We start from the raw sequence: 57,671 nt of genomic DNA, 5'->3' as shown, positions 1-57,671 counted from the left end.
TCCTTTCACAGCTTCAGCTGCCGACCAGCAGGAAAGAGGAAATATCGGCGGCTACGATTACGAAATGTGGAATCAGAACGGTCAGGGACAGATATCAATGAACCCAAGTGCAGGCTCTTTCACCTGCTCATGGAGCAACATTGAGAACTTCCTCGCCCGCATGGGCAAAAACTTTGACAGTCAGAAGAAAAACTACAAGGAATTCGGCAGCATAACCCTCAACTACGATGTTGAATACACACCGAGAGGAAATTCCTATATGTGTGTATATGGCTGGACGAGGAACCCTCTTATGGAATACTACATCGTCGAAGGCTGGGGCGACTGGCGTCCGCCAGGAGACGGTGCAGAAAGAAAGGGCACAGTAACTCTCAACGGCAATACTTATGATATATGCAAGACTATGCGCTATAACCAGCCCTCACTTGACGGTACTGCCACATTCCCGCAGTACTGGAGCATCCGCCAGACAAGCGGTTCGAGAAACAATCAGACCAACTACATGAAGGGCACCATCAGCGTATCCAAACACTTTGACGCATGGTCGCAGGCAGGTCTTGATATGTCGGGAACTCTCTATGAGGTATCCCTCAATATCGAGGGTTACAGGTCTAACGGCTCGGCAAACGTCAAGTCTATCTCCTTCCCGACCTCAGACGATCCCGATGATCAGACAACTCCGGGAACCGAAGTAAAAGAGCCGGTGCAGGCTGATGAGAACGGTTACTATTTCACGGAAACATTTGAAAGCGGTGCAGGCAACTGGAGCGGCAGAGGAAGCGCATCCGTAGAGGCAGCCTCAGGCGGCTACGACGGCTCAAAGGGCTTATACGTCTCCGGACGTACAGACAAATGGAACGGCGCTGCTATATCCCTTGACACGAGTACATTTATCCCCGGCGAGACATACAGCTTCGGCGTTGACGCAAAGCCGGATTCAGCAGCTTCTATGAAGCTTACTCTTCAGTACACTGATTCAAGCGGTACGGATATATATGACATGGTCGCGGAAGCTTCCGCTTCCACTGACTGGGTGGAGCTTTCCAATCCTGCATACACGATCCCGTCCGGAGCAAAGAACCTTATTCTTTATGTTGAAGCTACCGACAGCCTGACGGATTTCTATATCGACAACGCTTATGCAGGTGTTAACGGTACCCCGGCTCTTGTATCTCTGAACGGAAACAGCAGCACTACTACCGTCACAACACAGCCTTCAAACGGCAAGAGAGGCGATACAAACGAGGACGGTATCGTAGATGTATTCGACCTTGCTCCTCTTAGAAGAGGTATCCTCAATATGATGTCCGGCGCAGGCACAGTTCCTCCCAACTCGAACGTAAACGGCGACGGCGTTGTAAATGTGGCTGACCTTGTATGCTTACAGAAATATCTCCTCGGCGCGGAAAAGCTGCCGGATCCTGTAACTACAACGACTACCGCTACCACAACTACAACGACAATTAGGACAACTTCCACAACAACAACCACTTCCGGCGGAGGTTCAGCTTCCGTCAAGCTCAACAGCAAGATAAAGAACGATATGCCTACAACTGTTCCCAACGGCGCTGAAAAGTCAAGCCAGTGCAAGGTGGAGAAAAAATCGTATATGTGCAAATACACAGGCAAGACAAAGAACTGTAACGTCATACTGCCTCCGAACTATGATCCGAACAAGAAATACCCCGTAATGTATGTTCTGCACGGTATCATGGGAAGCGAGAACGATATGGTAAACGGTATGGGCGTTCAGGAGCTTATGACAGGTCTTATGTCCAGCGGTCAGGCTGAGGAGTTCATAGTAGTTACTCCCAATATGTTCACCAGCAAGACCATGAACAGCCCAAGCGGTATCAATCAGCAGACCTGCGCTGAGTATGATAACTTCCTGTATGATATCTCAGACAGCCTCATTCCTTTCATCGAAGAGAACTATCCGGTAAAGACAGGCAGAGAAAACAGAGCTATAACCGGTTTCTCAATGGGCGGCCGTGAAGCTATCTACTGCGGACTTATGCGTCCCGACCTCTTCGGCTATGTGGGCGGCGCTTGTCCGGCACCCGGTATCACACCAGGCTCTGATATGTTCATGCATCACCCCGGCTGTATGCAGGAAAGTGAAATGAAGTTCAGAGATGTTGGTCCTGAACCGGCTGTATTCATGATAACCGGCGGTACGAATGACGGTACTGTAGGAACTTTCCCGAAACAGTACAGCGATATCCTCACAAGAAACGGCGTTGACCATGTTTATCAGTCCATACCCGGCGGTACTCATGGTGCAGACTCTGTTAAGCCTCATCTGTATACTTTCATGAGATATGCATTCAAATAAGCATTCATGATATAGCATAAAAAAAGAGGGTGAGCACCTAAGGCTCACCCTCTTGCAGTTATTCTGCCACACTCCCACTGTATTCCCCTGAAATAATCATCAAAGTTCGGAATAATCCGCTTATCAGAAAAATCCCTTGTTTTTCTCAAGCACTTCTATGATACCTCTGCCGTAAATATCATAGCTGTCAAGCAGCTTTATAAAGTCCTTGACTTCCTTATCGTCTATCCAGCCTACCGCGTCGCCGAATGTCGCTATCGCAGCCTTAACCGGCTTTCCGTCGGAACCGGTGTTCACAAGATACAGCGAATTGCTGCCCGCATCGCACATATATCCGACGCTGTACATTTTCGTATCACTGTAGCTTGCGGTCTTTTCCGCGAAACTGTTTGCCGCAGCCATTACCGAATCAGGTATGAAGCCTGCTGAGCCCGGACTTTCTGCCATTATTTTCAATATCCTGTCGTACCACCCGGAATCATACATTGATAATATCACGCCCTGTGCATCAGACCAGCTTGAACTTTCATCACCATATTTAAAGCTGTAAGCTGTTCCGTACTGATCAATAACAGTAACGCTCTGATATACCGACCATGCAAAGTTTTCGCTTATAAAAACCATGACAGGTCTCGGCGCTTCAGTGATACCATTTATCAACTGCTTTCTTATCTCAACAAGATCGAATATATCAACAGAACCGTCACCGTTGACGTCTGCGCTGCCATACTCCGGCAGACTGCTTTTTCCGTGGAGCCACTTTTTCAGAGCCACCATATCAGAGATACCGATAACACCGTCTCCGTTGCAGTCGCCCATGACTGTGGTCTTTATGTCTGTTTCTTCCGCAGGTATGATGTGCATATCATCGGTGATCCTGAAATACGCTGCATCTTCACAGATGTTCACATCATCCCATCTTCCTTTTCTTCTGACCGCGAGTCTGACTGTACCTGCCTTTACAGGCCTGAACAGCTTTATTATGTAACGCTGCCTGCTGTTATCTTCCTCTTCATCATCGCTCTCCGTAATCTCCCGCTTTTCAGATACTTCTTCATGCTCCTCGATAAAAGTTCCAGATCCGTTCTGCCCGATAACGAATTCATATGTTCCATCAGCAGGAGCGTTGGTGCAGTACATAACATAGCCGTCCTGAATTGAAAATGTGCCGTGTTTATCATAGTACGCACTGAACTCCTCAGAACTGTCCGGCAGCCATGAATACCAGTCGGTCTGGGTTATATAACCTGTGCTGTCTTTTATGAAGCTGAATGATCTTACAGCTTTCATGTTCTCGCTGAACCGTCCGTACGTAAAGTTCACAGTAATATCCGTATTATCCGGTATATCGTAAGCCATGACATTATAGGATATGTAACCATTGTCCGGATCACTATATACCCTGTCTATAAGCTCACAGCTCTTTATCTTTTCCGCAGCTGTTCCCTCAAAGCTAAGTCCGCTGTACCTCTGCATATCATAGTCCATACAGCGTACCAGACAGATAATACCGTCCTTTACAAATGACGCGCCGTGCTCATTGCTGAAATTGACAGCTGACACGTAATCCTGCGGTATCCATTCAGGCACTTGTACACTTTTCTCTGTAACGTCCATATTACTGTCGATATGGACAGAAGCAGTCAGCGTCTTATGATCCGACGCGTCAACCGCCCATGACCTGCCTGACGTAAAGGTGATATCTACATTTCCTTCGGTCTCACCCTTATATATCATCATTACGCTTGAAGCGCCGCCTGCGGACTGAATGAGCTCATCTCTATTAATTGTTCCGTCAACAGCAAGCTTCAGCTTTCCGGAACCGGTCTGGTCAACATTCAGAGCCGCTCCTGTTGAGTAATTGATAGTGTTGCAGTAGATGAGCATACCGTCTCTGTATGAGATGTTTCCGTTCTTTTTCATGTATTCATTGAATTCAGGAACAGAATCAGGCAGCCAGCTGTAAATGTCAGTCTCTCTGAGAACACCTTCCTCATTGACAAAGGTGTATCTCACGCCTTCTGATGACTTGCCTGTTGTTTTATCCTCAAGGCTGACATCAACATCAAATCCCTTTGCGGTATTGTTTAATATGACCAGTGCTTCATAATGGAAGCCGGGAGTGCCTTTTTCCGCGATATCGGAGTATTCATACCGTCTCATGGTATCCAGATAATCCGCATACGCCTTTGCGTCACTCTTATCCGGCTCTTCGGGAAGCCTGAAGTTAAAACTGAAGATATGGGATTCATATTCGGATTCCGCCCTGACCTCATCACTGACATAAGCCGCTTTTATACCGGCTTTCATTTTATAACCGTCAGGTACATGGCTTACGATACATATAGTATCATTATCCGCTCTGGAGGAACCAAAGGTATTATAGAAATCCATAGCGGATTCAAAATCCCTTGGCAGCCATTCCGGACAAGCATTCAGATATTTTTCCCAGTTCACAGCCTCTGCATCGGATATAACAGGGAATAACGCAGCATTTCCCACAGCCATTGTGACCGCTGTCACGACAGGCAGCACTTTTTTTATAAGTTTCATTCAAATCCCTCACTTTTACGGCAACGGACGCCTTTTTATTGTTTAACGAAATAGTACACGCAAATGTGCGGATATGATCTGTAAACTTTTTGTGAACATACCGCTCCCGCCTTTTTTATGGCTCACTGATATTCACTGAACGGAATGTCACGGCTTTTCAATGAAGATAACGAATTCCATTTCCGAAGTTTCCTCTATGCGCCTTGCATGAACGCTTCCGCCCAGGGCTTTTGCGGTCTCATACACAGCGTAAAGTCCTATTCCGCTGCCTTCCTTGTCCGCTGCGTTGGAGCCGCGCCAGTAGCTCCTGAATACATACGGAAGCTCCTTTTCCGGGAGCAGTTCTCCCCTGTTCCTTACAGCTACAGAAAATCCTTCGTCCGCTTTCGCAAGCGTTACCTTTATCCCGTTTCCGTCACCGTACTTCACGGCGTTTTCAAGCATCTGGCTTACCGCACGGTACAGCGCATACTTATCGCTCTCTACCACGCACCCGCTTTTGCACTCAACTGAAAAAGGTATCCTCTGCAGCTCCATCCTGTCCTTGTATTCAACGTATATAAGCTCCGCAAGCTCCTTCAGACCGAAGCCTGCAATCTCTGTCTCATATCCGCCGCAGGAAGCCGCCGAGGCTGACATAAGCTCAGCTGCCATAGTTCCTATCTTGTCAGCGTTACGGTCTATCCTGTCGGCTATCTCCTCAGTCATACCCTGCCCGGAATAAAGCCCTGTCCGCACTGCGTCCGTATAGAGCCTGATATTCGCAAGAGGCGTTTTTACGCCATGAGCTATACTCGTTACAAGCTTCTGATGTTCGCCTTCAAGGATATGTATCCTTTTGCTGCTCGCCGCAAGCACATCCGAGAGCATATTCATTCCCCATATGTATTTGCCGAAATAACGGCTCCTGCTTTCAGGAAGTTTCTGTATGTCACGAAGCCGCGCAAGTCTTTCGGGATAGTCGGACAGCTTCCTGAAGGGTACGATGACCGCCAGCCATACGTATATCATAGCGGCGGCAGTTATCAGAAAAGCTGCCGCAAACGCACAGTTTACAACTATAAGCACATTCCTGCTGCTGTTACTGGGGAATGTATACTCGATAAAGCCGATGGTCCTGCCGCTGCCGTCAGTTAAAGCGCATAATGCGTTGGAGCTTTCAGCGGGAGCAAGAAATATCCCGCCTCCGTCAGCTGATATGAATCCTATCTCCTGCGGTGCAGACCTGCCAAAACGCTCCTGCCAGCCCTCAAGATTCTCATCAATAATATCAGACGGGCTCGTGCCGTTCTTCACAATGAGCTCACTTATCTCGGAATGTATCCTGTTCACAGTAACATTCCTGCTGTTCATTGTCTCGCGGGACTTTTTTATGCAGACAAGATCGAATACGGCTGCCGATGCCGCAAAAAGCAAAGCCAGCAGCAGCAATACAGAAAAAAACCTTTTCATATCTGCTCTCCAAACCGGTATCCGACCTTCCACACCGTCTTGATGATCTCAGGATTGTTCGGATCCTTTTCAATTTTTTCACGCAGCCAGCATATGTGAACGCTTACGGTGCTCGGCTCAGTAAAGCAGTCAAAGCCCCAGACCGCGTTAAACAACTCCTCTTTGCGGACCGCCTCTCCCTTGTGCTCCATAAGATACTGCAGAAGACTGAACTCCTTTGCGTTGAGCCTGAGCTCAGCTCCGTCCTTGGTGGCACGTCTCGACACAGGATCAAGCTCAATACCGTATCCGCAGAGGGTCTCCCCCTGTACTGCAGCGCTGTTCCGCTTCATCAGCGCTTTTATCTTCGCGGTAAGCACCCTCACGGAAAAAGGCTTGTCGATATAGTCGTCAGCTCCCGTATTGTAACCGAGGAGCTTGCTTTCCTCGTCATTCAGCGCACTCATCATAAGTATGGATATATCATGGTTTTCACGTATTGCCGCACAGGTCTCATAACCGTTCATTCCAGGCAGCATTACATCAAGCAGCACCAGTCCCACCTTTTCCTCATCAAGCAGCACAAGGGCTTCCTCGGCAGATGTGCAAAGTCTTGCCGAGAAGCCCTCCTTTATCATGAAATCCCTTACCAGTCCGCCCATTTCAAGGTCGTCCTCAACTATAAGAATATCCGTCATATTTCACTCCCTGTATACGTTTCAGTCCCATCTGCCAAGATCAATAAATCCCGGAGAATCGGTAACACCGTCAGTGCCTGTGAGTATCGCCTGCAGACTGTTTTCAGAATAGTCCGCTATGACCATATGCACCATTCCCCCGCCCCGTATCCGCACAAAGTCATTGTCGGTCTTTTCACTGGTAATAAGCTCCTTGAAGCGGTCTACCGTAATGTTCTTCTCACCGCAGAAAAGCTCGCTGAACCTGTTCCACCTGATTATATTCTGCCGGTTATAAACGAGCTGATCTGTATTTCCGTCGGCGGCAAAGGAATTTACAGCACAGATATAATCCGGATCGTCCCATTCAAGCCCCCTGTTAAGTTTAGTGGAGCTGTCCCTGATAACGGTATTACCGCATTCACTGCCTGAGCATACCTCCGCTATAAGAGCTTCATTCCTGTCAGTACACATAACATTGAAGCTGTACGGGTATTTTTCCGCGCTGGCTTTCAGATACTCAGCAGCTTCACGCGCTGTGGAAAAGTTCTCAAGCGCGTATCTGAGGTCATATGTATAGCTTTTCCTGCCGTCATATACATATTTTTCACCGCTGCCCACATCAAGTTCGGAAAGCATAAGTCCGTCTTTATTTACAGCCGTCAGTATCGTCATAAAGCCCAAATACGTGACCGAAACAAAACTCTTGTCACCGTTTTTCATATGAACTACGGAATGTCCGCTGCAAAGCTGGTTGTCGCTTCCCAGCTGCCATTCAAGGACTCTGCATGAGATGCGCTCGCCTGTCGCCGTTGTTTTTCCGTCCGCCGAGATCACGCTGCAGGCTGTTCCCCTCAGCGCGTCTGGTATGAACTGCATAAGCATTATCTCTTCACGCGAAAGTATTCCGTCCTCTTTAAGGCCCTCAGAATCCCCGTGCATCCTGTCAGCAAAGCCGTCTATCTCCTGCCTGTAGTCCTCGTCAAGATTATTGTAAAAGTTCAGCGCCCTTTTCATAAGTCCGGAATAGTCCCCGTCCATTCCGTTGAACGCCGCCCTTACGTTTTCATAGAGATATCCCTCCGAAAATGAGGGATAATCCTCCCTTGCAAGCTTTATCGCTTCCGCATATGCCGCTCCCGCATCGTAAAAGCTGCCTTTTGTGTAATCAAGGGTCACGTCGTAATAGCTCTCCTTGCAGCCGATGACGCATATACCGTCAGCTGAACGGACAGTTCTGATGGTCTTCTCCTTTGTCGGCGCAATTCCGCTGTAATCGTTGCGGATATATATATCATCAACAGGTTTCAGGGTGCTCTCTCCCTGCTCCGGGATAACAAATCCCTCATAGCCGTTCCTGCCGCAACTGCACATTACAGCCGCTGATACCGCAAGCGCTGCCGCAGCGGCAATTATCCTCTTCATACCCATATCCTTCTCCTTACCATCCTCGCTCCATCAGCCATTCGCTGAGCCGGCGCTCACGGCCCGGAAGCTCTCCCTCGTCCGAAAGCTTTCCGAGCTCTGTCTCGCCCTGTATATCGCCGTCCATCAGGTACAGCACCTTGTCGCTCATAGCTGCTACCCTTACGCTGTGAGTGACCATCATTATGCTCGTGCCTGCACGGTTTGCTGCTGCAAGCTCACGCATGACATCAGCGGCAGCCTTTGAATTAAGAGCTCCTGTAGGCTCATCGGCAAAAATCACCTTGGGCTCGTTTATGAGAGCACGGCACAGGCAGGCACGCTGCAGCTGTCCGCCGGACACCTCGTTTATCTCGTGTTCGGCAGTGTCGATTATACCAAGTCTGCGCATAAGCTCCTCCGCGCGTTTATTCGCTTCCTTCCTCGGAACTCCCGCCTGATAGGCAGGCAAAAGGATATTATCAAGGATACAGAGCTTTTTCATCATGTACATCTGCTGAAAGATGAATCCCATTTCATGCAGTCTGAGCCTTGCAAGCTCCTTCCTGCCAAGTGAACCTATATCCCTTCCGGAAAAATCCACCTTTCCGGAAGTCGCTGCGTCCATGCCGCTTACGGTATAAAGCAGAGTCGATTTGCCGCTTCCGCTGGGACCCATAACGGATATGAACTCCCCGTCTTTCAGGTCAAAGCTGATGTTCCTCAGCACATTATTGCTGTTTTTCCTGATTATATATGTTTTGCAAAGCTCCCTGACGGATATTATGTTTTCCATACCTTTCTCCCTTACTCTTCAGAAATATTCCATATATCAATGTTCTTAACCTTTATAGCCGTGAAATAAGCAGTCAGAAGTATCGCAGAGGCAACTATCAATGGAATGACGACAAAGCTTACCGGCAATTCCAGCTCAAGCTTCACTCCGGTCACGTGATACTGCTTCATAAATGCCCTGTACATCGGTGTTCCGCAGCTCCACGCCATTATCTCCGCGCATACCAACGATATAAGCGTAAGTATCAGCATACGCAGGATATACCATTTCCTTACCCCTCCGTTCCGGAAGCCCATGCTCTTCAAAAGGGCTATTTCCGGCATTTCCTCATATACGAATATATTTGAGTAAAGATAGGTTATGAGTATAATCACTATCAACAGAGCACCGCCGACAATATACTCAAGCAGGAAGAATATCCTGTCGAACTTCTTCATGTCCTCTTTTATGCCTTCCATCGCAGTAAGTATTTGTTCATCTCCGAAAAGCTCCTTCAGCTGCTTTATAACAGCAGGCTTCTGCTTTTCGGGCGTATCGATACAATATCCGATAACATCGCGTCCGCCTGCGTACCCCGTGTCATAATGATCGTTCATCACTATGACCGGAACTCCCTCTTCCATATAATCTATAAGCGCAGTTATGACCACTTCACGTTCATGCTCTTCAGTATCTGTACCGTCTTCATTGTTCTCGGTAAATCTGACATTAAGAACGTCGCCCACGTTAACTCCGAGATGATTCGCGGTATATGCGCTCATTGCAGCTTCATTTTCAAGGGTGGGAACCTTTCCGCCTTTCTGGTACAGCTGCTTCTCTGCGACTCCTTCACCCCAGTACAGCATAAAGGACTGGGAAGTGCCGTCAAAATCAGCAGAAGCAAATCCCATGGTCGCTATATCTATATGGGCAGGGATTCCGGCAGAAGCTATCCTGTCATTTACTATCTCCCAGAAATACTTGCCTGTTCTGGCTCTTTCCCTGTGTATATCCTCTCTTTGTTCTTCGCTGAGATCAATGTCGAAATCATAGGTATTTACCATCCAGAAACGGGTATACTCAGGATTGATATTGCTGTTGCGGAGATTGAATATAAGCAGTATCATGGCAGCTCCGAAAGTATAGGCTATTATCAGGAAAATATAGCGCTTGAACCTTCCGAGTATATCAGTAAGCGCAAGGAACATCGGTACCGACATCTTTCTGCGCTTATGCATGAACAGCGGGAATCCCTTTGTAAAGCGCTCGCCGCGGTTCTCGCCGTGAAGAGCGTCGATCACCGTTATCCTGTTTATCCTTCTCATTACAAGAAGCGAAAACAGTATCATCACCGATATCATTGACAGTACGGATACAACTCCGATAAGAAGCATTTCCCAACGCCTCGGAAGGATACAGTCAGGTCCGAACATATTTACCACAAGACCTGCAAGCGGTATGCCCGCGGCAATCCCTATAACTCCGCCGACTATGGCAAACGCAATGTATTTTGCGGCAAACAGCCATCTGAAGCTGAGCGAATCAACTCCGAGAGCTTTCATCATGCCGATCTCCTTTTCCTCGTTTTTCAGATCTGCTACCATCGTGAAACGGATAGTCATGAAAATAATCGCTATTAAAAATATGCTTACCCCAACAACGGCTAAGGATATGATATGAAGTATCGCATCATCATTTGACATCGACGTCACATCCGCTTTACCGTACACAGTTATTCTCTCTCTGATTTTTTCAACAAGCTGATTGAGCGCCGCGTATGTGCTCTCTTTTACCCTGACTCCGTAAACATTGTCCTTTATTACAGAATCAGCAGTAAGCACTTCATAATCAGCGTCGGAAACTATTATCCTGTCAATGTATCCTGTAATATTTTCCTTGAATATGCGGTCGATCTTCAGTTCATAGACCTTGCCGGTCTCAGTGGTGTAACTGAAGACATCTCCTGTCTTTGCTCCCGTTCTCTGCGCAATCCCCACAGATATCGCCGCACAGCCGTTCGGAACGTAAAAGGGATCGTCGTTCGTATCATAAACAAGATCAAGCTTTGAAGGCATGGCAGATAAATAAAAATTATCCCACGACAGATCCTCCTCGTCATAATCCCTGAAATCCAGTGAGGAATACTCTATCTCTGTCATTTTCTTGTATTCCCATTCCGTAATTTCTTCATGCGAGGATAATTCAGCCGGCATTGCTCCCTTTGTCTCGTCCTCGCCCATGTCGTTATAAGAAGCGATAAGAAGCATATCAGACGGTCGGCAGAGCCGTTCAACCGCCTTGTCCTTGGTAAGATTTGATAATATCTGCACAGCTCCGGTAAACATCAGTACAGCTGCAACAGATATGAACACAAACAGAATGATATTCAGTCCTCTTCTGCGTTTCAGGTCGCTTTTCAGCATTTTAAAGAACATAAACCGTTCCCTCCAATGTTTCTTTTCTGATATAATAATACAACTTTAAAGTTTAAAAAGTCTTTAAAACATCTGAATAATTCTTCTTTAACGGTAATTGTACGCGCAGCCCCTGTGTTTTTCAGGTGCTGCACACTTTCTCAGCGAAGCCCGTAACGATCAGAATGCCTTTTCATTATAGCATATATGCGGAGCAATATGCTATAATCACCCGATTGCAGGGAGCAAATCTCTGATTTGCGTATCTGCAAGGGCATTAAGATAAAATATAATGAATGCTTTGCATTCATTATAGCATATACTCACATTAACAGCAAGCATAATGTCTGATTTCAAATGCTGTTCATACCGGATCATGTATTTCTCTTATCAGCACTAAAGTGCTCTTTTAACAAAATAAACCCATGTGTTTTATATACGCCCAGTATATAAAATGTTATTATTTTCTGAATTTTCTTTAATATATATTGACTTTTTATACAAATAGTGATACAATTTAATTGCAAAAAAGATTTTATAGTGTTTGGAGGGAATAATATGAACGAAAAAACTCAAAGCGATAAACTCGGTAATAAACTTAAAGGCTTCACGCTCGTCGAAGTAATTATTGTCATTGCAATCGTCGGAGTTCTGTCTGCTCTTATTATTCCAAACGTCTATGATTACATTGAGCTTTCAAGAAACAGGGCAGACGTTTCAGCTGCAAAGGTCATCTGCGAAGCCATACAGTTTGAATGCGCCCTTGACGCAGATAAAATAGAATCATTTACGACCAATCCCTGGGGCTCTGGCACAAATCCCGACGGTACGACCTATACCGCGGACGATCACGGCTATGTTTATGTTGACAAAAAAGAGGTCCGCGTAAGCAATTATTCCATAGCCAAAATCCTTGAGCAAAATGGCTATATCAGGACAGCAGGTCCCTTTCAAGGCGAGGTCCATGAGTATAAATACAAGAAAAGCGAATGCAGAGGTCTGATATGCAAATCAAACCGTTCATGGTACCGCTATCAGATAAATGTCAATCTGCGAAACGGTGAGGTTTCATTTACCTATTCCGCTAATTCCAAAACAGGTGAAAAACGCAATGTCTCTGGTCAGAGTATAGGTACCAATCTGCACGATCAGCTTGCTTCAGAGCATTTCGCAACAATGATAGGCGGTGAAGCAGACAGCATCGTTTCACTTCCCGACCTTGGAATATAATGATATAGTATAACATAAACAGTGTGTACTCAGTGACCGCCTCACAGCTGTTACTGAGTACACACTATTTTATTCAAGATATGAAATTGTTTTCGTGTCTACCTGCCAAGACCTGCTCCCTTGCACTGTACAACCTGTCATAGCATAATCAAGTGTGTACGTGCAGCTTCTCCTTATGATAAAGGAGAAGCTGCTTCCCTGAACCCTGTTCAGGGCAATAACCGCCTCACGGCGGTTATTGCGTACACACGATCATATCCAAAGCGGTCCGGCACGATATCATCATTGATAGTCATCAATCTCATATTCATACACTTCTTCAAAAGTCAGACTATCCTTTCTGGTGATGCTCTCTATATCAGCAGATGTTATACCGTTGTCACTTACGATATATACATAGTCTCCTATATACAGCGCTCTTAATGAATTAGAGCCGTAACTGTACTCGTCCTTGTCATATTCACCGTACAGAGTGCCTTTTTCCACAAACCTGCCGTTCTCAAATGAGAAGAACCTGTAATAATCATTGTAATATGAGTCACCGTCTTCTCTGTATACCGATATATAATAAGGGAATGCTATGATATTTTTCTTAGGTTCGATAATCAGCGACTTGCGCTCCCATAACGCATTTGAGTTACAGTAACCGTTTTCATCTTCCAAAACATCATCCCAGTCCATAACATACGAATCGACAGCCTTGAGATCGTTAGGATCAGAATTGTCAAACATCGTCAGTTTGAGACCTTGGATCATTCCTGTTTCGTCAGCGTCAGCACCAAAGCCGATGAGGAGACCGTCGTCCCACTTCTGCAGGTAGCTGCTGTAGCCGTTCATCTTGTATTCGGAAAGTATGACAGGTGAAGCAGGATCACTGAGGTCTATGGCATACAGCGGATCTGTCTGTCTGAAAGTGGTGACGTAAGCCTTGTCGCCGCCGAAGCTGACAGATCTTACCTGTTCATCATTGCCGAAATCGTCAATGTGTCCGACTTCCTTCATATCAAGATCAAAAACATAAAGGATATTGTCTATAGTGTTGTCTTTATATTCATAATAACCGTATTCTACAAGCTTTGGCGTACTGTCCTGACCCTCTTCGTAACTGTCACCGAAATCATAGTATTCGCCCTTTGTGTATTCCAGGGTCATCCTGTTTCTGGTAGTAGCTACACGGAAGTAACCGTCATATTCGCTCATCGAGAACTGATCGTTTACATAGCCTTCGATCTTTGCTGAAGCAGCAGGTTCAATACTGCCCTTGCCAATTGCTATGCGTGTGATATGACTTGTGTTTTCATTCTCTTCTATATGACCGTATTCAACATTATCCTGAGGCAGCTGATAATAATCTGTTGTTACGATATAAAGATCATCAGGCGCACAGTAGGTCTCTGTCAGATATCCGTAGTTATCATCTCCGTGTACCAGTGCCTTGACTGTGAACGGTCTCATCTCTTCCGATTCGTTCAGGTCAATGCTTCCGATAACGGTATATGACAAATATCTTCCTGATGAGATCGCTGATTCCGGCATATAGATATTTTCGGGCGAAAGTAACTTCACGTCGTGATACATTCCTGCTTCCGGTATATACTTTTCGATGTCACTGTTGTCTTCGATAGTGATATAATTGCTTGTGTTATAGCTCGTTAACAGATACATATATCCGTCAGGTGATATACGAACGTCATGATAAAAACCGTCCTGACAGTATATGCCTAAGCATTCGTGTGAATCGTCCAGAGAATAAGCTGTAACAAAAGTCTTATTCCTGGAATTCATATACCAGTTATATTCCTCGACCAAACTGTCCTTTTCCTGACCAAATACATTGCCTATAACGAGGATCATATCGTCATAAATATACATATCATCGACACTTGTATGGCGGTTTATATAATTTTCGCCCAGTAATCCCCTTGTCTCCGCAGCAATATCGATAGTGACAAGATTGCTCAGTTCTCCGTTATCAGCGTCTGCTATGTGAAGTATAGCTTTCTTTCCGTAGTTGTTGATGCTGTAGATACGCTTTCCGTCAGTTTTTACAATATCTGCTTCGAGAACGTTCTCCTCCTGATCGAAGGTCACGGAGTAGTCTCCTCCGCCGCCTTTTCCTCCTGGGGGCGCTGTAAATGCGTCATCTTCATTCTCCAACGCATATTCGGGAGGTTCTTCCTCGGCATTTCCGTCTTCATCATAGCGGGCACGGTTCATGGAACGGTAATACTCCTTTTTATACCTTTCGGCGCTGTCTGCAAAAAGTTCGTATATCTCATCGTAATCCCTGGCGCCGTTCATATAAGGTCCCTTGACACTGGGGACTGTCTCATGTGATACCGCAGTTGCTGCCTCAGTCGTTGCCTCCACCGCGTTTTCAGTAGTGACAGCAGGTTCGTCTGTTCCGGTATCTATGCTGACATTCTTCCTCTGCGAAGCAAAATGCACCGCTGTTCCGCTTACAACAGCACAGGCTGCCGCTATCGCCGCAAAACGTGATACTACCGATATCCTCTTTCTCTTCATTGCCGGAGCCTTCTGATCGAGCATCAGCTTGATGTTTGACGGATCAAGTTCTTTAGGTATCTGTTCATCTTCCAGCATTTTTCTAACCTCTTTATCGTTCATAATGATACCCCTTTCGTTTCATATTTCAGGAGTCAGCTCAAGCTTGAGCTTCTCCTTGATCCGAGACAGCTTTGAACGTACCGTACCGGCTTTGATCTTGCATATGCCGGCTATCTCATCGCTCGTATAGCCTCCCAGCACTGACATCGACAATAGTAAACGTGATTCGCCGTCAAGTCTGCCGAGTGCTTCCCTGAGCTCTGCCGACTCATAGTTGAAGCTGTCTATCTTAGCGTCGTCGCTGAGTTCCTCACCGGCCGCGAAATACTCCCTCTGCTTCTGCTTTACCTTTGCAGAGAGTATCTTCAGTATCCAGTTGCGGAACATTGACGGATCGCGAAGTTTTTTTATGGAACAAAAAGCGTCAAGAACTGTATCACTTACAGCGTCAGAAGCGTCGTGTGAATTTCTGAGACTATATAATGCAATGTGATACATATCCTTGTAGACCTCTGAATACAGTCTCGCGAAGGCTTCTGTACTGCCCTGCTGCGCGAGCTTAACGTCTTCAGTATTGTCTTTCATAGGGAACCCTCCTTCTGAATCGATTCATAGAATCTTTGCACTTCTTCCGTGCAAGTTCATTTATTAAGTGTCAAAAAAAGCCGAAATTGTTGCAACCGGCGTCAAAAATCAGCATTATGCACATACAGCGTCCTGGCTTTATATGGATATCTTATAAAAGCTGAACAGAATATAACATAAAAAAGCCATAAAGGAAAACGCTTTATGGCTTTTTCTTATGTAATTAATGTATCTGTATTTCAGGCATTGAGGATATTTCCGCAATACTCGCACTCGCAGCTTGTTCCTCTTGCTAAAGCTACAGTCGCGCCGCAGCCCGAACAGGTCACAGATACAGTCGGAGCGCTTGTTACTCCAGGCTCCACAACAGTAGGAGGAGCCACACGTCTCAACAGAACAAGAGTATGCGTAACATCATCTATAGACGCACCCTTGAAAACGTCCTTGGATATCAGCGTTGCAAGCTCGGCACGGCAGGTACCATAAGGGATATTGCAGGCATTTGCCATAGTGTCGATATTGTCGATATGCTGATTTGCCACGAAATCAACGTACTTCTTGTATCTTTCGATCTTCGCATCATTCTTTTTGCCATACAGGAATACCGCAACAGCACCTATAAAGTATGCCATCATACCTACGAATGAGGAATTCGATTTGCTGATGCAGTAAAGTCCCATAACAGCAAGAACAGCCGCTACTATACACGCCGTCTTGAAATCGAGGCCTCCTACAAACATTCCCTGCTTTGAGGCTCTTGAACGGCTGATTATAAGACCGATACCCAAAGGCCAGAAGACCAGGAAAGCAAGTATGATCACTACGGTCTGATGATACCATTTCTGATTAACTGTCATGACATTTTCCCCCATGAATTAAAAATTTGATCTGAGTTTCAGCCTTGATTCCCTGTCGGCTGCCAGCTGCCCAATCTTAGTGCAGACAGAAGCTATTGCCTGTTCATCACCGGAAGAAACAGCTTTGCCAAGTTCATCAACAGCGTCCGATATCTCTCTTTCGATACCGGCAACTTCCGGAGAACCGGTCACCTGACCGGAGGCTACAGCGTCAAAAGCCTTCTCTACTATCTTTTTATAGGGAGCGGAAAAAGGAACATTCTTCTGAACGCCCTTGAATTTCTCAAGAACTGTCTTGAAATTCTGAAGATCCATTCCGCGCTGTGCCTGCTGCTGATCAATATGAGCGTTGCCGGACAGCGTCATATACAGGAACACAATAAACAGTCCGATAATAACAAGATGTACTATCAGTGCCCATGCGGCGCTGTCAAACCTTGCGCACACAAATGCGGCGATCGCCTCACATATCAGGAACACTGCTGCTACCACATAGATATTCAGCTTGTTTGCAAGCTTTTCAGCCTTTGAGCCAAAGCTGAAGGTACAGGCAGCAAACAGCACCGCAAACATCAGGAAGCCGTAATTTACCCAGAATACATCGGAACGGTCATTGACTACCGCAAATATTCCTATATTTATTATTGCTATCAAAAACAATGATACTAAAAGATTACCTTTTTTCATGGCGATCACTCCATTCTGTTTCCGCATCTTCCGCAGAATTTCATTCCTTCAGCTACCTCCGCGCCGCACTTGGGACAAACCTGCGGCTGCTTGGCAACAGGTGTGCCGCACTGTCCGCAGAACTTCATACCCTCAGGGATCTCAAATCCACAGTTTGCGCATATGCACTTGGGCTTTTCAACAGGTGTGCCGCACTGTCCGCAGAATTTCATTCCCTTAGGAACTGCCGCATTGCATTTCGGACATATCACAGTCTCGCTCTGAACAGCCTCTCCTGCCCCCTGCGGAGCTGAAAGTGAGCCGACGCCCGGACCTGAGCTGCCGGTATTTGCCATATCAGCCATCATACCGCCGAGAGCACGTCCCACATTGAGTCCTATGCCTGCGTTTATGAAAGCGCTTCCCGCGCCGGTATTCTCTGCTGCCGAATGAAGTATCTCCGCTGTCTCCTGTCTTGCCCAGCCGTTTCCGCCGTCCTGGTCGCGTATCTTCATACGCTCATAATCTGCCTGAGCACCCTGACCGGAAATATATCTTTCCGCCTCTGATCTTTCACGGCTGAGAGCAAAGTCGAGCCTTGCCTCCTCCATTCTCTGCTCACGGCTGAACATCTTTTCCTGACGCTCACGGCGCATCTTTACTACAGAGAGATAGTTTTCATCTTCAATGACACCTATTGTCTCGATATAGAAATTTATCAGCTCCATACCGTATTCGTCTAGCACCTCATGGAGCGAACCCTTTACGCCGTCGGCAAGGGCTTTCTTTTTATTGCATATTACAATGGTCTCTTCCTCGGAAGAGGTTATGTACTCAGCAAGCTGGTCGGAAATATTCTGAACGAAAGCGATACGGAAATTCTTCTTTATATCGTTTTCTGACGCATAGGCATTTGCGCCTACGAATTTCAGGAAGAATTTTTTTACTTCCTTTACAGCAACGGTATATGATCCTCTTGCCTGCACCTGGAAATATGTCTGCCAGTACGGATCGAGTACCGTTACGGGATCGGGAGTTCCCCATTTCTGTTCAAGGTGATGCTGAGTATTGACAAAATATATCTTACAGCTGTATCTGCTCACGCCTCCGCTGAGAAGAGCTGACTGCAGCTTTGTAAGAAAAGGAAAATTTTCGGTCGTAAGAGTATATTTTCCCGCAGTAAATACCTGTTCGATAACACCGTCCTTCATAAAAAGGGCTTCCTCATACTCGGCAACTATCAGCTGCGCACCGGTGTTGAAGTCCTCGTTCGGGTACTTGAAACAAAGTACGGCGCCGGGAGCGGTATTCTTAATGACTTCTGTAATAGGCATTCCAATACACCTTTCCTTTCCATGCACGGACGGCATCCACCCAAAGCCGCACATCCGTTCATGCAATATCCATAACGGACAAGCAGCCATGCGGAGCCGAAAACGGTTTTTTCAATTCCTGCCGGCACTTATCCTACTTATGAATTATAACATTTTTTCCATTTTATTTCAAGTAGGTAATATTAATTATGATATGCAATATTCTTTTTTGTGATTTTTTACAATCAAAAGCGGTTCCAATTGGTAAAAATGCAATAACGCCTTTCATCTGCCGTTTATCTTTGATACTATGATCTCATATTCCCTGCGGTACTTTTTCAATAAAGCGTAATCATGGGCGCCGCCCTTCTTCTCATAATAAGAGAAAGGGTGCCTTTCTTTTTTCATTCTCGCGGCAAACCGCCTTGCAGGTATATTCAGTATATCATGAGTTCCCGAAAACATGGTTATATGCGGAAATCCGCTCAGACTGACCTTTGTGGCATTCGCTCTGTAATCATTCAGGTCAAGTTCACCGAGCCACAGCTCGCTGATCTTTTCAATGGGGAATTCCCCCAGAATATAGTCATGCTTTCTGATATATCCGGCTCTGCGTCTCTCCTCTCCGGTCATTTCACCTATTATGAAGCCCGGTGAGATAAGCACTATCTCATTTGCAAGCGTCAGCCCGCTGTCTCTTGCGAGCATGGATACCGAAAGCGCAAGGGTCCCGCCGGCGGAATCGCCTATTACGGTCATATCTTCAGGACGGGTATCCTTTATGAATTCCTTGTATACCTCCATGAGCATGGCGTGTGAAGCTTTGGCTGTAGTCTCAGGTATCATGGGATACTGCGGGAATATTATCTCACAGCCTGTATCACTTGCCAGACGCTGACAGAGCTTCCAGTGCAGCGGCAGGGCTTCCAGAAAAAAGCCGCCCCCGTGTATAAAAAGGACCTTTTTATTGCTCCTGTTTTTCTTATCCCTGGCTGTATAGTATATGCCGCCTTTTACCCTGTGCTTTTCTATATCCAAACTTCTCCTTACGCTTTTTGACGGCGCAGAGTCTTTCGGGAGTTTTTTCTTTAGTCTGGCAAGTCCTTCTCCGAATTCCGGATTATCAAGCTTGCAGATCTCTGTAAAATCCCTCATGTAAAACTGTACTATTTTCCTTATTATAAAATTCATGGACATCTTCCTTTGTTATATCATGTACTGCGATGCAGTGCTTCGCTCTGTTATGAGTTCATATACTGATTATATCACAGCTTTGCCGGCGTTTCAAGCAATAATAAGATCTCTGAATGTCAGTTATCCTGAAATGATACTGCCGGAGCCTTACGTTCTGCGCCTGTATCTCCCCAATTATTGCCAAATTCATCAAATCGTATTGACATTTATATGTTTAAGTGATACAATTTACGTGATCATCAATCGTTAGCAGACATTAATCATTATAAACCTGAATTTTTAAGGAGGTACACAGAAATGAAGAAATTAATCCCGTCTGTTTTATCCGCAGTTATCGCGTTCAATTCCGTGACAGCTGTCTGTGCTTCGGCAGAGAACAGGATATCCGGACAATATGGCAATACCGCTGAAGTTACGGTGATAAGCATTGACGCGGAGATGCAGAGGTATGCCTCTGACTCAGCAACAATAAAAGACGACTATGTTCCGGACTCTCTTGTCCGCGCCGCTGAGGTGACTCTGAGCAAGGAGGCTTTTGAAGAGCTTACGAGCAATCCGGGTTCATACACTCTGAAGTATATTGATTCCAAGCCGGTTGCCTGCCGTGACAAAATCGTTATAGGTCTGAATGTTGTCGACGCTGCCACGCTCGACCCGACAATAGCGTTGACACTGCCGACCGGAATCGAGGTACTGAAACGTCTCGATGCAGTCTTTTTTGCAGTAAACACACGTAATGCCGCACTTGATGAAATAACCGCCGCTATAGACGGTGTATTTGATGAGACGACCACAGCAGCTACTACTCCTGCCACAACAACAGCAACCACTACAACTACATCAGGCAATACCACTCCAGATACTACTACTTCAAGCGCTGAGACCTCTACGACCTCACAGGCGACAACTACTACTTCAAGCGCTGAGACCACTACGACTTCACAGGCGACAACTACTACTTCAAGCGCTGAGACCTCTACGACCTCACAGGCGACAACTACTACTTCAAGCGCCGCAACCACCACGACTTCACAGGCGACAACTACTACTTCAAGTGCTGAAACCACTACAACTTCACAGGCGACAACTACTACTTCAAGCGCCGCAACCACCACGACTTCACAGGTTACTGCTACTGCTTCAGGCACTACTACAACCACACAGCCTGAAACAAACGAGCTTGGCGATATTGACGGCAACGGAATAATCGACGCTGTTGACGCTTCTTCCGTTCTTGCGTACTACGCACGTATTTCCACAAATCAGGAAGAAGGATATACCGAAAGCCAGAAAAAAGCAGCCGACGTAAACAACGACGGTCAGGTAAACGCTGTTGACGCTTCAAATATGCTTGCATACTATGCTTACGCTTCCACTGCAGAGGGCAAAGTAAAATCATTAGCCGAGTTCCTTAACGGAACAAGCTCCGATGAACAGGCAGACGATCAGAACATTACCATACCGGATTCAGACCAGACCCAACCCATTGAACTTCCGGTCATACCTCTGTCATGAGATAATATGATATTTTAAAACCTAAGAGGTTCCCTGAAAAATTCTTTCAGGGGACCTCTTTGCTGTTTATTGATTCCGTCTTGATTTACAAGTGCAGGTATGTTATACTTAAAACAATATATGTATCAAGAATCATAACATATCAAAAGCATTTTTTGGGAGGAACATTATGAAAAAACGGTTTTTAAGCTTTGCCAGTGCTGCAATAATCACTTTAGCAACAATAAACAGCAGCTTTATAATTACCAGAGCCTCAGGAACTCCTTACCCGTCCGGAATTGAAGTTTCTGCCGCCGCGGAATACGATAATACATGGAACTGGAACAACTGCGGAGATCATATCGAGCTCTTCCGCTATTCAGGAAAAAAGAATGATGTCAGCATTCCGGAGCAGATAAACGGTCTGCCCGTTACTGCTTTGAACGCGTCATGCTTTGAATACAGCAAGGAGCTTGTCAGGTCACTGCATATACCGGCAACAGTGACAGAGCTTAACGGAGCTTTAGGCATATGCAGGAATCTTGAAGCAGTCGATATAGACAAAGACAATAAAAGCTTTATATTCGAGGACTGTGCCGTTTATTCGGCAGACAGGACAGCTCTGCTGAGATGCGTCACTTCCGCCGAGGGAGAATTCACTATTCCCGATACTGTCATTCGCCTTGAAAAATCAGCCTTTGCAGGCTGCTGCAAACTGAAAGGCATAAATGCCGGCGAAAACAATAAGTACTACAGCAGCATTGACGGAGTTCTGTTCGACAAATACGGGGAAAAGCTGTTCCAATATCCGCCGGGAAACGAGAACAGCAGTTATTCGGTCCCGGAAAGCGTAAAGGAAATATCAGCCGGCGCATTTGAGGGAGCCAATAACCTTGAAAATCTGAAAATCCCCTACGGTGTCGAACTGATCGGCAGCTGCGCTTTTGCCTGCTGCGGCAGGCTTAACGATATCGTTATACCTGACAGTGTCGTCAGGATAGGTGAAGCCGCATTCCGGGACTGTTCATGCCTTTCGGATATAGCTTTCTCACCTGAAACATTTGAAGTCGGAAAATGGGCTGTTGCAGGCACACCATGGTTCGAGTCACAGCCGGACGGACTGGTATATACAGGTTCTGTGCTTTATAAGCTGAAAGGCTCTCTGCCTGAGGATTCAAGAATAACCGTAAAGGAAGGAACTGTCGGAATATGCAGCAACGCTCTTGATAACGGTCTGAGCGAAAACGCCCAAGGCGACCTTAACCTCATTTCCATGACTCTTCCCGACAGTGTCAGATATATCGGCGAAAAGGCTTTTTACGGCTGCGAGAACCTGAAGAGCATAAATCTCCCGGACAGTATCGAAAATATAGGCGAAATGGCTTTCGCGGACTGTCAAGCTCTTGAGGAAATACATATCCCCACGTCACTGAAATCAATACAGCAGGGAACATTTGCCTCATGCCGCTCACTCACAAGGGCAGTATTGCCGGAGAATATCACAAATGTCGGATACGGCTCCTTTGCAAACTGCGGCTCTCTGAAATACTTTACTGTTGAATACAGTTACTGTATGCTCGATGAGCCCCTTGAATCTCAAAACGATACAGAGCCATTCAACGGAACCATATTAGGGTATACAGGCTCAACAGCTCAGAGCTATGCGGAGAGGAAAGGTTATAAATTCTTTTCACTGGGTACAAACCCTGATGAGCTTATCTATACAACTCCCGAATTCGGGAACGACGGAACATGGGAATGGTTCAATTACGGAAAATTCATCATGATCACAGGATATCTTGGCGACAGTGAGGTACTTGAGATCCCCGATACCATAAATGGTATACCGGTAACAGAAGTATCCCGCTATGCAAATATCCCGAACGCTGAAAAGATAAAGACCGTAAAGATACCCGCAGGTATAACCAAGATCGGAGGTCTGTTCGATCATCTGCAGAATGTATCTGATATCGAAATCGATAAGGATAACAAGTCTTTTTCATTTGAGAACAATGTGCTTTATACAGCTCAGAAGGACAGCATCATAAAGTGCTGTACCGGTCTGGAAGGCGTTTTTACCATTCCTGATACAGTGACCGCGGTGGACGGCATGGCGTTCTTAAACTGCTCGGCTATGACAGTTCTGAATATCCATGCTGCCGTAAAGGAGATAGGAAATATCTTTGACGGCTGCAGCAGCCTCGAAGCGATAAATGTTTCAAAATCAAATGAGAACTACAGCAGCATCAACGGAGTATTCTTTGATAAAAACGGTAACTCACTGCTGCGCTGTCCTCAGAAGTATCCGGATAAAAACTTCATTATCCCCGCAAGCATACAAAATGTGAATTACCACGCATTTCAGGACTGCGTTGAACTGGAAAGCATTGAATTTCCTGACGAAATGCAGTACATATCAAACGAAGCCTTTAAAAACTGCGTCATGCTCGATAATGTGGTACTTCCGCAGAATGTAAACGTCATCAGCTCCAGAGCATTTGAAAACTGCTCAAGCCTGAAAAATATCTCTTTCTCAGATAATGTGACATACTTCGGAGAAAATGTAATGCAGGGTACCGCATGGCTGGAAAGTCAGGCTGACGGTCCCGTATACTGCGGCAGTGTATTCTGTCAGATCAAGGGCAAATCCCCCGACCTTACAGAGATAGTCGTAAAGGACGGCACAAAATGTATCGCGGAATATGCGTTCAGCTTTGAAAAGGAAACCGATTCGGATTATAAAGAGCATGAAAACACCTTTCTAAGATCTGTAACTCTTCCTGACAGTATCGAATCTGTTTGTTCCAACGCTTTCTATGGCTGTTCAGCTCTGACAGACGTAAATCTCCCCGATGGGGTAAAGCGTCAGTGGAACGGCACTTTTTCAGGCTGCAAATCCCTTAAAGACATTGCCGTCTCAGGCTCAGCAAGATGTATAAATCAGAATGAATTTCGTGACTGCGATTCACTGAAGAATGTTGTTATCCCCGAAAATATCGAGTATATTGATTTTTCAGCTTTTGCAGACTGTGCTTCCCTTGAATCTGTGACTATACTCAACCCCGAATGCATTATAAGCGGCGGTCCCGAAACGATTTGCAATGAATATATATTTCCGGAAGATAATGACGCTTCCATAATCGTAAAATACAACGGAACTATATGCGGATATGACGGTTCAAGGGCAGAGGAATACGCAAAACAGAACGGTTATAAATTCACCTCTCTCGGTAAAGCTCCAAGCGAATACCCTCTTGGGGATATAAATGAAAACGGTATCGTTGACGCTGTTGACGCTTCAATGATACTTGCTTACTATGCAAGAATTTCCACCGGTGAGGACGGAGAATTCAGCGCCGGTCAGAGATTTGCGGCAGATCTTGACAAGGACGGTTACATAGACGCCGTTGACGCTTCCAAAATTCTTTCCTACTATTCATACGCATCGACCGAGACCGGAACGGTCATGTCCATAAAAGAGTTCATTACAGGAATAAATGTATTCGACGGATTTGAGGCGGAAGGCAGGATCAAAGAAATAATTGCAGGTCCTGACGGCAATGTGCTCGTCAGATGCGATAACAATGGCGAAAACGTATGCTATGTATTTGATACCGACAGTAACAGAACTGTAAGAACCGTACCTCTTGCCGACAAAAAACAGGAAGTCATCGGAATGTTCAGCAGTGGTACTATCGCAGCTTCATACCCATGGAACTCCGAAAACAGCTATAAACTGAAAATGTACCCTGCCAGCGGAAATGAACCTTATGATGTGGAGACCGGTACTTCAGGATACAAGTATTTTCATATCGACAGTACCAATGACTGCATATACTGGAACGACAATACCGACAACTGTTTCATGAAGATAAATGAGAAGGGCGAGAGAAGCAGATATCTGTCACTTTCAAAATATGCCAATGTCTCATCTTACAAAACAGAAAACTGCGTTTTCGCAGCGGAAGAACCATCGGAAAGCAATGAAAGCGGTCTGAGCTTCGGGCTGTACTCCATAACCGACGGCAAGCTCATAACAACTGTTTTTGACGACGATAAGGACGTTTTTCTGACAAAAGAAAACTATACAGGTGTATACTCTGTCGGAAATGACCGGGATTATGTCTTCAAGGTCGCTGATATCAGCGGAAATGATCCGGTCAGAACATATAAGCTCTCGCTTGAATACAGCAACTGGCTGAAATTCGCAGGCTGCCGCAGCAGCGATTATTTATTCGCAGGCTGCTACGGTACGTTCGGGACCGGAAATCCCATGTTTGTTGATGTGAGGAACGGTACAGCCGCATACGCAGATTTCAAGGAAGCAGACGATCTGGGTATCGATGGCTTCTGTTATCTTGAGAACAGCGATAAATGGATAGTCGCAATGAGCAGTCCATACAGTTACAGCGGCGGAAGTATCCTTGTAAGTATAGACCCTGACAAGCTGAATTACAATATAAAGCTTGAAAATGTAGACATAAAGGAATATAAAAAGAACCTGCCCGTCGAGGCAGGTGAAAGCTTCAGCGAAATACGTGCTGAAGCCGATAAGCTCGAAGAAGAATTCGGTGTGCGCATACTCGTCGGCAACGAAGTGAAGAATTCGGAAAGCGCGTCCTCCTACTCTTTTGCGTCCACCGAAACAAACGATGAATACTATGTCCAGTGCGAACTTGAAAATGTCAGGAACCTCAGAAAGATACTGTCACTTTATCCTGAAGGCTTCTTCAGCCATTTCAGGAGCGAGAACGGACAATGCGGTCTGCGTATAGCGCTTGTGCGCGAACTCAGGTCTGACGAGTATTCTTCATTTACGGCAGGCGGAGTTGCTTATACTACGGGAGGCTGGTACGATATCGCCATATTAAGCAACAGGCTCTCAGAGACCGATCCCGCGCTGCATCATGAAATATGGCATTCAGTTGAGTATCTTATTTCTGATAAATATGGAGAACCTGATGAATATGAGTGGAAAAAACTTGATCCGGAAGGATTTGAGTATTCAAACAGTTTTGACGATTATGCAGAAAACCTCGGAAGTGATACCACTGCTCCGACTCTCTACAATGCTCTGGAAAACAGCAGTCCACAGTATGACTTTCCTTACTTCATCTCGGATTACAGCATGATAACTCCTTACGAAGACAGAGCAACTCTCATCGAACAGCTTTTCTTATGTGAGTATGACGTTTCAAGCGGAAATATGAAATCGCTCACTATTGACGAGCTGAAAAAATATCCTCATATAAAAGCAAAACTGGATTTCCTCGCAAGCTGGTCAAAACAGGAGTTCGGCTGTGTTTACTGGGAGGAAATGCTGAAAAAACAGGAATAATATAAGCTTATCTGCGGTCCGCAGACTGCCATTTGGTTCATGAGCAGGAATTATGAACTAAAAAATACTGAATTGTAAATTTTAACACGAATATATTGTACTATTTTTCAGTTTATGATATAATTTCATCGGTTCTACGGATACAGCAGTATACACCCGGCAAAAACAATCTGAATTAAGAAGGTAAAAAAATGCGGAATATTTTCTATGATCTTAAACACGGTACAGAAGTTCTTAATTACGGACGCGACAGGATCGCTGATTCTGTCGTGCAGTATGCCGTAAAAACAGGCAAGAAACAAATAAATATTTTGGATATAGGCGCAGGCAAAGGCTATGATCTTATAAATTGCAGCAGGCTTCTTGCCGAACGCGGTGTGGACAGCAGCCTCTATGCTATTGAAGGTTATGAGCCAAATTTAAAAACACTCCGGGAAAAAGCGATAACCGTAGAATCGGCTGATATCGAAAACGGCAGTTTTCAGTATCAGGATAAGCTTTTCGATATAGTCATCATGAATCAGTGTCTGGAGCATACCAAGGAGGTATTCCACATTTTCGCTGAAATATCCCGTATATTAAAGCCAAACGGTATATGTATAACCGGTGTTCCTAATCTTGCTTCGCTTCATAACAGACTGCTCCTTCTTGCCGGCAGACAACCAAGCTCGATAAGAATGTACGGACCTCATGTAAGAGGCATCACAAAGAAGGATTTTATTGATTTTGCAGAAAAAGGCGGCTATTTCAAATGCATTGATTTCTTCGGATCAAATTTTTATCCGTTTCCGCCGAAATTGAGCAACAGCCTCAGCCGCTGCCTGCCATCACTTAGCGTATCTATATTTTTCGTATTGAAACGCACCGGTAAAAACGGTATTTTTTCGGATATACTTGATGACGTGTTTTTTGAAACGCCTTACAAAAAATAATATTCAGAAAAGAGGACACAAAAGTGTCCTCTTTTTTATGCAGGCTTTTGCGCAGAAGTATTAAAAATTACACATTGTATAATCAAATCAGTGTTTTACAATGTGAAAAATGTTATAAATGGTCCATACAATAATTTGTACAACCTGAAAAAAAGACAATATATGCCCGCTGTGGAAACTGACGAAAATTTATTAACAATGCCATGCACTTCTTACCGAGCTTGAGGAGCTCAAGGCACAGAAAGCCGCGAAAGAAAAAGAAGATCAATAAGCCTTCAAAATTTATGTTATTCTTCCCTCGACCGCCACATCGGGGATGGATATAAATATCTTCCCCCATGGCTTGCCATAAAGGGGAGAATAAGCTGCCGAAATGCATTTTACCTTAATTAAGGGGGGACTAATGATGAGACGAAACAAGGCTATAAGAGCTGCAAGTGTTCTGTTTATCGCTACTCTTCTTTCAACAAGTGCTGTCAGCGGAACATATGCAAATTATGTCAGCAAGGGATCGGCAGGTGGTAACGCCCGCGTTGCCAAGTGGGGCGTTGTTATTACCGGCTCTGGAAATCTGTTCTCGAAAAATTATCTCAATGGTGCGACCAATACTCCTACAACTTCCACAACAGATTCCGAGATAAGCGTCGAGAGCTCAAATGAGGATATGCTCGTAGCTCCCGGAACCAAGAGCGACACAACCGGACTTTCCTTCGGTATCACAGGCACACCTGAGGTGGATACACGTGTCAAGGCTACTATTGAAGCCAAGGACGTATATCTTGCAGCCGGTACCTACGCTGTCATGAAAGAAGTCGCCGTAAACAGCGACACCTTCGCCGGAAAGGTAACAAGCGGCATATACACCAAGAGCGGCACTGCTTACACGAAAGTCGCATCAGGTGACGCATTCAGCTCAAGTGCTGTATACTACGAGATCGACACCGATACCGATGCCGTTGTAGCAGCCGGCGGATATTATCCTGTTGTATTCACATACACAGGCGACGGTTCTGCCCATACTGCAAACGCTGTTGCAGCTGCAGTAGCTGCAGCTCTTAACGGAGGTACTGCTGTTACAGGAACCACCGCAAACTCAACAGCAACGGCAGTATTTACAGAAACAACAGCAAATAAAAAATGGCTCGACGGAAACGCATTCATACATAACGTCTTATAACAGCATATAAGCGTATCTGCATTGGAATTAAACTAAAAAGTACCTCCACAGTGTGGAGGTACTTTTTTCATAATACCATACGTCTATTCCGATGATCTCAATCAATATGCAGCTTTTTGAATATCCTGTCTTCTTTGAGCTTGTATGCTTCAGCAAAACTATTCCAGTGCTTGTCCCACCACTTAAAGAAAGGCTTCTCGATCAGATTTATCCTTATAATATCAATAATAACACATACCGCAAAAATACCAAGTACACATCCGACAGCGTAAAGCGGCATAAGCTTATCGCCATAGTGACCGATACAATCAAGTTTATCCTTCCATAACCACTGTCTCATCGTGTCGCTGTGTGCATGGATACAGAACACGCCAAATGTAGATGCGGCAATGGTATTGATAAGCCTGCTGTAAGGAATACGTATATTCTTGAAAAACAGGAACGCAAATACTCCTACCGAAACTGCAAGGAATGTATTTGAATCAGTTACGAACGTGTGCGCAGAATGTCCGGTCTTTGCACATATGAACACGCTTGCGGCGGACAATCCGACTGATACAAGCAGCAGAACTCCGCAGATAAGATTGTTATCCATCCATTTCTTAGGATATATCCTGATATAAGCAGCAATGATGTATATTATCATGAACCATGTGACATAGTTCATAGTCACTCTGTGAGCTGTTCCGAAAAGAATATATGTAAAACCTGTGAGCAGGAGCAGGTATATATGCTGCCTTTCGCTTATCACTGATATCAGCTTGTTCAGGAACGGGATAAACAGCCAGAATAAAACGAAACAGCTTGTAAAATTCTGCTCTACCTTTGTCACAGGTACAATGATCTCAATCATACTTCTCGGAGTCAGCTTCTCATACCCTGCCGCTACGAATATAAGGTGTATCGCATAGCGGTAGAACAGCCATTCTCCCACAAGCTTTGCAAACTTTTTGGCGGTAATTTCCGACTTGCACATGAAATATCCGGTTATCATCACAAAGCAGTTTATTCCTATCTTGCCCCACGCTCCGAACAGCACAAGGAACAGGGAGTTCTTTGATGCCGGAGAAGCTTCTATCGGACCATTGACCGCCATCAGTCCGGAGTTCACGACATAATGATGTGCAACAATAAGCAGCATTGTGATTATGCGAAAAAGCTCCAGATTGGATTCACGCTTTTTCGCAGGCGCTGCAGCCGTTGAATTGTTTGCTTTACTTTTCATTTTTACAACTTACCTCCTGAACGACAGGATAGCAAATCCCGTCAGAATATTCAATGCCAAGATCATCATAAAACCGTTTTTTAATGCAGATAATATGGCCTTACCTGACAATAATACCTTAATTTCAAAGATTTGTCAATGCAGAAGAGTGATATTATCAAAATTTAATTATATTAAATAAAGCTTCTCATTCATGTGATAATACGCAGATAAGACCGACTGCTTTCACAATCGGTCTTATCATATTCTCTCACTGTACTGTTTTACGTTTACAAGAGTTGTATATGTTATGGTACGATCTTGTTTATACTATCAAATACATACCATATATCTGCAGCATTAAATCCATTTTCTATCATTTCATGCGTGCTGTCATGCAATGTATCCAAAGCCAGTATTGTGGAAATTATCGGATTCAGATTTACAAGCTCCGCCTGTTCAGCCAGATAGATTATCTGTTTTAAAACTACCTTTATGTTTTGTACAGCATCTTTTTTGAGTTTAGCTTCCAGCTGTTTGTCATTGAGTGTTCCATCAGCATAATCAAGGAGCCGGTCGCAAGCTGTCAGTTCCATTTTAACTGCACAGCCATAATCGACAGCTCCTCCGATCAGCGAATTGAAACCTGATCTGAGATCTGCGATGTTACCCTCCTCGGCAGCTGCAACTATCTTGCTTCCTGCCAGAGCCATACTCGTGACCGCAAGTGTTCTGCTGATGTAGGAAAGACGGACATTCATTGCCATCAGGTCATCGGAAGTCAGTACGGAAGGATCAACGTCAGGTGACGCACCGCCTGCTGTTCCGTCAGATATCATATAATACGCATAGGCTGTTTCAGGATCCATTGATATGTAGCCTGTTCCTTCCCAGTCGCCTATTTTAAGTATCTCCGGAATAAGTACGACCAGCATACCACCTTTCGCGCATTCCCTTACATCATCCTTTATGTAACTGTCAATACTGCATTCAGAAAGAACTTCATCCACGTTATTGCCGGTTATATAAACAGGCTCTATACCCTTTTCAAGAGCGGCGTCAAATATATGCATAGTCGAAACGCAGGGCTTGTCCTCGCCTAAAATATCTGACCATACTTCCGCTTCCAGCGCAGATTCGATCATTCCTGTCTCAAGGAAGTATTCCCTTGCTTTCTGTGGATCGCCGTCAAGGCTGACAGCTGTGGATCTGTTATACGACAGATCTGTGTAGAAATTACCGCAGTCAAGGTAATCCGTTGTTCCCATTACAGACCTTGTATGGAACTGATAGCCGGTTATAGCGACTCCAAGATGACGGGAATAATAAATGTTTTCCATATCAGCGTAGAGACGATCCTGTGCGTCACAGCGCGTAAAGAAATACTTTCCCGCAAAGCCCACAAGCTGTCCGAGGACATCTGCTGAATAAACATCTTCCGTCCCAAATTTTTCAGCTGCTGATTTCATCTGCTCTTCGGCATATTTTGATTCATTGTATGAAATAGTGTTAAGATCAACATTTACAGCATATACCGAACCGCTGAGGATAACATCATTCAGAACAGTTGCTCCGATAGCGGCGCTCGTATCATCATTGACAACTGTTTTCATATTCTGTACAGTACCAAGGTTGCAGCTGTGTTTTGCTCTGAACTTCTGGCTTCCTACTGTTACTACAGGAACTACTTTAACAAGATGAGTTGGAACATCTGTTATCTTTTCGTATTTCTCCATAGTCGCCTTGTCGGATTCACTTGCAGGTTCGTAGGTGATATTGATAAACTGTCCATAAAGCTCTGCAACAGGTGTTTCAAAGAGCTTTTCTTCATCAATGCTTATGGAGATCGTCTGCTTGTCTGCGCCTTTTATGAAGTTGTACTGTTCGCTGACTGATTCGACCTTATAAGGCAGTGAAGAAGGAAGGTATATTTCATTTTTGGCGGCAATATCATAGTATTTTATATTGATCTTGTCAGACGGATCATGCGCCAATGTATATTTTCCTGATGAATTCTTTGCTATCTCCTGCATTTCAGCAAAACAGGCAAGCTGATCTTCTGTATAGGAAGGTTCTATCTCGGCATCAGTCTGCACAAGCTTCTTGAAGCTCGGATCAAGCTGTATCCATACGCTTTCACCAGATTTGTTTCCTGCGCCGCGGTAATCTGTATACGGCACATACGCCTCGACCCATGTATGTTCAAACCTGTAGGCTGTTATCTTGTCATCCTTCGTAATAGCCACAGGCTTTCTGTAGCTTGCCGCAATTATACTTAAAGCAGTATCGGGATCAGAAGCGCCTGTAAGTTCAAGTCCCTGCTGAAGAGTTATCCTGACAGTTCCGCGGACAAATCTTGCAGGTACCTGCTTTGCTCTGAGCAGAGAAATAAGCAGTGACGCCTGATCTGTGTCGTTTCCGCCCATCTGGTTCAGAGTGTGCAAAGGTCCTTTCTTTGAACCTGTATACATTTCATTTCTGATACAGTTCTTTACAAAATAGTAGATGTCATCGATATCACCTATCGCGTCGGCGGCATTTTTAGCTGCCTCAGCACTTATCATATCCTTTTCAAAGCTGAGATCCTCTTCAGTCGGATCGGATATGACCATTTTGGCTTCTTTTACTTTGTAATCTTCGGTCATTTCAGCCGCAGCAGCCCAGAAAGGTGAATTTGCAGCCGCATATGTGCAGTGCAGGTCTTCTTCCGGTGAAAGGTTATCGGAAATTATCCTGATGTTCTCTTCTGCGTTTATACCGTTTTTTAAGTTGCTGACAGCCTGTAAGGTCTCCTCATACTTAGCGTTCATCATGGCTTCATAAGCCTTCTGACGCTGGAGTATCTCACCGCTTGCCCACTGATTTATCTCTGCCGCATCTTCATCAATGCTCTTCTTTGCTTCATCAAGCTCATCGATAAGCCTGTTGCATATCATTATCAGCTGTGTGTCATCATTGCCTTTGCTGGCATATGCAAGCTGTTCTTCGAGGGACCAGCGTTCCTCCTCAGAAACTACCTCGGCAGCGATATGGCGGCTTTTGCTTAATTTATCATCAGCAATGTCTTTTTTCGTTTTCTGCGCAGCTGTGCTGCATGAAGTACACATCAGCACTGCTGCAAGAACAAAAGCGGTTGCTTTCAAAAATTGCTTGTTATGCATTGCATTTCCTCCTGTTTACTGAATGTGACAGATACTGTCATTTATTCCCGTCAGACCTGGCTGTAAGTGCCATCCAGTCTCTCATATCGTCAAGCTCTCCGCCTGTTGACGCATACGCATAGTATGCGAGCACCTTTGAAGCGTCTACCGCGTCTATAACGCCGTTCTCGTCAACGTCTCCCGCAATGAACTGCTTATCACTGAATTCAGGAGTCTGCTCCGTGGATATTCTTGCATACTCGGCAAGTATCATACTTGCGTCTACTGCATTTACCTGTCCGTCAAAGTTAACGTCTCCAAGTTTTATCTTTTCTTCTGAGCCGTCGGATAAAGGAGCTGTCAGTTCGCTGATATTGCCTGACTTATCAACTGCAAATATATGGAGGAACTGCGGACCTGTGCCGTCTTTCAGAGCTATGGTAAGATCAGCATTTCCCTTTTCGTCGGCTTCGACCATGTCTTTTACGGTTTTGCCGTCCTCTTCGGATACGATAAGCTCCATCGCGCTCTTATCACTGTCGGTGATAATGCCTGCAAAGCCTGCCATGCCGCTCAGCGCTTCATGCTTCTGAACATTGGTTTTAATGCTGTTGCTTCCTAATTTTGCCTTTGCGTAATACTCATATACCGTAGGCTTATCCTCAGCCTGTACATGAAGCTTCATTATGCCTTCGGATACCGACGCGTCAAGCAGATGTATATTTGCCGGAGCATCAGTATCAAAGAACGCATTGTCTGCTGTGCTTGTATTGCTTGTATTCTGATACAGATAGAACAGAGTATTTGCAAGTACCTTTTTTTCATCGTCGGTAGTACATCCGTCACTGTTGCCTGTCTGTATTATTCCAAAATTGTTCTTTGTAGCAAGATAGAATGCCGCCTTTGCTCCTGTCTCTTCATCAGTCAGCCTTTCGCCGTTCCATATCATCCATTCCGTACCCTTATTGCAGTACTGATTTGATGTATGCCATTCAGGTACATTCAGCTCACCTCTTAACATCCACGGATACTCAGTAATCAGGCCTTTTTTTACTACAGTTGCTGTATCTGACATACCATTGTCAAGTTCATCGAATTTGACGATAAGTCCAAGATCATCTGCAAACTGGTTGAAAAACGGACGATAGCAACTTGACTGAAGTGAACCGCAGACAGTATCATGTCCAAGCAGCACTCCTCTTCCGGTATCTGCAAACTTGCGGGTAACAGCATAAGATTCTTCGCTGAGGTCATATCCGCTGTTACAGTCGGCAGCGCCAAAGAAGACAACGTCGTATTTCCAGCTGCCGTCCTCATCGTACATATATTTCTCAGGATCGGAATTGAAGTCTGAGAAATTCACCGAGGCTATACTCATAAGGTCTTTTCCTGCGGGAGTATCCTCACCCTCCAGCGGTTCGGTCATCCATTCTGCAAGGTATGGCTCTGTGGGATATACGTTGAGTACATCTATTTTCTCCTTGCCGTCCCATGCAGAGTATGACTCCCACTCGCTGCCGTTCACACGTCTGAATACCTGATATCTGATATCAGCTCCCTCAACACTCAGATCGTCCCATTTGAGCAGGATCTTATTGCCCGTGTATGTCGTCGTAGTCGAAGAGATATCCGGAGTAGTAACGGTCGTGACCGTCACAGACGTCTTTGATGATGTTGTACTGCCTGATGTAGTTGTTGTAGTTGAGGTAATTGGCGTTGTTGTAGTCGGAGATGTTGTAGTCGCGGTACTCTGAGACGGCTGTGAACTCTCACCTGCAAGGAGCTTTACTGCCCAGTATGTTGCAGTGATATCCCCGGCAAAACTTCCGTCAGCCTTTTGTGCTGCCCTGAGTCCGCTGACAACTTCTGTGAGATCGTTTTCCTTTCCAGCCGCCTTGAGTGCAAGATGTTTGCATATGGTCTTTTGTATGTTAGCGTCCTCGTAGCTGTCGGTGATATTTTCAGCCACGTATGTCACCGACTTGGCGAATGGCGACATATTAAAGTTGTGGTTTGCAAAGAATACGCCTATATCGTATACCGCAACAGCTGTGAGCAGAGGATCGCTCCTGTTATATTCTGCATAAGCAAAGCCGCCGTCATCATTCACTGCCTGAGACAGATATGCTGCCAGATCAGAGCCTGATACAGCTTCACCGCTGTAACCGGTCTCATTTATGGCATCAAGTACAAGGACCGAGTCGATCACATCGCTGGAATAACCAGGATAAAGACCAAATCCATAGTCTCCGTTCTGTTTGGTCTGCATTTTGTCAAGATAGTCGGGACTTCCGAGTGCAGATGCTATCCTTGCAGATACGTCCGTGTTTTCGCTGTCAGCCTGACCGGCAAGCCATTTAACACTGTCCTCATAGTCCTTTCCTCCTGCAGTTCTCAGCGCGGCAATTGCATATGCCGTATCATTGACCAGTCTGTTATCGCCGATGCTCTTGTCTTCATTCACCCTGGTACCAATGTACGAAATCGCACCTGAGATCATGTCGGACGGACTTTTTTCAGCGTTAACATCGTGATCTGCAGCACTGTAGCTTAAAGTCGAACATATATTGACAGTAAGAAGTATACTAACGCATACTGACAGTGCTTTTTTGTTGCGCTTTGATATTTTCAAATTATGCACCTCCATTATTATATATTAATTATATTTTAACATATAATTTTATATATGTCAATATTTTTAATTCAAAAGTTTATTTTCAGAAACAAACAAAAAAAAGGAGACCCGAAGGTCTCCGTAATAACGATAATATTTTTTTATCATGCAATATATGCGTCAGCAGCGAGCGAATAGAAATAGAGCGCAAGTACTACGTCCTTGAGATTGCCGCTGGCATTGTTCTTTATTGCGCGGTATGCATAGGACAAAGCGCTGCATTCATATTTCTGTCCGTCAATAGTTACCTTATACGCAGTGCTGAGAAGATGTGCGGGAATATTCGATATCTCATAATACTTCTCGCCATTTTTGTACTTTGCTTCAGCTTTTGTGCTGCCGATAAACACATCATTGCTGTCAGTATATATCCTTAAAGCTGTTTCGGAATTGAGCACAAGAGAAAGCTTTACATCGTCAGGAAGTTTCGTGGCATACTGGTCAAAGAGGTCTGCATATTCATCTGTGTATTTCTTGACGTCGTTTGAGGTGCCGTTGAAGTATCTGTCAGCGGCCTTGCAGTAATTCTCCAAAGCGTCTACAAGCAACTGAAGCTTTGTGTCGTTTTTATATGAACTACTCTCCTTAAGACTGTTGATATAGCTCTGTACAGAGCATTCGAGCTGAGAATGGCTGCAAAGTCCATATCCTTGGTCGCATACTACGAGACGATTACCGTCTTTATCATAAGCTTTCAGAGTTATTTTCTCATTTGCCTGTGTTGCATTAACAGGATATGTTAATTTCATTGTTTGGGTATTTGTATCATACTTTTCAAAATCAGTGATAACGATATCACCGTTGGGACCGCTCAAAACGACCTTTGCAAGATTTTTTGAGAGCTTACCTAAATCTCCGCTATAGTATTGAGAATAATATTCAGGCTGATCTATATAGAAGTTTACTCCGAGGCTTCCATCAAGTGTAATATTTGCTCCGAAATTAAAAACCATATTTGGAATAAGAGCCGGGCAGTCAAAGAATGTGCCGTCACAATTATACCTTGCTTTTGTCGTATCAAAATTGCTGACATCAATTGATTCAAGACTTGTGCAGTTTGAAAACATAGACGGCATCAACTTTACATTTGATGTATCAAAGCTTCTTACATCAAGAGAGGTAAGGCTATAACAATTTGCAAACATTTGTGTCATATCTTCAACCTTTGATGTATCAAAGCTGCTGATATCAATGGATTCCAATGCTTTACAATCGCAGAACATCCATATCATAGTTTCAACATTTGACGTATCAAAACAACTCAGGTCAAGTGAAGTGAGGTTTTTACAATCCCAGAACATACCATACATATTTGTAACACTGGAAGTGTCAATGTTCTTTAAATTGACTGAAGTCAGTTTGTTTCCCATAAACATACATCTCATGGTTTTAACATTTGAAGTATTTAGCATACTTAGATCAAGCGATTCAAGATTATCACAATTACAAAACATATAACTCATGTCATTGACATTTGATGTATCAGCATTTGTTAAGTCAATTTCATCAAAATCGCAATGATAGAACATATTTGAGCAATCAGCAGGGAAAATAGTCCCCTTTGCACAGGACACTTTCGTTAATTTTTCATTGTCAAAATACTGACGTACATCATTTTTGTTGACTCTTCCGTTGAGCAGAAGAACGCCTGTCTTTTCGCTGAAACTTGCAGGGTCATAGTTGAGGTGATCAGGATCATCATCATGATCAGAATCAACAATTTCCTTGCTTGTTTCAGCCTTGGCAACGCTCGGACTTCCGAATAAAGAAGTATTGCCTGTGGGTAATGCTCCGCCAATAAGGGCAAATGCCATTACAGCGGCTAATGCTTTCCCAATATGCTTGTTTTTCATCAGAACATCTCCTAATTATTATTAATTTACAAATGCAATTTCAGCTTGTACCAGTAATGTTGCGTCCGAAATGTCCGTATACAGAAGCTGTATTTTGCAAACGATTAATTTTAGCATATATCACCGGGAATGTCAAGGCGTTTTTTGCTTCAAATCAAAAAGCAACCTGCACTATCTGTACAGGTTGCTTTTGAAGCTGAATAGTTTTTTCACTGCCCGCCTTCGAGCTCACTGCCGCCCCATTCAACAACCGTAAAGCCATTTCTTTCAAATGGCACAAGCTGCTGCGTCTGGATATCAACTGCGTCTTCAAGGGGAACATACGTCATAAAGACGCGGAGGAGGCTGTCAGGTTCCGGAGTAATGTTCAACCTGGCTGAATCAGTATAGATATCGCCTTGGAAAGAAATGAGATTATACGCATTATGCTCCATCTTAGGCAGCCAGTATACGATAAACTCGTTCATCTCTTCCTCGGTAAGTCCCATATATGTGAGCTTTTCTTTAAGGAAGCTCTCGGTATCGCTTCCCGCTACACAGAATCCCTTCGAGAAATCAAATCTGGTACGGCAGTTTACTGCGTCCCAGAACAGGTACTTATGATGTGTACCGTCAGCCTTGTTGAGAAGAGAACCGTCAGGCGACGCTACAACGTCCCAGCCGTTATTATACTTTGGATATGTTGTGGAGAGGTCTGCTTCCGTCAGTTCAAGCTCCACACGGACATCGGTCTCTTCTTCGGGATAGAGGTAGATCACGGGCTTATCGCAGACTACCTCATACCTGATCGTGGGCGTAATATTATCCTTTTTGACCGTTTTGATCCAACCATAACGGCATTGGTAAAATACAAATATCCATTTGTCATTATCATTCTGATAGCCTTTTTCGTTTAGCTCCGTTCCCTTGGGGATACTTATATATTCATAGTATCCGTAGCTTTCATCGGGACCAATATACAGTTTCAGGTCATCTTCCAGAACAGTTAAAGGTGCATATCCGACTTTTACATCCGGTTCAACATATAAGCAGCCTTGGTTTATAAGCTCACGCCTCATAAGTACAAGATCAAATACATCTATCACGTTGTCGCGGCAGAAATCTGCGGCTTTAAAATCGGCAGTTTCCGTGCAGGTTGAGCCAAGCAGCCATTTTTGCAGAAGAATAACATCTGAGATACTGAAATTATTATCCCCGTTAAAGTCACCGCTCGGATTCCATTTCATTCTGCAAACAAGCTCGATACAGTCAGAATTTTCAGATGTTGTCTCAAACTGAAGGTAATTATACCAGCCTGATCTTGTTTCAGGCATAAAATAATAGCTGTATGACGGCTCATATACCTGATCCGAATCGATTTTGCAGGGGTTGGAGGTAATATCAAATGTCTCACTTGTGTACGGCTCTTGCGTTGTGTATTTACAGATATGGGATTTTTCACTGGGAATATCTATCAGCTCTCCTGTATCTGTGTCATAAAAAGTGATTATTGTTGATCTCTTACTGCTGGCGTTGCTCTTTTTTAGTCTGAACACAACATCAGCAGTGTCGTTATCATATTTTTTTATGGTCATATGATCATCGGGGACGATAGTTCCGTTGTAATAACCCGCTGTTTTTTCTTCAGTCTCAGGAAGGCAATATCCCACAGGAAGGCCATCAGAACCTAAGCCGAATGAGAAATCATAGCTGTCAAAGAAGCTGCCTAAACCTACTATGGCAGGATTGCTCCTGAATCCTGAGGGCTGCATATTGCAGTTGATCTCGCCTTCCGGAGTGACCTGGCGTATATCTGTCCATATTGCCGGCATTGCGCCGTCTGCGATCGTAAGGAGCTCTCCCGTGTCATAGTCAACAAGAGTAACTCTCATATCTCCCGAAAGAAGTACCGTCTGCGCATCGTTTATAATCGCACAGTCGGCAGTAAGAGTTTTTTTGCCCTCTTCATCACTGGCATAAACTGCTCCGAAATCGTATGATATATTATCATAGCCGTCCTTGACTGCCTTATATGCGAAGATCGTATTGACCTGTCCTCCATCAATAGGAAAAGCAGATACAGAGCTGCAATCACTTACTGTTTTAAGCTCAAAGCACTTATTTCCCTCATCTTTCAAAGTCCATTCATAACCCGTGCCTGCGCCATGAGAGAGACAGAAAACGACATAATTGTCCTTTACGGATAAATGGGAGTTTTTGTCTGCATAATCCCAGTATTCCTTTTCACAGTCAGGCAGCCAGCTGCAGATATCAGTTTCGGTGACACTTAGGCTCTTGTCGGCAGTGAAAGTATAATACGCCGACGCATGATTATATCCCAGATCAAGCGAATATGATTTCAACCAGGTGTCAACAACTGCAACTTCAATATCTCCCTGCACTACAGGTTTGTATACATAGACCTCGATCTTTGACTTTGTATCATCTGCGGTATATACCTTATGACTGAGTGTTTCCATGACATTTTCCGTCGTTACGATCTGATAGCGAAGCATATCCGAGTCAGAGGGAAACGCATCCTCATTGACAAGGACTATACAGATCAAACCGTCCTCGATATGCGTAGCTCCATAGGTGTTGCGGAATTCAAGCGCAGATTCAAAATCATCAGGTATCCAGCCTGGAGCAGAAGCCGCGTTCCCTGCTTCTTCCGCATAAACGCCCATCGGTGTAAGTACATTCACATCACCTGCAGAAAAAGGAACAATTGCTGTCGATGCTGCTATAACTGCAGCTGCGAGTTTCTTTAACATCATAACGTCACCTGCCATATCATAGATCTGCAGTATATAACTGCTTACTTTCATTATATAACGATGTATTCATAAACGCAATAGTGAATTGCGGTTTATCAGAATAAAATTCCTTATATGCATTAACGAATGATGATATGGAAATGTGCGGCTTAAATCGTAAACTTTTTATGAACATATTTACCACAATTATTTTGCTGCGGTTTTTATTATACAAGCATTATTCTTTCAGCAGCTGAAATAAATTTGTTCTCCTGCCTATATCCAATTCCTTAATAAATTCTATCCTATCAACAGGCAAAAAGCAGTGTAATTCAGGATTAAAATCTCCAACAGAAAGCATTGAGTCAAGACGGTTACTCAGCATTTCTCTTTTTGTCGTACTTCATACCGTCAGCAAGTGTAAAATCTATCCTGCATTTCTGACTTTCCTTCAGGCATAAAAATTCCCCATGTACCGCATATACATGGGGAATTGGTTTTATAAATTCATTATGTTATGACTATGGATCAGTACACATTCATTGATGTTAATCTGTCAATGTAGTCAGCCGCTTTATCAGCTATGCCGCTGATCTCAGGGTCATTCAGAATATCTGAAATATACGATGCAACATCGTTCATCACATCTTCAGGTATACTTATAATACTGGAGATATCCTCCGTATCCTTGCTTTCCTGAGCTTTTTTCGGTGCTGTAAAGTATCCGGGAGCCGATTCGCCGCCGTCGATACGAGCATATTCAATATCAATATGATCTTCATCATATACTGTTCCCGCACCACCTGTCAGTTTTGGGCAAAGAATAAACATTGCATAACTATCTTCAACATTGTTATCCGACCAGTTTCTGCCTGCAATTATTGTTTCAAGTTCACAGCAATCAGCAAACATTAACCAAGTATTCTTAACATTGCTTATGTCAAAATTGCTCAGATCAAGTGTTTTAAGAGAACAACAATAATAAAACATTAAATCCATACAGGTAACATTGCTTGTATCAAAATTGCTCAGGTCAAGTGATGTAAGAGAACTGCAACCATAAAACATAGCTGCTGTATTTGTGATATTGCTTGTGTCAAAGCTGCTCAGGTCAAGTGATGTAAGAGAGTTGCAATTATAAAACATAGATGCTGTACTTGTGGAATTACTTATATCAAAACTGCTGAGATCAAGAGATTCAAGCGAACTGCATTCATGGAACATACCGTAAAAATCGGTAACATTGCTTGTATTAAAATGCTTTATGTCCAGATTTGAAATGTTCCAGCGATTTTCAAACATCATTGTCATATCCCGGACTTTGCTTGTATCCCAGCCGCTTAGATCAATTTCACGAAGCGGTGAGTCAAGCCAGGGCTTTATAAGCCAGATATCATTGCCTCTGTCGTCAACAGTGACATAATAATAATCCTGCTCAAATTCATTTAAACCTGTAAACTCATACCAATCTACTGATTCATATAACTCAAAGTAATACATCCGCGATAAACCGTTAAAAGCAAGCATATGGGACATATCCGTAACATTTGATGTATCTGCGTTCTTCAGATCAGCAGACTGTAAATTACGCAGCCTGTAGAACATATAGCTGCAGTCTTCAGGAAATATGGTACCCTTTTCAGCTATAACGTGCTCAACGTCCTCGGTCGAAACTCCGTCAGGCAGAACAAGACACGTATAATTGCCGGGGTTATTCCGGATATAGCCTTTTAGATGAAGTGTCCTGGTTCCCTCATCAAAGTATGATTCGTCTTCTTTGGCATCCGTAGAAGTAAAATAACCGGGAGCTGATTTGCCGCCATCGACGCGGGCATACCCCACACTCCTGCTATTATCACGGTATACCGTACCTGCGCCGCCTGTAAGTTTACTGCTGCCTGTAAATGTATCCTTGCCGCAGGCAGCTTCTGCTGACCATTTGCTGCTGACCAATATAGTTTTAAGAGAAGTGCAGTATGCAAATGTTCCGGACATATCAGTCACTTTTTTCGTGTCAAATTTTCTGAGGTCAAGTGTCTTCAATGTCATACAGCGCAGGAACATCTCTTTCATATTACCGACATTTCCTGTATCAAAGCCGCGCAGATCAAGTGCTCTGAGCCTGTTGCAATATGAAAACATATTCTTCATATCAGTAACATTTTTTGTATCGAAGCTGCTGATATCGAGTGATCTGAGGTATGTGCAGTATGTGAACATTCCCGACATATCAGTAACACTGCTTGTATTAAAACTGCTGAGATCAAGCGACGTGAGTCCGTGGCACTTTTCAAACATACGGCTCATATCAGTAACTCTTCTTGTATCAAAGCCGCTCAGGTCAAGAGAAGTTACACCACTGTTTGAAAACATACCTGCCATACTTTCTGCGCTGATCGTTCTAAAACTATATTGGGTATCAACAGATTTCAGATTTGAACAGCCATAGAACATAAAGGAAAAATCTGTAACCGATTCTGTAGAAAATTCAAAGTCAAAGACAAGATCTGACAAGCATCTGCAGCCTTCAAACATCTGAGACATATCTTTAACATTAGAAGTCCAAAAGCTTCTGAGGTCAAGTTTTGTACCGCCGAAGCACTTAAACATACCCTTCATATTTGTAACATTATATGTATCAAATCCACTGACATCTATGGAGGTCAGGTTACAGCCGCTGTCATCCGATAATGCGAACATGAAACTCATATCAGTTACATCTGAAGAATCAGCATTTTTAAGATCTGCGGATTTAAGATTCGGCATACCTATACAGAAGAAACTGCAATCCTGAGGAAGAACAGTTCCTTTGTCGGCAACAAGATGTTCTACCTCTTCCCCGTTAACTCCTGCAGGCAGTATAACGCCATTATATGCACCGCGATTCCTTACCAGACCGCTGAGATGAAGAGTAGCTGTTTCTCTGTCAAAGTAAGATTTATCCTTTGCAGCTCTTGCGTAAGTAAAGTATCCGGGATTATTCCTTCCGCCGTCAACATGAGCGTATTCAGTACCAATATGTTTTTCATCATATGCTGTTCCTGCTCCGCCCATGAGGCTTTTACAAGAAAAGAACATATGAGTATCAGATGTAACTGATCCTGTTGACCATTTATCGCCTGCGATTATGCTTTCAAGAAGAGAACAATCTGAAAACATCCAGCCCATATCAGTAACATTTGAGGTATCAAAGCTGCTCAGATCTAATGATCTTACACTTGACGAATTGAACATACTCCTCATATTCGTAACATTAGATGTATCAAAGCCGCTGATATCAAGCGTCGTAAGATCATTGCATAGTTCAAACATATCGCTCATATCAGTTACATTACTTGTATCAAAAATGCTGAGATCAAGCGATTCAAGGCGGTAACATTCACAGAACATACCACCCATATCAGTAACCTTACCCGTGTCAAAGCTGCTGAGATCAAGTGCGTCAAAGTTACTGTGCCAGAACATATTTTCCATATCAGTAACATTGCCTGTATCAAACCTGCTCAGATCGACTGAATCAATAAGGCTGCTGCAGAACATACCCTGCATATCAGTAACATTGCCCGTATCAAAACTGCTGAGATCAAGTGCATTGCGCAGAACGCATTTATAGAACATACCGCTCATGTCTGTAACATTGCCTGTGTTGAAGCTGCTGAGATCAAGCGGTCCGATATAGACGTCAGAGAACATACCGCTCATATTGGTCACTTTACTTGTATCCAGACCTGCTACGTCAATCTTAACACTTCTTTCAAGCCACGGCTCACCAGCTCCCCAGAAATCATACCACGGATTATCATACGCTTTTGCATCAATGTATTTTGGAGCGGTATTAAAAGAAAACATACCGGACATATCCGTTACATCTGACGCATCAGCATTCTTCATATCCACAGACAGGATATTTGCAAAGCCATAGAATAAACAGTGGCAGTTTTCAGGCAATACAGTCCCTTTTTCGGCGACTATATTCTCGACCTCTTCTTTGCTGACTCCGTAAGGAAGTATAATGCCATCGCCGGCACTGCTGTTTCTTACATAGCCCTTGAGATGAAGAGTGCCTGTCTCTGCATCAAAATATGATTCGTCTTTTCCCAGCACTTCCGAAGCAGAAATATCTGCAGCTCTTGCCGTAAGTGCATTGCTGTCTGGCAGAATATTTACTGCATTTCCTGCTAATACAGCAAGTGAGAGAATAAATGCAGTAATGTTCTTGCACGTTTTTTTCATTGCTTAGTCCTCCTTTTAAAAATACTTATAGTTTACATTAGGCCGAATAAAGCGTTTAGTATATTATATCACTTATTACAACAATTGAAAAGTCAAAAGTAAAAGTTAACAATTTGTTCATATTTGCTCCTGCAATATATAAAAGCTCCACAAAGTGGAGAGCTTATGTACCTTATCAATTCACAATAAATACCATGCAAGTACCTGAAACCACATAGGTACTGACTTGCTATTTTATTCTGCTGAGTCTGCCTTTTTTTACAATATAAACCTTGTCTGATATGTCCATAAGAGCTTTGTCGTTGTAGGAATCGGTATAAAAGCAGTCTATACGTTTGTCACCGTACAAAGCCTTATAGCCTTTTACCTTGTTATCGCCGAAGTTGAGATACCTGACCTTCATTTTATCAGCGTCTATCCTGCTGCTTATGATATGGTCAGTATTTATAAGATCTCGTATGCCGTTGATAAGGAAATCCGGTCCTGCGGTTATTATAACGTCATCCTGTTCTATCCTGCCGAGCATAGCCCTGTCCAGTTTACATCGGTTTTTCTCCCAGAATCCATCTACTGCACCGAATATCTCTTCCTTGCCGTGAAGTACATTACTAAGGAAATCATTGATACCTGCGACAATCTTTTTCTTTTCGACCAGACATAGCTTATATTTTATCAGGTTTACAAATATCTTAGGCAGATACAATATGATCTTCTTGTTATTCCTTATCATGTACAGAGCGAGATCAACCGAACTCTCTCCATGGTACAGGGTATTATCGAAATCAAATACTTTCATATGTTAATTCCTTTCATGTGATCAATACTATTATACCATACTTTGAATAAAAAGAAAAGAGTGCTCTCTGATACAGATTTTCCCAGTTCAGCCATGATATTCCGATAAGAATAGCGGTTGCCTATGTAATCCAAATCTACTGATGAAAAAGCTCCGCATATGCGGAGCTTTCGGTTTTATTCAAACAAAAAGTTTTTCTATCGTCCAGCTGACAGTCTGTCCGCTGTATTTCTCCTTCGGAACAGATATCACTGCGATACTCAGCGATATCACATCTGATCCCCCGTTAGTCAGAGTTTTTACGGAAATATCTATAGTGTCGTCCGAAAAAGCGATATCATTTATCTCATAGATAGAACTTCCGTAGCCGTAGGGCTGATAGATGGAATCCATAAACAGCACATTTTTCTCAAAAAAGCTGTCATCGTATACTTCAAGATAATGTGAGATGAGCTTTTCACGGCAGAGGACCTCAAGATATGTTCTGAGCTCGTCTGTGTTTTTTATCACAGCGCTGTGATCCTTGCCTGGATTGACGATCTCCCAGTAGCCGCTGACGATCTCGTTCATTGTATCTGAATACCAGTCGACAGCGGTTTTTATATCGCTGCTGTCAATGCTCAGTTTTTCGTACTCAAAGGCATTCAGGAACTCTGTCATTTCCTCTTCGGACACACTTCCGATCACATCGAAATAGTGGTTCTCGTCAATAAAAGCGTTGGCGTAGCACTGACCGTTTTCGTGCAGCAGCAGACTGACATTCTTATCATTTACAGTGATCTCCTTGTCAGACCTGCGCCCCATTCGCTTTATGAGGTACTCGGCAATGCCGTCTGTTTCGGAAAGTACATCTACGTCAGCGTAATAGAACAGGATATGATAATTCTTATCCCTGAATGTCACATAGCAGCCCGTACCGTAATCTTCATAAGCAGCCTTTGGAAAAAGAGCTGTACCGTACTCATCGTTCAGCTTTATCTCATCATTGGCTTTCACCTGGTATATATATCCGTCGTTCTGGAAGTAATCGAACATTTTCAGGTAATCATCCCGGTATTTTTCGGTATAGCCGCTTACATCACCGGAGTTTATAGCCTTGACGGCAGAATCAGTATCCCTGAAGCTGACAGGCTGCGGAGTTGCCGGCTCCAGCGGGTCAGTAACATTTGCGATACCAAGGAGCGTGAGCTGTATCGACTGCGCGTCGCCTACAGTCAGACCGTTGCCGTCCATATCTCCGTTTATTTTTCCCTGAGGTGTAAGGTGATTTTCGGCAGTGCCGTTTTCGCCGTACTTGTTGGGATTCGCAAGAGCCTGCATAATGAGCACAGCGTCACCCATATCCACCTGACCGTCGCAGTTGGTATCGCCTTTAAGTGGCTGTGTATTTTCGGCGTCATTATTAAACGCTGTCCATTCGTAATGGTTGTACTTTATCAGCTCCTCGCTGATACCGAGTCGGGAAACATAAGCCTTTATCTGAGGCTCGCAGGCTTCGTCCCAGTATCCCACGCTTATCTTTTTTACGCCGTCCTCACGAATGACTAAAGCCTCTCCGCGGATAGAGTTCTTTTTCATATACTCGCTGATACTGTCCGCGTAGTCCTCTGCGGTGATACTGCCGCTCAGATCATATCCCTTGCCGTGAGGTTCAAACTCTATCCTGACGCCTTCGGTATCTATACCGTCAACGTAAGCTCTTACCTGTTCATCGTACTCCTCAGGATAGGTGACAGACACGGTTCCGGATGATTCTCCTGCCTTAAAGGAAGTTATTCCCGGAATGGAGCTCTTCTGCATATACTCTGATATCACCTCCGCTATTTTCTGTGCGGAGCTTTTTATCTGACCGTAATACGGCAGAGCCTCGTCTGTGCTGAGCATATAAAGATCGGGGTGCAGCTGCACGTAATTCCTTGCAGCATTCATCAGAGCCGCAAATTCCTTCTCATCATCGGCGCTGCACTTTATCAGGCAGGAGCAGTACGCATCATAGCCGGAAAGATCAGGGGTATTATCGGACTTGCTCACTTCATAGTCAGGCTTCCTGATAAGTGAAGTCGTCACAGAAACGTCAAAGTATTCCCCAGGCAGTCCAAGTGACTTTAGGACCTTTTCCCGATTCCATACGTAACCGTCATTGCTCCAGAAGTTCCTGAGCTCTCCGGTGGGGGAGTATCTCATGTCATTCCCGTCCTCTATCTGCATTATCAGGTAATTATCCGGGTAAAGCACAGCGGCGCTGTCATAACGGTAAATGAACTCAGCGTCTTTGCCCTGATAATATACGCGGTATCCCTTTTCCTGTGTCAGCTCTTTTTCCGCGAACAGCTCTGCCACCTCTTCGGTGGTCATGCTGTAAATATCGTCAAAGCTGTACTCCTTTGCCGGGACTTCAAACACTGAATCCTTGTCGATGAATTCCTTTACTCCGCCCTTGCGTATGTCGGTGCTGTTATTGTAGTTATAGTGAGTGAGGAGGAGATTATCTATACCTTCCTCAGTTCCGTCCGCAATGAGGATATAGTCGTTCTCAAGGCTGTAATAATAGGACAACGTACCCGATGAAGAAGTATTTCTGCGAGCCTTGTAGCCTTCAAGATCAGCCCATGAGATATCGCTGCCTTTTTTGGAAAGCTCTGTGACATCATCAAGGGTCATTGCCTTTTTTGCGGCGTACTCCGGATCGTCCTCGTTATTCGTCATATTCCAGATATAAGCCTCCACATCATCCTGACGTATATCGATATGACCGTTTCTTGAATCGTCCTTGTAAAGCCAGACAGACTGCGGAACTCCGGCTGTATCCCCGTGTATGCTCAGGAAAAATCCGTCGTCAAGATCAAAGGTTGCTGCACAGGAGATATCGTTGATGTACCATTTGCCGGAGTAGGGCTCAAAGTCGTGCAGTGAGAGCTCATAGCCCTTTTTCGAGAGCTCCGCTACATCGGCAAGTGTAAGCTTTTTGGTACCGCTTATGTCAAATCCGTAATTATCGGCAGCGGCTTCGGAAGAACTGCTTTCCGCTGTGACTGCAAGTGAAGTACACGGAACTGTCCCCATGCAGCACAGTGCAGCGATAAGAGCCGCCATTATTTTCTTTCTCATAATATCACCTCATTGTTCAAGATCAATTTTTTCATAAGAAAACTCGGTCAAAAAGGATATGAAATCCTCCACGGTCGCAAGGGTGCTGATATCGAAATAGTGTTTGCTGTCGATAAATGCGCTCATGAACCACTGACGGTGGTCGGCAGTATATATACTGATATACTGACCGTTCATGCTCATATTCATGGTTTCCTCGCGTCCGGTGCGCTCCCTGAGATAGTCCGCTATACCATTTGTGCCGTCTGAGATATCTGGGTCAGCGGAGAAAAATCTCACACGGTAATTGTTGCCCTTGTATTTTACAAGATAGCTTACGCCGGTATCCTCTTTCTGAGTGCTTGGATGGAGCAGTACACCATTCCCCTCAAGAATTTCTATGTTTTCATTTTCCTGCACCCGGCAGATAAAGCCTTCGTCCCTGAATCTCTCAAACATACCTGAATAAACGGCGGCTGATTCTGCGTCGTCGTATGCCAGCACTATATCAGGGTGGAGGACGGCATTGACAGCAGCTTCCATATCGTCAAACTGCAAAGGGTATATCCGCTTGTCAGGCGGGGTCGGATCTATCGACATATCTCCGAATGATGTGGTCACCGATGTCGTCGCAGCGGTTGAGGTCACAGCCGAAGTGACTGTCGCAGCCGTTGAAGTTGGCTTTGTTTCTGTCTGCTGAGCTGTCGTCTGTTGTGTCTGAGTGCCTGCTGCTGTTTCCGTAACGGCAGCTGTGGTCTTTGTCGTCCTGCCGGTACCGGCCGAAGCGGTAATGGTAGTTTTCGACGCAGAAACTGTAGTTGCGGCAGAAGTGCTCACGTTGACAGCTGTCGATGCCGTTACGGCTGTTGCAGTCGTCGTTGCTTCGGTCATGCCCTGAGAGTCAGATATAGCCGGAAGCTTTTCAGGACGTTCCCTGAAAGCAGCCCACAAGCCGGCAGACAGGCAGAAACAGGCTAAAGCAGGAAGAGTACGCTTTATTATCCGGAGCTGTCTTTCTTTCTTTTTTCTATGTTCATTTCGTTTGGAAAGAACACTTTGATACATTTCCTGATCATTCTTCATACTCAAAGCCGCTCCTTTCCAGTTCAGATCTTAACGCTTTTTTAGCGTTATATAGCAAGGTTTCTATCTGCCGCTTTGATTTTTTCATTATCATTGCGGCTTCCTCATTGCTGAATCCTTCAAAAAAGGAAAGATACAATACCTGACGGTATTCTGATCTTAGGCTGTGCATAGCCTTGTGTACCATGCGCTTCTGTTCGCTTTTTATGTAGTTGCTCTCGATATTTTCCTCGTCGGCAATACATTCCTGTGATTCCAGCGGAACGATGACGGAGCTTGGATGCCTGCGCAGATATTTAGCCGTGATGTTTCGGCCTATAGCATAGAGCCACGTTTTGAAGGAGCTTTTCTCCCCGAACTTAGGACATTTTATCGCAAGCTCAGAAAAAGTGTCCTCTGTCAGCTCTTCGGCTGTATGAATGTTCTGAACAAAGCTGTTCAGATACAGTATCAGACCCGTGCGGTATCCGCAGATTATCTCAAGCAGTCCTTCATCATCACCTGCAAGGAAACGGCGGTAGCTACTTGCACCGTTATCCATGGGGAGCTCCCTCCTCTCAGATGCGTGATTTGACCTTCCATTTATTAGTACCGTTTTTACGTCAAAACTCAAAGTGTTTTCAGAAATAATTTATTTTTAACCATTATATCATAAGCCTTTGTTACTTTCAAGTATTCTCCTGATTATTTACAGCTTTTCACAGCACCACCCCTTCGCGCTCGGATCTGCGAATACCACGTCATCCCGGTATATTGACATATCTAAGATTTAGGTGTATAATCATCGTAAGAAAAATCTGTTGCAGACAGAAAAATACGGAAATTCAACGCAAATATAGCAATCCACTGATAAACAAAGGAGCAAACATATGAAGAACGATAATTTTTTCAAGCAAAATTCCGGCAGATATCGCCTGGTAAAGTTCATAATCGGTGGGAAAGACTGCTCCGAAACATATGCAAACGGATGGAAGGACAAAAGTATGTATATGTTTATTGAAATCACTGAAGACGGGCAGTTTTTCCTGAAAGCTCACTCCGGCGGAGCTGAAAAAGAGTACAGATACTTCTTTGATCCTGAAGAAATGAAATATCATCTGAAAGAAGATCACAGTGACGAAGGAACACCTGTAACTATTGAAAATGGAGTTCTCACAGAAGAGACCAAAGATCACACTATGATCTATGAACTGACAAACGAACCGGACTGAGCGATCATAAACGGTTCAGGATATGAAACCGTCTATGAATACTGAAAAACTGGTTTTAATATAGTAACGTCAGGCTTTTTTCGATGTTGCACTATTGAATCAGGACTATTTTTAAACTAATGTAATTGGAGATATATCATGAAAAAAAATGGTAAGAAAATACTTGCGATAGGTTCATTTATGATCGGCTGCCTTTTGGGCGGAATTTTTTCAGGTAAACTATTGTCAAAGCTTGAGCTGATCTCAGCAGGCAGAAGCACCGGTGAAAAAGTCGCTTTATTGCTGACCATACTGATTTCGTTGTTCGCTGCCTGTCTTCTGGCAATTATCATACACGAAGGCGGCCATCTTGTTTTCGGTCTGCTGACCGGATATAAGTACCTTTTACTCAGAGTCGGTTCTATGACACTTATAAAACGCAACAATAAATATGAATTTAAAAAGCTCTCTATAAAAGGTACCGGAGGACAGTGTATCCTTATGCCTCCCGAAAGTGATGACCCTCAGAAGGCACCTTTTCTGCTTTATCATGCAGGCGGCGGTCTTTTCAATCTGTTCACCGCTCTTATAGCGTTTCCGATCGCATTTTCGGCTGAAAGCATGATACTGAAGGTATTTTTTCTGATATTGGGATTCATATCAGGTTTATTCAGTTTAACGAATCTGCTTCCTCTTAAAATACAAGTGCCTAATGACGGCTATAACATATTGATGATGTTGCTTAATCCATCCGAAAGAACGGCAATATATAAAATGCTCAAAGTTAACGGACTTCTGTTCAATGGTCTGACTCCTTCTCAGGTACCGTCAGAACTTAACGAACTGGAAAGTGAAGGATTCTATAAGGCTGCTGAAAAACTCATCAAAGGCGCAGCTCTCATCGACAGTCTTGATTTTGAAGAAGCCGAAAAGCTCTTTGATGAAGGTTCAAAAGATGATACGATCCCCTATTATCAGCTTGAGAGCCGTTCCGAGCTGATGTTCTGCAAGATAATGAACAACGCTCCTGCTGATGAAATAGATGCCGTATATGATAAAGAGCTTGCCAATTTCATAGCAAATGCTGGAAAAACATTTATATCCAAAAGGAGACAGATGTATGCATACCATCTGCTGTACAAGCAGGATCCGCAGTCTGCCGAAAAAGAGTATCAGGCAGCTATGAAGCTTAAAGATACATATCCGATCGAGGGTGAGATCCTCTCAGAACTCAAACTTATAGACCTGATCAAAACTCGTGGTGAATCAAAGACATAAGCCTGACCGGGAGCAGCAAATGAAAGAATCACTTTAAAAAAACGCCGTTAAAATCCGCTGTCAGCTGCGGATTATATACAAAAAAAGATGTAAGAGTTTTGTCTCTTACATCTTTTTTTGTTCAATGCCAGTTCTATGTCCTGTATAAAATCAGCATCTGTCTGTCAATTACTGCACTGCCAAAGACATACGGCAGATAATCAGCTCGTTATTATATCGTTTGAGTTTACCCAGCCCTTGTCATACTTTGAATAGTACCATGTGCCATTCAAATAGCTGTACTCGGAATCTTTATAGAAATTATAGTAAACAACTCTTTCAAAATGTACTTTTTTTCCGTAAGTACGCTTCTTGACCGAGGCAACTACCTTTGAGTTTTTTGACGGGCTTTCCCTGAACTTTGTATTAGCCTTTACATCAGCTCTGTAATTAATACTATAGTTTCCAAACGGTATATATTCCGCTGAAACTTCAGTTGCTGATTCGTTTATCATGTACTTTGCAGTCGCCGGAACGATAACTGCTCCCATCATAGCAAATGCTGCCACAAAAGCTGAGATTCTTCTTTTAATGTTTGTCATAATTAATGCCTCCATAATTTTTGATAGTATTTTAAGTTTATACTCGAACTATTTTTTTATTGGTTTAAGTTTGTTTTCTATATAACATCGCAAAAGCAATGTTATATCGCTATTTCAGACAAAAGCTGATATTTTCATGTATGATCTTCAATCCTGATATATAATTAATTGGTCTCTTTTTACCCAGCCATTATCATACTTTGAATAATACCATGCACCTTCATCTGTTAAAACGCACTCTGTAAGACAAAGTTTTTTTCCTGTAGTAGCTTTCTTGACAGATGCAACGGTTTTTGAACTTCCAGACGGGACAGCCTTGAACTTGGTATTTGCCTTTGCATCAGCCCTAACAGGAGAATTAAAAATGATTTCTTCGGCTCCCGTTGGTCCGGGAATTATGCTGTCTCTTTTTACCCAACCCTTGTCATACTTTGAATAATACCATATACCTTCATTATTTATACAGCACTTTGTAAGGTATACTTTCTTTCCTGTTGTAGCTTTCTTGACAGATGCAATGGTTTTTGAACTTTCATGCGGTTCAGCCTTGAACTTAGTATTTGCCATTACATCACGTTTAAGAGGAGATTCGTCACAATGATATACTTCGCCTGTAACTACTTTAGACGCTGCCGCTGCTGCTATAACTGTTTCGTTTGTTACATACCTGGCAGTAGCCGGAACGATAACTGCTCCCATCATAGCGAATGCTGCCACAAAAGCTGAGATTCTTCTTTTAATGTTTGTCATAATTAATGCCTCCATAATTATAATATTTTGTAGTGTATTGAGCCCGGCGCCTGAGCTTCCGACCGATCTTATCTTATCGGCCTTTCATATATAACAAACGGATCAGGAAATAATATTCAGACATCTTTTTAAAAAAATTTTTAATTCATAAAAATAGTCACAGGATAATTTCTGAAACTTTGACGATTATCCCCTGCCCATGCTCAATGAAATAACTCCAAGGCGATCGCTGCGAATCATAGTATAATAAAAATCACCCCTGATGATCAGAAACCATCAGGGGTGAGCTTATAATACTACTCCTTAGCAATGTGAAACGCAGCGTTTTATTTGTAAAAAGCTGAATTGACCAGAACTGCAGCTGCCGATCGCAAATGACTTACAATAAGTCAGCGCATAGATTATCCGTCAACTTCAGGTGTATTGACATCTTTGACACTTACAGTGATTACATCTTCTGTTTTAAATTCTGTAATCTCAATAACTGGGGTTATATATTGTCTCATACATTTATCTCCTTCTGGTTCATTAGTTTTGATCAAGATACTTCATTGTAGCATCATAATAATTGTAGAATGAGGAAACTGCATTTTTTGCGGTATCATCATAGCTATCAGAGTTAAGTATTGCGTAGATATACGAGAGGGCTGATACGCTGCAGGTCGCAGTGCCGTCAGAAGTTGCAGCTGTAACAGAATAAGTATATCCAAGTTTATGAGCTGAAATATTCGGGATCGTGATCTTATAACGGTTATCGGATTGTTTTACAGACTTGTATGAAGCAGGTTCACCATCTTTGTTGATCGTAACAGTAACCTCACCGTCATATTCTTTCTTGGGCTGAATAAAGATGTTAAGCTCGGTCGCTGCATCTAATGAAAGTGAATATGTTATCTGCTGTATATCAGATCCGCCAAGATCAAGTATTCGCTTAAACGGCTCCACATTTTCCTTAACGCTTTCATATGAATATGAATCGGTATAATGCTTTTCCATAGCGATATGTTCTTTGCCGACAGTCCAGTTGTTATTTTCGGCAAGCCATGGCTGCGCATAATGACCGTAATCAGCAATTGAATGGATCAGATCAAGTGTTTTTGCGTCGTAGCTGTCTGCGTTTTCTTCGATTTTGTTGATATATTCAAGCACAGAATATGTTTTTGTCAAAGTCTGACCGACACCATAATGGTAAACCGCAGTAATGGTATCAGCCATTTCAGCAGAGGTCACATAACAAGTAAATCCGTAATATTGTCCTGAATTACTCACGAAGTTTGCATCATAGGTATCTTTTGCAGTCTTTCCGTTTACTGTAAATTCTACATAGCTCGCTTCTTTTTCCGCTTCTGTCAGTGAAGAGAGGTCAAGATAAAAATTAACGCCTATTTTTCCGCTAAGAACAAGGTTGATTCTTTTAAAGGACGGTGAGCTTTCCAATTGCGGATCATTCTGAATAACTGTAATAAAGTTTTTGTATGTTGTGATCCCGTCTGCATTTTTTCCGATAAATGAGATCACATTCTTATTTCCTTTTTTGGCAGTCAGTGTATCATTTGCAACTTCAAATCCTATTTTACCGTTGCTGATTGTTTCGTTACCGTAAAAAATACCGTTTACATAGATATTGACCGATTTGGTTGCAGCATCATTTATCTGCACATCAAGAAGCAGGTCTTTTCCTGTCTCGATAACATAATCAGCCGGCGCATTTCCAGTAATATTATCCTCAGAAGCATTTGCTGATTCAATTGTTATTATGTCGTCGGATTTCACATACGGGAAGGAACTGTGCGGCGTCCTGATACTGTTAAGCAACGCTTTATCTGTAGCAAACTGTTTGTCCAGCCAGGCAATACGGTCAGTCAGATATGTTTTAAATGCTGTGATATCACCTTCAAAGCCTCTCGCTGTATCAGGCCAGGTCTTATGTCTGTCCCATCTGTTTTTGTCAGCATCACCCGATTTGCTTAAATATTCATGTTCCGAATCTATTATACCGTTATTCTCAATAAGTTTTTCAAGATACGGACGAATCTCCCAATACTTTTCAGTTGCTTTGCTTATGAACAATGGGTCGTCTAAAAACTCCTTATAGAAATTCTGAGTATTATTATATCTCGTAATTTTCCAGCCAGTTGCCTCCGGACCTACAGCCAAGGATCCGCAGCCCCAGTCGAAATCCCAGACAGGACCAAACTTGATCAGTTCATTTTTGTCTTTATACGCATATCTGCTTTTATATATTGAATCTTTGTTTCCCATTATTTCCATTACAAGCCAGTATGAAACCATCGAATCAATATCTGCAAACTCTGTGTAATGCTTATTGCCCTCATCAGTATCAACATATCCGTCTTCAGACATATAGGCATTTTCAAAATCCTGCCAGTATTTCTGAACATAGTCCATCATATCAGGATCAGTTTTCAGATATTCCGGAGATTTAATCATTACTTTCAGTTCTGCATCAGTCTGAAACCTGGATATTTCATCAAATTCGTTTGAAAGCTCAAATAAATATCCGCCGGAAATATCATCTTCAACATCATAATAAGCATTAATATTGTAGAGCATATCGTTAAAGGAAAAAACGCCTGTAGTTACCCATGAAAGATCGGTGGTCAACTGATCTTCAAGTGCATCTTTATCAAGATTATTACCTGCTTTCTTTTCCTTTTTATATACAGCAGAAGCGATTTCTTTAGCCTCAGCTTCCCAATCAAATATGTTTACTCTGTCTTCGTCTATACGGATCTGCTCGCAAAGCTGGTAATTGCCAGCATATTCACCATTCAGCACAACATCAGTCCAGACACTCTGCATAGTTGTCAATCCGAGTTCTTCAGAGATCTGGAAAGCAGTTGTATTTCTTATCAGGCTTTCATCAAGGTAATTTGCAATAAGGACCCAGTTCTTATTGCTTCCCATGCCAAACAGATCAGTTTTTTTGTCAAGCTTGATACGATACGGTTTCTTTGGCCAGAGCCACGCCGAGTTGCCTCTTCCTCTGATCTTTATGCTTCCGGAATAAATTTGAGAGGAATCTGTATTATTCTGGATAATCATGTCACCGGATTTGTAATCTGTCTTTGATATGATCTCCTTTTTATCATCAGTATTAATGTATATTACAGGCAGGTTGCTGAAAAATGCGCTGTCAGTTGAGACGAGCTTACCGCTGTCAGTATCATAAGCCTCAACTCTGATCCATTTTTCATAATATTCAGGAGCTAAAATGAACGGTGAACTGTCAACTTTCACATTATCCACGTAGAATACCAATGAATATTTTTCAGAATTACTGATACTAAGCTGTTCGCCGACCTTTAAATATGATTTGTCGATCCTTATTTCCGTTTCATCTTCTTTTTCATCGACTTTTTCATCCTTTTTTGCATATGAAGTTAATGGTTCGGAGAATAAAGACAGTTCAGCCAAACTATCAGAATTAATGCTGTAGAAGATAAGTGCAGATAAAATAATTCCCAAAGACCTTTTAAATACTATTTTCATAAGTGAAATACCCCTTTCTATAAAAAACAATCACTATAGCCCGTTAAGTTGTAAAAACATTTCGCATATGCTTTGCGCATTATTATAACTTGAAATCAAAATAAAGCGCATTACAAAGAAAAACTGTCCTTTGTGAAACGCCTGTAATAAAATATGAAGTTAAAAAGGAACAATTATCCTTGGCTTTGAAAGCAAAATGCGTTTATTATAATAGCCGTCACCCTTCCTTTGTAATTAAATTATTCTTTTTAACATATATAAGCTTTCCTTCACGCAGAAATTTATCATAAAGATGTAATTTCGTAAAGTCGTTTGAATACATATGTTAATGTCTGAATATTCATCAATATACGAGTTATTATAACATATTATCAGAGATAATTCATTAACATTCTATGAACAGAATTAAATAAAGTTAAAAATCTTGATTTTTGTTCGTTATATTGTAAAACTCCAAATTGCGTAAGAAAGCTCCGCATACGCGTAATGTCATTAAGCTAATCAAATACGTAAAAGAACAGGAGTATGTTTGGAATATGACCAGACATACTCCTGCTGTTACATTCGCAAAAAATGCATGACGAAAAGACAGATCCGAGATCTGCCTGAAA

Annotated in this window: 33 protein-coding genes (1 of these 33 running past the window's edge); 8 read left to right on the top strand and 25 right to left on the bottom strand. The window is 43.5% G+C overall.

The features are described from left to right. Positions 1-2,335 carry the 3' portion of a glycoside hydrolase family 11 protein gene (locus QZZ36_RS07180; protein WP_295079075.1) on the top strand. Its footprint begins 68 nt before the window's first position, so the window shows 2,335 of its 2,403 coding nt (coding positions 69-2,403); the start codon falls outside the window, past its left edge; its stop codon occupies positions 2,333-2,335. A 123-nt stretch (positions 2,336-2,458) separates the two neighbouring features. Here the strand turns inward: QZZ36_RS07180 and QZZ36_RS07175 are convergent, their stop codons facing one another. From QZZ36_RS07175 to QZZ36_RS07150, 6 genes are all read right to left on the bottom strand, one after another. Next, on the bottom strand, positions 2,459-4,888 hold the full coding sequence (locus QZZ36_RS07175; RefSeq protein WP_295079072.1) for a dockerin type I repeat-containing protein: 2,430 nt from the start codon (positions 4,886-4,888) through the stop codon (positions 2,459-2,461). A 147-nt stretch (positions 4,889-5,035) separates the two neighbouring features. Beyond that, positions 5,036-6,340, bottom strand: a complete 1,305-nt coding sequence (locus QZZ36_RS07170; RefSeq protein ID WP_295079069.1) for a HAMP domain-containing sensor histidine kinase — start codon at positions 6,338-6,340, stop codon at positions 5,036-5,038. Next, positions 6,337-7,017: a response regulator transcription factor gene (locus tag QZZ36_RS07165; RefSeq protein WP_295079066.1), complete on the bottom strand. Its 681-nt coding sequence runs from the start codon at positions 7,015-7,017 to the stop codon at positions 6,337-6,339. Before QZZ36_RS07165 ends, QZZ36_RS07170 begins: the two co-directional genes overlap by 4 nt. 21 nt (positions 7,018-7,038) lie before the next feature. Further along, positions 7,039-8,427, bottom strand: a complete 1,389-nt coding sequence (locus QZZ36_RS07160) for a C45 family autoproteolytic acyltransferase/hydolase (RefSeq protein ID WP_295079063.1) — start codon at positions 8,425-8,427, stop codon at positions 7,039-7,041. 10 nt (positions 8,428-8,437) lie between these two features. Next, positions 8,438-9,196, bottom strand: a complete 759-nt coding sequence (locus QZZ36_RS07155; RefSeq protein ID WP_295079060.1) for an ABC transporter ATP-binding protein — start codon at positions 9,194-9,196, stop codon at positions 8,438-8,440. Between the two features lie 11 nt (positions 9,197-9,207). Further along, positions 9,208-11,610, bottom strand: a complete 2,403-nt coding sequence (locus tag QZZ36_RS07150) for an ABC transporter permease (protein ID WP_295079057.1) — start codon at positions 11,608-11,610, stop codon at positions 9,208-9,210. A gap of 537 nt (positions 11,611-12,147) precedes the next feature. Here QZZ36_RS07150 and QZZ36_RS07145 point away from each other — a divergent pair. Continuing rightward, a complete protein-coding gene (locus QZZ36_RS07145) occupies positions 12,148-12,819 on the top strand; it encodes a prepilin-type N-terminal cleavage/methylation domain-containing protein (protein WP_295079054.1) in 672 nt (223 codons plus the stop codon). A gap of 282 nt (positions 12,820-13,101) precedes the next feature. Here QZZ36_RS07145 and QZZ36_RS07140 read toward each other — a convergent pair whose 3' ends face one another. The 6 genes from QZZ36_RS07140 to QZZ36_RS07115 form a co-directional block, all read right to left on the bottom strand. After that, positions 13,102-15,447, bottom strand: a complete 2,346-nt coding sequence (locus QZZ36_RS07140; protein WP_295079051.1) for a beta-propeller domain-containing protein — start codon at positions 15,445-15,447, stop codon at positions 13,102-13,104. A gap of 18 nt (positions 15,448-15,465) precedes the next feature. Next, the gene (locus QZZ36_RS07135) at positions 15,466-15,972 is read right to left on the bottom strand and encodes a sigma-70 family RNA polymerase sigma factor (RefSeq protein ID WP_295079048.1); all 507 of its coding nucleotides are present in this window, start codon (positions 15,970-15,972) and stop codon (positions 15,466-15,468) included. Positions 15,973-16,211: 239 nt separating this feature from the next. Beyond that, positions 16,212-16,829 carry a hypothetical protein gene (locus QZZ36_RS07130; RefSeq protein ID WP_295079045.1) on the bottom strand — a complete coding sequence of 206 codons (618 nt, stop codon included), beginning with the start codon at positions 16,827-16,829 and terminating at the stop codon, positions 16,212-16,214. An 18-nt stretch (positions 16,830-16,847) separates the two neighbouring features. Then, positions 16,848-17,516: a hypothetical protein gene (locus QZZ36_RS07125; protein WP_295079042.1), complete on the bottom strand. Its 669-nt coding sequence runs from the start codon at positions 17,514-17,516 to the stop codon at positions 16,848-16,850. 5 nt (positions 17,517-17,521) lie between these two features. Then, positions 17,522-18,829: an SPFH domain-containing protein gene (locus QZZ36_RS07120; RefSeq protein ID WP_295079039.1), complete on the bottom strand. Its 1,308-nt coding sequence runs from the start codon at positions 18,827-18,829 to the stop codon at positions 17,522-17,524. A 264-nt stretch (positions 18,830-19,093) separates the two neighbouring features. Next, the gene (locus tag QZZ36_RS07115; RefSeq protein ID WP_295079036.1) at positions 19,094-19,999 is read right to left on the bottom strand and encodes an alpha/beta hydrolase fold domain-containing protein; all 906 of its coding nucleotides are present in this window, start codon (positions 19,997-19,999) and stop codon (positions 19,094-19,096) included. Positions 20,000-20,299: 300 nt separating this feature from the next. On the opposite strand from QZZ36_RS07115, the gene QZZ36_RS07110 reads away from it, so the two are divergent. The 4 genes from QZZ36_RS07110 to QZZ36_RS07095 all read left to right on the top strand — a co-directional run bounded on the left by QZZ36_RS07110 (position 20,300) and on the right by QZZ36_RS07095 (position 28,943). Continuing rightward, positions 20,300-21,517 (top strand): dockerin type I domain-containing protein, encoded by a 1,218-nt coding sequence (locus QZZ36_RS07110; protein ID WP_295079033.1) that lies wholly within the window; start codon positions 20,300-20,302, stop codon positions 21,515-21,517. Positions 21,518-21,686: 169 nt separating this feature from the next. Further along, positions 21,687-26,834: a leucine-rich repeat protein gene (locus QZZ36_RS07105; RefSeq protein WP_295079030.1), complete on the top strand. Its 5,148-nt coding sequence runs from the start codon at positions 21,687-21,689 to the stop codon at positions 26,832-26,834. A gap of 191 nt (positions 26,835-27,025) precedes the next feature. Then, positions 27,026-27,766 carry a class I SAM-dependent methyltransferase gene (locus tag QZZ36_RS07100; RefSeq protein ID WP_295079027.1) on the top strand — a complete coding sequence of 247 codons (741 nt, stop codon included), beginning with the start codon at positions 27,026-27,028 and terminating at the stop codon, positions 27,764-27,766. Positions 27,767-28,172: 406 nt separating this feature from the next. Next, positions 28,173-28,943 (top strand): hypothetical protein, encoded by a 771-nt coding sequence (locus tag QZZ36_RS07095; RefSeq protein ID WP_295079024.1) that lies wholly within the window; start codon positions 28,173-28,175, stop codon positions 28,941-28,943. A gap of 97 nt (positions 28,944-29,040) precedes the next feature. On the opposite strand, the gene QZZ36_RS07090 is transcribed toward QZZ36_RS07095, so the two are convergent. The 10 genes from QZZ36_RS07090 to QZZ36_RS07045 form a co-directional block, all read right to left on the bottom strand. Then, entirely contained in the window at positions 29,041-30,168 is a 1,128-nt protein-coding gene (locus QZZ36_RS07090) for an acyltransferase family protein (protein ID WP_295079021.1), read from the bottom strand. Positions 30,169-30,455: 287 nt separating this feature from the next. Then, complete coding sequence (locus QZZ36_RS07085) at positions 30,456-33,308, bottom strand: transglutaminase-like domain-containing protein (RefSeq protein ID WP_295079018.1); 2,853 nt, start codon at positions 33,306-33,308, stop codon at positions 30,456-30,458. A gap of 37 nt (positions 33,309-33,345) precedes the next feature. After that, the gene (locus QZZ36_RS07080; protein WP_295079015.1) at positions 33,346-35,919 is read right to left on the bottom strand and encodes a dockerin type I domain-containing protein; all 2,574 of its coding nucleotides are present in this window, start codon (positions 35,917-35,919) and stop codon (positions 33,346-33,348) included. A 146-nt stretch (positions 35,920-36,065) separates the two neighbouring features. Further along, entirely contained in the window at positions 36,066-37,814 is a 1,749-nt protein-coding gene (locus tag QZZ36_RS07075; RefSeq protein WP_295079010.1) for a BspA family leucine-rich repeat surface protein, read from the bottom strand. A 209-nt stretch (positions 37,815-38,023) separates the two neighbouring features. Then, the gene (locus QZZ36_RS07070; protein WP_295079007.1) at positions 38,024-40,570 is read right to left on the bottom strand and encodes a dockerin type I repeat-containing protein; all 2,547 of its coding nucleotides are present in this window, start codon (positions 40,568-40,570) and stop codon (positions 38,024-38,026) included. Positions 40,571-41,077: 507 nt separating this feature from the next. Next, on the bottom strand, positions 41,078-44,782 hold the full coding sequence (locus tag QZZ36_RS07065) for a BspA family leucine-rich repeat surface protein (protein WP_295079004.1): 3,705 nt from the start codon (positions 44,780-44,782) through the stop codon (positions 41,078-41,080). Positions 44,783-45,011: 229 nt separating this feature from the next. Next, on the bottom strand, positions 45,012-45,578 hold the full coding sequence (locus QZZ36_RS07060; RefSeq protein WP_295079001.1) for a haloacid dehalogenase-like hydrolase: 567 nt from the start codon (positions 45,576-45,578) through the stop codon (positions 45,012-45,014). A gap of 180 nt (positions 45,579-45,758) precedes the next feature. After that, positions 45,759-48,686: a dockerin type I repeat-containing protein gene (locus QZZ36_RS07055; protein WP_295078998.1), complete on the bottom strand. Its 2,928-nt coding sequence runs from the start codon at positions 48,684-48,686 to the stop codon at positions 45,759-45,761. Between the two features lie 9 nt (positions 48,687-48,695). Then, positions 48,696-49,748 (bottom strand): hypothetical protein, encoded by a 1,053-nt coding sequence (locus QZZ36_RS07050; RefSeq protein WP_295078995.1) that lies wholly within the window; start codon positions 49,746-49,748, stop codon positions 48,696-48,698. Further along, positions 49,738-50,289: a sigma-70 family RNA polymerase sigma factor gene (locus tag QZZ36_RS07045; protein ID WP_295078992.1), complete on the bottom strand. Its 552-nt coding sequence runs from the start codon at positions 50,287-50,289 to the stop codon at positions 49,738-49,740. Before QZZ36_RS07045 ends, QZZ36_RS07050 begins: the two co-directional genes overlap by 11 nt. Before the next feature lie 328 nt (positions 50,290-50,617). Here QZZ36_RS07045 and QZZ36_RS07040 point away from each other — a divergent pair, with 328 nt between their 5' ends. Together QZZ36_RS07040 and QZZ36_RS07035 are read left to right on the top strand one after the other, a co-directional pair. After that, positions 50,618-50,959 (top strand): hypothetical protein, encoded by a 342-nt coding sequence (locus QZZ36_RS07040; RefSeq protein WP_295078989.1) that lies wholly within the window; start codon positions 50,618-50,620, stop codon positions 50,957-50,959. Between the two features lie 138 nt (positions 50,960-51,097). Continuing rightward, positions 51,098-52,216, top strand: coding sequence for a hypothetical protein (locus QZZ36_RS07035; protein ID WP_295078986.1), 1,119 nt, complete (start codon positions 51,098-51,100; stop codon positions 52,214-52,216). A gap of 200 nt (positions 52,217-52,416) precedes the next feature. Here the strand turns inward: QZZ36_RS07035 and QZZ36_RS07030 are convergent, their stop codons facing one another. The 3 genes from QZZ36_RS07030 to QZZ36_RS07020 form a co-directional block, all read right to left on the bottom strand. Beyond that, positions 52,417-52,797 carry a hypothetical protein gene (locus QZZ36_RS07030; RefSeq protein WP_295078983.1) on the bottom strand — a complete coding sequence of 127 codons (381 nt, stop codon included), beginning with the start codon at positions 52,795-52,797 and terminating at the stop codon, positions 52,417-52,419. 147 nt (positions 52,798-52,944) lie between these two features. Then, positions 52,945-53,547 (bottom strand): hypothetical protein, encoded by a 603-nt coding sequence (locus tag QZZ36_RS07025; RefSeq protein ID WP_295078980.1) that lies wholly within the window; start codon positions 53,545-53,547, stop codon positions 52,945-52,947. A 528-nt stretch (positions 53,548-54,075) separates the two neighbouring features. Continuing rightward, complete coding sequence (locus QZZ36_RS07020) at positions 54,076-57,060, bottom strand: CotH kinase family protein (protein ID WP_295078977.1); 2,985 nt, start codon at positions 57,058-57,060, stop codon at positions 54,076-54,078. Positions 57,061-57,671: the final 611 nt, after the last annotated feature.

The sequence above is a fragment of the Ruminococcus sp. genome, assembly GCF_016287535.1.
Taxonomy (GTDB): Bacteria; Bacillota; Clostridia; order Oscillospirales; family Ruminococcaceae; genus Ruminococcus.
Note: the sequence above shows the minus strand (reverse complement) of the source record. Positions and strands in the feature narration are given on the sequence as shown.

What these genes read in the sequence shown, in the direction of transcription:
- QZZ36_RS07175 (WP_295079072.1), bottom strand. Translation starts at nt 4,888, where the DNA reads ATGAAACTTATAAAAAAAGTGCTGCCTGTCGTGACAGCGGTCACAATG.
- QZZ36_RS07170 (WP_295079069.1), bottom strand. Translation starts at nt 6,340, where the DNA reads ATGAAAAGGTTTTTTTCTGTATTGCTGCTGCTGGCTTTGCTTTTTGCG.
- QZZ36_RS07165 (WP_295079066.1), bottom strand. Translation starts at nt 7,017, where the DNA reads ATGACGGATATTCTTATAGTTGAGGACGACCTTGAAATGGGCGGACTG.
- QZZ36_RS07160 (WP_295079063.1), bottom strand. Translation starts at nt 8,427, where the DNA reads ATGGGTATGAAGAGGATAATTGCCGCTGCGGCAGCGCTTGCGGTATCA.
- QZZ36_RS07155 (WP_295079060.1), bottom strand. Translation starts at nt 9,196, where the DNA reads ATGGAAAACATAATATCCGTCAGGGAGCTTTGCAAAACATATATAATC.
- QZZ36_RS07150 (WP_295079057.1), bottom strand. Translation starts at nt 11,610, where the DNA reads ATGTTCTTTAAAATGCTGAAAAGCGACCTGAAACGCAGAAGAGGACTG.
- QZZ36_RS07145 (WP_295079054.1), top strand. Translation starts at nt 12,148, where the DNA reads ATGAACGAAAAAACTCAAAGCGATAAACTCGGTAATAAACTTAAAGGC.
- QZZ36_RS07140 (WP_295079051.1), bottom strand. Translation starts at nt 15,447, where the DNA reads ATGAACGATAAAGAGGTTAGAAAAATGCTGGAAGATGAACAGATACCT.
- QZZ36_RS07135 (WP_295079048.1), bottom strand. Translation starts at nt 15,972, where the DNA reads ATGAAAGACAATACTGAAGACGTTAAGCTCGCGCAGCAGGGCAGTACA.
- QZZ36_RS07130 (WP_295079045.1), bottom strand. Translation starts at nt 16,829, where the DNA reads ATGACAGTTAATCAGAAATGGTATCATCAGACCGTAGTGATCATACTT.
- QZZ36_RS07125 (WP_295079042.1), bottom strand. Translation starts at nt 17,516, where the DNA reads ATGAAAAAAGGTAATCTTTTAGTATCATTGTTTTTGATAGCAATAATA.
- QZZ36_RS07120 (WP_295079039.1), bottom strand. Translation starts at nt 18,829, where the DNA reads ATGCCTATTACAGAAGTCATTAAGAATACCGCTCCCGGCGCCGTACTT.
- QZZ36_RS07115 (WP_295079036.1), bottom strand. Translation starts at nt 19,999, where the DNA reads ATGAATTTTATAATAAGGAAAATAGTACAGTTTTACATGAGGGATTTT.
- QZZ36_RS07110 (WP_295079033.1), top strand. Translation starts at nt 20,300, where the DNA reads ATGAAGAAATTAATCCCGTCTGTTTTATCCGCAGTTATCGCGTTCAAT.
- QZZ36_RS07105 (WP_295079030.1), top strand. Translation starts at nt 21,687, where the DNA reads ATGAAAAAACGGTTTTTAAGCTTTGCCAGTGCTGCAATAATCACTTTA.
- QZZ36_RS07100 (WP_295079027.1), top strand. Translation starts at nt 27,026, where the DNA reads ATGCGGAATATTTTCTATGATCTTAAACACGGTACAGAAGTTCTTAAT.
- QZZ36_RS07095 (WP_295079024.1), top strand. Translation starts at nt 28,173, where the DNA reads ATGAGACGAAACAAGGCTATAAGAGCTGCAAGTGTTCTGTTTATCGCT.
- QZZ36_RS07090 (WP_295079021.1), bottom strand. Translation starts at nt 30,168, where the DNA reads ATGAAAAGTAAAGCAAACAATTCAACGGCTGCAGCGCCTGCGAAAAAG.
- QZZ36_RS07085 (WP_295079018.1), bottom strand. Translation starts at nt 33,308, where the DNA reads ATGCATAACAAGCAATTTTTGAAAGCAACCGCTTTTGTTCTTGCAGCA.
- QZZ36_RS07075 (WP_295079010.1), bottom strand. Translation starts at nt 37,814, where the DNA reads ATGAAAAACAAGCATATTGGGAAAGCATTAGCCGCTGTAATGGCATTT.
- QZZ36_RS07070 (WP_295079007.1), bottom strand. Translation starts at nt 40,570, where the DNA reads ATGATGTTAAAGAAACTCGCAGCTGCAGTTATAGCAGCATCGACAGCA.
- QZZ36_RS07065 (WP_295079004.1), bottom strand. Translation starts at nt 44,782, where the DNA reads ATGAAAAAAACGTGCAAGAACATTACTGCATTTATTCTCTCACTTGCT.
- QZZ36_RS07060 (WP_295079001.1), bottom strand. Translation starts at nt 45,578, where the DNA reads ATGAAAGTATTTGATTTCGATAATACCCTGTACCATGGAGAGAGTTCG.
- QZZ36_RS07055 (WP_295078998.1), bottom strand. Translation starts at nt 48,686, where the DNA reads ATGAGAAAGAAAATAATGGCGGCTCTTATCGCTGCACTGTGCTGCATG.
- QZZ36_RS07050 (WP_295078995.1), bottom strand. Translation starts at nt 49,748, where the DNA reads ATGAAGAATGATCAGGAAATGTATCAAAGTGTTCTTTCCAAACGAAAT.
- QZZ36_RS07045 (WP_295078992.1), bottom strand. Translation starts at nt 50,289, where the DNA reads ATGGATAACGGTGCAAGTAGCTACCGCCGTTTCCTTGCAGGTGATGAT.
- QZZ36_RS07040 (WP_295078989.1), top strand. Translation starts at nt 50,618, where the DNA reads ATGAAGAACGATAATTTTTTCAAGCAAAATTCCGGCAGATATCGCCTG.
- QZZ36_RS07035 (WP_295078986.1), top strand. Translation starts at nt 51,098, where the DNA reads ATGAAAAAAAATGGTAAGAAAATACTTGCGATAGGTTCATTTATGATC.
- QZZ36_RS07030 (WP_295078983.1), bottom strand. Translation starts at nt 52,797, where the DNA reads ATGACAAACATTAAAAGAAGAATCTCAGCTTTTGTGGCAGCATTTGCT.
- QZZ36_RS07025 (WP_295078980.1), bottom strand. Translation starts at nt 53,547, where the DNA reads ATGACAAACATTAAAAGAAGAATCTCAGCTTTTGTGGCAGCATTCGCT.
- QZZ36_RS07020 (WP_295078977.1), bottom strand. Translation starts at nt 57,060, where the DNA reads ATGAAAATAGTATTTAAAAGGTCTTTGGGAATTATTTTATCTGCACTT.